This is a genomic window from Streptomyces sp. NPDC050263, from assembly GCF_040655955.1.
Lineage (GTDB): Bacteria > Actinomycetota > Actinomycetes > Streptomycetales > Streptomycetaceae > Streptomyces.
The window spans coordinates 1-50123 of the sequence record NZ_JBFAKW010000068.1 but is presented as its reverse complement, the minus strand read 5'-3'; the positions used below and the strand labels follow the sequence as shown (position 1 = coordinate 50123).

General features: G+C 70.4%; 40 protein-coding genes and 3 pseudogenes. 19 read left to right on the top strand and 24 right to left on the bottom strand.

All coding sequences use genetic code 11. The annotated features are described in order from the left end of the window. Window positions 1–93: 93 nt before the first annotated feature. The 4 genes from AB0J04_RS27320 to AB0J04_RS27305 form a co-directional block, all read right to left on the bottom strand. The gene (locus tag AB0J04_RS27320) at window positions 94–1698 is read right to left on the bottom strand and encodes an MDR family MFS transporter (RefSeq protein ID WP_363171196.1); all 1605 of its coding nucleotides are present in this window, start codon (window positions 1696–1698) and stop codon (window positions 94–96) included. A gap of 38 nt (window positions 1699–1736) precedes the next feature. Next, window positions 1737–2447: a TetR family transcriptional regulator gene (locus AB0J04_RS27315; protein ID WP_363171195.1), complete on the bottom strand. Its 711-nt coding sequence runs from the start codon at window positions 2445–2447 to the stop codon at window positions 1737–1739. 175 nt (window positions 2448–2622) lie between these two features. After that, on the bottom strand, window positions 2623–3018 hold the full coding sequence (locus tag AB0J04_RS27310; RefSeq protein ID WP_363171194.1) for an SRPBCC domain-containing protein: 396 nt from the start codon (window positions 3016–3018) through the stop codon (window positions 2623–2625). A 5-nt stretch (window positions 3019–3023) separates the two neighbouring features. Further along, window positions 3024–3626 (bottom strand): CGNR zinc finger domain-containing protein, encoded by a 603-nt coding sequence (locus tag AB0J04_RS27305; RefSeq protein WP_363171199.1) that lies wholly within the window; start codon window positions 3624–3626, stop codon window positions 3024–3026. Between the two features lie 21 nt (window positions 3627–3647). Here AB0J04_RS27305 and AB0J04_RS27300 point away from each other — a divergent pair. Then, window positions 3648–3908: pseudogene (locus tag AB0J04_RS27300) on the top strand (glyoxalase/bleomycin resistance/dioxygenase family protein); the annotation flags it as partial. Window positions 3909–4235: 327 nt separating this feature from the next. Here AB0J04_RS27300 and araD read toward each other — a convergent pair. The 12 genes from araD to AB0J04_RS27240 all read right to left on the bottom strand — a co-directional run bounded on the left by araD (window position 4236) and on the right by AB0J04_RS27240 (window position 23858). Continuing rightward, window positions 4236–4943 carry an L-ribulose-5-phosphate 4-epimerase AraD gene (gene araD / locus AB0J04_RS27295; RefSeq protein WP_363171193.1) on the bottom strand — a complete coding sequence of 236 codons (708 nt, stop codon included), beginning with the start codon at window positions 4941–4943 and terminating at the stop codon, window positions 4236–4238. 28 nt (window positions 4944–4971) lie between these two features. Further along, window positions 4972–6489, bottom strand: coding sequence for an L-arabinose isomerase (araA, locus tag AB0J04_RS27290; RefSeq protein ID WP_363171192.1), 1518 nt, complete (start codon window positions 6487–6489; stop codon window positions 4972–4974). Between the two features lie 56 nt (window positions 6490–6545). Then, a complete protein-coding gene (gene araB, locus AB0J04_RS27285) occupies window positions 6546–8225 on the bottom strand; it encodes a ribulokinase (protein WP_363171191.1) in 1680 nt (559 codons plus the stop codon). A 167-nt stretch (window positions 8226–8392) separates the two neighbouring features. Next, the gene (locus AB0J04_RS27280; RefSeq protein ID WP_363171190.1) at window positions 8393–10198 is read right to left on the bottom strand and encodes an RICIN domain-containing protein; all 1806 of its coding nucleotides are present in this window, start codon (window positions 10196–10198) and stop codon (window positions 8393–8395) included. A 33-nt stretch (window positions 10199–10231) separates the two neighbouring features. Then, window positions 10232–12421 carry a beta-galactosidase gene (locus AB0J04_RS27275; protein WP_363171189.1) on the bottom strand — a complete coding sequence of 730 codons (2190 nt, stop codon included), beginning with the start codon at window positions 12419–12421 and terminating at the stop codon, window positions 10232–10234. Between the two features lie 47 nt (window positions 12422–12468). Next, the gene (locus AB0J04_RS27270; RefSeq protein ID WP_363171188.1) at window positions 12469–13401 is read right to left on the bottom strand and encodes a carbohydrate ABC transporter permease; all 933 of its coding nucleotides are present in this window, start codon (window positions 13399–13401) and stop codon (window positions 12469–12471) included. After that, the gene (locus tag AB0J04_RS27265; RefSeq protein WP_363171187.1) at window positions 13398–14222 is read right to left on the bottom strand and encodes a sugar ABC transporter permease; all 825 of its coding nucleotides are present in this window, start codon (window positions 14220–14222) and stop codon (window positions 13398–13400) included. Before AB0J04_RS27265 ends, AB0J04_RS27270 begins: the two co-directional genes overlap by 4 nt. A 196-nt stretch (window positions 14223–14418) precedes the next feature. Continuing rightward, complete coding sequence (locus AB0J04_RS27260) at window positions 14419–15810, bottom strand: extracellular solute-binding protein (protein WP_363171186.1); 1392 nt, start codon at window positions 15808–15810, stop codon at window positions 14419–14421. Window positions 15811–16208: 398 nt separating this feature from the next. Beyond that, a complete protein-coding gene (locus AB0J04_RS27255; protein ID WP_363171185.1) occupies window positions 16209–17282 on the bottom strand; it encodes a LacI family DNA-binding transcriptional regulator in 1074 nt (357 codons plus the stop codon). 1085 nt (window positions 17283–18367) lie between these two features. Next, window positions 18368–19174, bottom strand: a complete 807-nt coding sequence (locus AB0J04_RS27250) for an SDR family NAD(P)-dependent oxidoreductase (protein ID WP_363171184.1) — start codon at window positions 19172–19174, stop codon at window positions 18368–18370. 176 nt (window positions 19175–19350) lie between these two features. Continuing rightward, the gene (locus AB0J04_RS27245) at window positions 19351–22203 is read right to left on the bottom strand and encodes a SpoIIE family protein phosphatase (RefSeq protein WP_363171183.1); all 2853 of its coding nucleotides are present in this window, start codon (window positions 22201–22203) and stop codon (window positions 19351–19353) included. A 359-nt stretch (window positions 22204–22562) separates the two neighbouring features. Then, entirely contained in the window at window positions 22563–23858 is a 1296-nt protein-coding gene (locus AB0J04_RS27240; RefSeq protein WP_363171182.1) for a citrate:proton symporter, read from the bottom strand. A gap of 358 nt (window positions 23859–24216) precedes the next feature. On the opposite strand from AB0J04_RS27240, the gene AB0J04_RS27235 reads away from it, so the two are divergent. The 8 genes and pseudogenes from AB0J04_RS27235 (at window position 24217) to AB0J04_RS27200 (ending at window position 31607) form a co-directional block, all read left to right on the top strand. Beyond that, window positions 24217–24930, top strand: a complete 714-nt coding sequence (locus AB0J04_RS27235) for a FadR/GntR family transcriptional regulator (protein ID WP_037750897.1) — start codon at window positions 24217–24219, stop codon at window positions 24928–24930. Between the two features lie 250 nt (window positions 24931–25180). Next, window positions 25181–25864, top strand: coding sequence for an aspartate/glutamate racemase family protein (locus AB0J04_RS27230; RefSeq protein ID WP_363171181.1), 684 nt, complete (start codon window positions 25181–25183; stop codon window positions 25862–25864). Further along, window positions 25861–26742, top strand: a complete 882-nt coding sequence (locus tag AB0J04_RS27225) for a sugar phosphate isomerase/epimerase family protein (protein WP_363171180.1) — start codon at window positions 25861–25863, stop codon at window positions 26740–26742. The genes AB0J04_RS27230 and AB0J04_RS27225 overlap by 4 nt, the downstream gene beginning before the upstream one ends. A gap of 14 nt (window positions 26743–26756) precedes the next feature. After that, window positions 26757–27839, top strand: a complete 1083-nt coding sequence (locus AB0J04_RS27220; protein WP_363171179.1) for an isocitrate/isopropylmalate dehydrogenase family protein — start codon at window positions 26757–26759, stop codon at window positions 27837–27839. 89 nt (window positions 27840–27928) lie between these two features. Continuing rightward, window positions 27929–29203, top strand: coding sequence for a 3-oxo-tetronate kinase (gene otnK / locus AB0J04_RS27215; RefSeq protein WP_363171178.1), 1275 nt, complete (start codon window positions 27929–27931; stop codon window positions 29201–29203). Then, window positions 29200–29832: pseudogene (otnC, locus tag AB0J04_RS27210) on the top strand (3-oxo-tetronate 4-phosphate decarboxylase); the annotation flags it as partial. The gene otnK and the pseudogene otnC, both read left to right, overlap by 4 nt. A gap of 60 nt (window positions 29833–29892) precedes the next feature. Continuing rightward, window positions 29893–30384, top strand: a complete 492-nt coding sequence (rraA, locus tag AB0J04_RS27205) for a ribonuclease E activity regulator RraA (RefSeq protein ID WP_363171198.1) — start codon at window positions 29893–29895, stop codon at window positions 30382–30384. A 68-nt stretch (window positions 30385–30452) separates the two neighbouring features. Continuing rightward, on the top strand, window positions 30453–31607 hold the full coding sequence (locus tag AB0J04_RS27200) for a DUF475 domain-containing protein (protein ID WP_363171177.1): 1155 nt from the start codon (window positions 30453–30455) through the stop codon (window positions 31605–31607). Between the two features lie 123 nt (window positions 31608–31730). On the opposite strand, the gene tnpB is transcribed toward AB0J04_RS27200, so the two are convergent. Together tnpB and AB0J04_RS27190 are read right to left on the bottom strand one after the other, a co-directional pair. Beyond that, window positions 31731–32855: an IS607 family element RNA-guided endonuclease TnpB gene (tnpB, locus tag AB0J04_RS27195; RefSeq protein ID WP_363171197.1), complete on the bottom strand. Its 1125-nt coding sequence runs from the start codon at window positions 32853–32855 to the stop codon at window positions 31731–31733. Between the two features lie 48 nt (window positions 32856–32903). Then, window positions 32904–33500, bottom strand: coding sequence for a TetR/AcrR family transcriptional regulator (locus AB0J04_RS27190; protein ID WP_363171176.1), 597 nt, complete (start codon window positions 33498–33500; stop codon window positions 32904–32906). Window positions 33501–33636: 136 nt separating this feature from the next. Between AB0J04_RS27190 and AB0J04_RS27185 the strand changes: the two genes are divergently transcribed. From AB0J04_RS27185 to AB0J04_RS27175, 3 genes are all read left to right on the top strand, one after another. Then, window positions 33637–34551, top strand: coding sequence for an NAD(P)-dependent oxidoreductase (locus AB0J04_RS27185; RefSeq protein WP_363171175.1), 915 nt, complete (start codon window positions 33637–33639; stop codon window positions 34549–34551). Beyond that, a complete protein-coding gene (locus AB0J04_RS27180; RefSeq protein ID WP_363171174.1) occupies window positions 34548–35330 on the top strand; it encodes an enoyl-CoA hydratase/isomerase family protein in 783 nt (260 codons plus the stop codon). The genes AB0J04_RS27185 and AB0J04_RS27180 overlap by 4 nt, the downstream gene beginning before the upstream one ends. A 64-nt stretch (window positions 35331–35394) precedes the next feature. After that, window positions 35395–36402 carry an MBL fold metallo-hydrolase gene (locus tag AB0J04_RS27175; RefSeq protein WP_363171173.1) on the top strand — a complete coding sequence of 336 codons (1008 nt, stop codon included), beginning with the start codon at window positions 35395–35397 and terminating at the stop codon, window positions 36400–36402. Window positions 36403–36482: 80 nt separating this feature from the next. On the opposite strand, the gene AB0J04_RS27170 is transcribed toward AB0J04_RS27175, so the two are convergent. Together AB0J04_RS27170 and AB0J04_RS27165 are read right to left on the bottom strand one after the other, a co-directional pair. Beyond that, on the bottom strand, window positions 36483–36854 hold the full coding sequence (locus AB0J04_RS27170) for a DUF5110 domain-containing protein (protein ID WP_363171172.1): 372 nt from the start codon (window positions 36852–36854) through the stop codon (window positions 36483–36485). A gap of 46 nt (window positions 36855–36900) precedes the next feature. Then, a complete protein-coding gene (locus AB0J04_RS27165) occupies window positions 36901–37356 on the bottom strand; it encodes an Lrp/AsnC family transcriptional regulator (RefSeq protein ID WP_363171171.1) in 456 nt (151 codons plus the stop codon). A 243-nt stretch (window positions 37357–37599) separates the two neighbouring features. On the opposite strand from AB0J04_RS27165, the gene AB0J04_RS27160 reads away from it, so the two are divergent. The 3 genes from AB0J04_RS27160 to AB0J04_RS27150 all read left to right on the top strand — a co-directional run bounded on the left by AB0J04_RS27160 (window position 37600) and on the right by AB0J04_RS27150 (window position 40817). Beyond that, complete coding sequence (locus tag AB0J04_RS27160) at window positions 37600–37725, top strand: hypothetical protein (RefSeq protein ID WP_363171170.1); 126 nt, start codon at window positions 37600–37602, stop codon at window positions 37723–37725. Window positions 37726–38314: 589 nt separating this feature from the next. Then, window positions 38315–39667 carry an MFS transporter gene (locus AB0J04_RS27155; protein ID WP_363171169.1) on the top strand — a complete coding sequence of 451 codons (1353 nt, stop codon included), beginning with the start codon at window positions 38315–38317 and terminating at the stop codon, window positions 39665–39667. Between the two features lie 172 nt (window positions 39668–39839). Continuing rightward, complete coding sequence (locus AB0J04_RS27150) at window positions 39840–40817, top strand: nitronate monooxygenase family protein (RefSeq protein WP_363171168.1); 978 nt, start codon at window positions 39840–39842, stop codon at window positions 40815–40817. A 62-nt stretch (window positions 40818–40879) separates the two neighbouring features. On the opposite strand, the pseudogene AB0J04_RS27145 reads toward AB0J04_RS27150, so the two are convergent. Beyond that, window positions 40880–41017: pseudogene (locus tag AB0J04_RS27145) on the bottom strand (LuxR C-terminal-related transcriptional regulator); the annotation flags it as partial. Window positions 41018–41406: 389 nt separating this feature from the next. Here AB0J04_RS27145 and AB0J04_RS27140 point away from each other — a divergent pair. Further along, entirely contained in the window at window positions 41407–42591 is a 1185-nt protein-coding gene (locus tag AB0J04_RS27140) for an acetyl-CoA C-acyltransferase (protein WP_363171167.1), read from the top strand. 36 nt (window positions 42592–42627) lie between these two features. On the opposite strand, the gene AB0J04_RS27135 is transcribed toward AB0J04_RS27140, so the two are convergent. Together AB0J04_RS27135 and AB0J04_RS27130 are read right to left on the bottom strand one after the other, a co-directional pair. Continuing rightward, entirely contained in the window at window positions 42628–43461 is an 834-nt protein-coding gene (locus tag AB0J04_RS27135; protein ID WP_363171166.1) for an amidohydrolase family protein, read from the bottom strand. Window positions 43462–43503: 42 nt separating this feature from the next. After that, entirely contained in the window at window positions 43504–44367 is an 864-nt protein-coding gene (locus AB0J04_RS27130) for a LuxR C-terminal-related transcriptional regulator (protein WP_363171165.1), read from the bottom strand. Between the two features lie 294 nt (window positions 44368–44661). Between AB0J04_RS27130 and AB0J04_RS27125 the strand changes: the two genes are divergently transcribed. Both AB0J04_RS27125 and AB0J04_RS27120 read left to right on the top strand, forming a co-directional pair. Further along, window positions 44662–45441, top strand: a complete 780-nt coding sequence (locus AB0J04_RS27125; RefSeq protein WP_363171164.1) for an enoyl-CoA hydratase/isomerase family protein — start codon at window positions 44662–44664, stop codon at window positions 45439–45441. Window positions 45442–45565: 124 nt separating this feature from the next. Next, window positions 45566–47209 carry an AMP-binding protein gene (locus AB0J04_RS27120; RefSeq protein ID WP_363171163.1) on the top strand — a complete coding sequence of 548 codons (1644 nt, stop codon included), beginning with the start codon at window positions 45566–45568 and terminating at the stop codon, window positions 47207–47209. Between the two features lie 16 nt (window positions 47210–47225). On the opposite strand, the gene AB0J04_RS27115 is transcribed toward AB0J04_RS27120, so the two are convergent. Further along, complete coding sequence (locus tag AB0J04_RS27115) at window positions 47226–49067, bottom strand: GAF domain-containing protein (RefSeq protein WP_363171162.1); 1842 nt, start codon at window positions 49065–49067, stop codon at window positions 47226–47228. Between the two features lie 131 nt (window positions 49068–49198). On the opposite strand from AB0J04_RS27115, the gene AB0J04_RS27110 reads away from it, so the two are divergent. After that, window positions 49199–50023, top strand: a complete 825-nt coding sequence (locus tag AB0J04_RS27110; protein WP_363171161.1) for a class II aldolase/adducin family protein — start codon at window positions 49199–49201, stop codon at window positions 50021–50023. Window positions 50024–50123 lie beyond the last annotated feature (100 nt).

Below are 50123 nucleotides of genomic sequence, written 5' to 3'. Positions count from 1 at the left end.
GGCCCCACTCCCCCGGGGCCCCCGCGGGGCGCCCGCCCCCCCCCGCCCGCCGCCGGGGGGGGGGCCCCCCGCCGCCCGTCGGCATTCCCTGGATCAGGTCGCTCCGACAGGCGACGGGCTGTCGGCCTCCGCGGCCCTCGATTCCTCCGCGAGCCGTTCCATGCCGCTGGTCGTCTTGAGCGGCTTCTCCTTGATGAAGAGGACGGCGACCAAGGTCAGCAGTGCGAAGGGAGTGGCGATGAGGAAGAGGTCGGCGGTGGCGACACCGTAGGCGTGCTGCACGATGGCCCGCATCGGTGCCGGCAGGGTGGCCACGTCCGGGACACCGTCTCCCGACACTTGCCCGGCGCCCGCGGTGGTCCCGGATTCCCGCAGGCCGTTGGTGATCTCGGTCGTGACCCGGTTGGCCAGGATCGCGCCGAGCACGCTGGTGCCGATGGTGCCGCCCATGCTGCGGAAGAAGGACAGCACCGAGGTGGCGGCGCCCAGTTCGGCGGCGGGGACGTCGTTCTGCGCGGCGAGGATCAGGTTCTGCATCAGCATCCCGACGCCGATGCCCATCACCGCCATGTAGACGCTGAGCAGGCCGAAGTGGGTGTCGGAGCCGATCGTGGAGAGCAGGGCGAGGCCCGCGGTCATGATGGCGGCGCCGGCGACGAGGTACACCTTCCACCGGCCGGTCGCACTGATGACCTGCCCGGCGACGGTCGAGGAGAGCAGCAGGCCCAGGATCATGGGCAGACTCATCAGGCCCGCGGTCGTGGGGGATTCACCGAGAGAGATCTGGAAGTACTGCGACAGGAACACGGTGCCGCCGAACAGGGCCACACCGACCAGCAGGTTGGCGACGGTGGTCAGGGCCACGGTGCGGTTGCGGAAGATGGACAGCGGGATGATCGGCTCGGCGGCCCGCGACTCGACGTAGACCGCCGCCGCCAGCAGCAGGGCGCCGCCGGTGGTCAGGACGACGGTCTGCCAGGAGGCCCACTCGAACTGGTTCCCCGCCAGTGAGACCCAGATGAGCACCGCGCAGACACCTGCGACGATGAGGAAGGCGCCCAGGAAGTCGATTTTCGCTGAGCGATGGGCCGTGGGCAGCTTCAGCGTGAGCTGCAGCAGCACGATCGCCAGCAGAGCGAACGGGACGCCGATGAAGAAGCACCAGCGCCAGCCGAGCCACGAGGTGTCCACCATGAGGCCGCCGATCAGCGGTCCGGCCACGGTGCCGACGGCGAAGACGGCGCCGAAGATCCCCGAGTACCTGCCCAGCCGACGGGGAGGGATGATGGCCGCCATCACGACCTGTGCCAGAGCGGTCAGGCCACCTGCGCCGATGCCCTGGGCGACCCGGCTGAAGATCAGCAGCCCCACGTCGTGGGAGAAGCCCGCCAGCAGCGAGCCGACCACGAACATGCCGAGGGAGAGCTGGAGCAGCAGCTTCTGGTTGTAGAGGTCGGCCAGCTTGCCCCACAGCGGCACCGTCGCCGTCATGGCGAGCAGTTCGGCGGTGACGACCCAGGTGTAGGAGGACTGGCTGGCGCCCAGATCCGTGATGATCCGGGGGAGTGCGCTGGCGACGACGGTTCCGGCCAGGATGGAGACGAACATGCCGGCCATCAGCCCCGACATGGCCTGGAGTATCTGCCGGTCGGACATGGAGGTGGGTGGCGCCTGTTCCGGCGCCGATGATGTGGTCACAACGTCTCTCTCGGAGTCGGTTGGGGAGGCGAGCCGCGTCAGGGGCGGTGGGGCTCTTCGGGTGGCACTTGCAGCCCGACGGCGAGTTGCTCGAACGTCTCGCGGAACACGACTGCGAAGGCGACTTCGTCCTGCCGGATGGACCAGTGCTGGACGGCGACCCGAACGGCCGAGGTGCCGACGGCGGCCAGTAGTCGCGGATACAGGCCCAGGGCCGACCTGCGCTGCTCGGCCGAGGCCGCCGCGCGCCCCGCACGTTCACCGGAATCGTCGGGTGCGGAGTGCGGGTAGGTGCCGATGCGCTCGGCGATGGCCTCGGCCAGGTCGAACTCGTCGGCCATCTGGGCACCCAGGCTGCGGGCCAGGAGATGCGGCGATCTGTGCAGCACGGTGGCGTGCAGGCTCCAGAGCTCGTGCTGTTGTTCGATCTCCGCCAGCTCCGCCGCCAGGGCGTCGCGCAGCGCCTCCAAGGGGGACAGCTCGGACGGTGCCCTGAGCAGGGCGTGTCGGATCCTGGCACTCGATTCCGCGTCGACCATCACAAAGACGTCGTCACGGGAGTCGAAGTAGTTGAAGAACGTGCGTGCGGAGACGCCGGCTGCCTCGCTGATCGCGTCCACGGTGACGTTCTCCGCCCCGTGCTCGGCCGCGAGTCGCACCGCCGCCTCTGTGAGGGCCGCGCGCGTGGCTCGCTTCTTGCGCTCCCTTAGTCCGCCTCGCGCGGCACTCTCCGTTCCCATGTTTTGCATGATACGCAAAAATGCAGTACCTGCAAAAAACTGCTTCGGGTGACGGCGTCGGCCGGCTGAAGCCTCCCCGCGTGACGGACGGGAGCCGTCACATGGTCGTCACCTCCGGTTTCCCGCCGTAAGTCTCGGAGCCGTGTCTGCGCGCCGACCCCCGGTCAGGTGCCGCGCACGGGCGTCACTGCCGGTCGAGGGCGGCAGAGGCCTGGTCCAGGATGCGCTGCCAGTGCGCCCGCTGCTGTTCGCGTTCTTCGGCGCTCGCCAGGTGCTCCTGGTGGAAGCGGAGCATCGTCCGGGCCCCGTCGGCGCTGGGGGCGAGGGCGACCTGGACCGTGGTGGTGCCGTGGGTGACGCGGATGCGGGCTGCCGGGCGGTAGCCGCGCACCTCGCCCGTCACTCCTGCGGCCGTCCGGTAGGGGGCGCCGCGTTCCGGGCTGAGGACCGCGCCGGGGCCGAGCCAGAGGGCGAGCCCTTCGGGGCCGCTGATGAAGTCCCAGACGACGGGCGCGGGGTGGGGCAGCGTGCGGGACACACCGATCTGCCAGCCTGCGTCTTTGGTGAGTCCCGTGGGCATCGGGGTCATCCTTCCTTTGAGTGGCGGGCGCGCAGCGCCCTCACCTTGTGACGGTTGCCGCAGTGCTCCATGGAGCACCAGCGGCGGCGGCCGGGGCGTGAGGTGTCGACGTAGACGAGGTGGCAGTCCTCGGCGGCACAGGTGCGGATGCGGTGCACGAAGGGGCCGGTCAGCAACTCGACGGCGTCCCGTGCGACGGTGGCCGCCAGGTGGGTGCCGCAGGAGGTTCCGGCCCACTGCGGCTTCCCGGTCGGCGCGATGGCGGGTGCCAGGTCTGGACGGGCGGCTGCCTCGTTGATGACCTCCAGGTCGCCGGGCGGGCGCGGTTCGCCGCGTGTGTGGGCGATGACCACCCGGAACAGTGCGTCGCGCAGCCTTCGCGCGTTCGCCACCTCCGCTTCGGAGATCTCCAGCACGGGCGTCGGCGTCAGCCGAGACCGGTCCGCCCAGGCGGCCAGGTCGGCGGGCTCGTGCAAGACCTCGTACCGCTGGTAGGGGCCGGGGCCGCCGGTGGTCAGCAGTTCCAGGCACAGCGCACCGGGGTCGAACCGGTAGGCGACGCCGGTACGGGAGTGCAGCGTCAGCCCCTTGGTCGCGGAGGAGTCCATGTAACCAATATAACTGGTTACATGGCGTCGGGACGGAAGTCGGTCATCGACAGCACGAACGCGTCCGCCCTCGCGGACGTCTGGGCCGAGGCCCCGGAGCACGAGGTGGAAGACTCCCGCTCTCCCATCGAGCAGCTGTCGGCCGCCGGCCACATCGGCGAGGAGGCGGTCGTCGAACACGGCGACCGCCTGCGCCTCGACGTCCACAACGAGCCCGGCGGTCTCGGCAAGCTGGTGGCCCGACTGGAAGAGCTGGAGGCAACCCGTGTCCGTGAGGTCGACAAGGGACCTGCCGGGCACTGGTGGATCATGCAGGACCCGGACGGCAACGACTTCTGCGCGGCGCAGGTCGGGCCGAGACCGGCCTCGACAGCGGGGACGCCGCCGCGGCGGCACGTGCGTTCGGCTGCCCATGCGCGGTCACGCCCGTCGATCCGGCGGGGCCCGTCGCCGCTCGCCGTCGACCGGACGGGACGGGACGGGAACAGCGGCTGTGCGAGCGGGCGAGCACGGCCTGTGCCGGGTGAGGTCGAAAGGCGGCCCGCGCCGACCGCAGCCGTCGGTGGGAGCCGCCTCGCGTGTGACGTGCCGTCACATGGCCGTCGAACTTCACGGGTTCCCGTAGTAGGCGTCGGGGCCGTGTTTGCGGGTGTAGTGCCGGTCCAGCAGGTGCCGGGGCGGCGGGCCCGTGGGGGCCAGGGCGAAGGTGTGGAGGGCGATGTCGGCGACGGCTTCGCAGATGACGGCGTGCTCGAGGGACTTGCGGGCCGTGGCGCCCCAGGTGAAGGGCCCGTGGCCCGCGACGAGGGCGCCGGGGACTTCGACTGCCTTCTGGTCGTCCTCGTGCAGCATGTCCACGATGACGCGGCCGGTGTTGTACTCATAGTCCTTCGCGCACTGCTCGGCGGTGAGGTCGGGGGTGCAGGGGACGGGGCCGTTGAAGGTGTCGGCGTGGGTGGTGCCGAGTACCGGTATCTCCCGGCGGGCCTGGGCGAAGGCCACGGCGTGGGTGGAGTGGGTGTGGGTGACGCCTCCGATGGAAGGAAAGGCGAGGTAGAGGCAGCGGTGGGTCTCGGTGTCGGTGGAGGGGCGAAGGTCGCCTGCGACGACCGCTCCGTCGGAGAGGTTCACGGTCACCAGGTGGTCGAGGGTGAGTTCCTCGTACGGGACTCCGGAGGGCTTGATGACGAAGACCCCTGCCTCCCGGTCGACTCCGCTGACGTTGCCCCAGGTCAGGGTGGCGAGACCGACCTGGGGGATCGCCAGGTTCGCGTCCAGGACCTCTTGCCGCAGACCGTCGCGGACACTCTCGGTCATCGGTGATCTCCTTTGCCGTCGGCCGCGGTCACAGGGCTTGGGCGAGACGGTGGTAGGCGGCGTTCCACCGGATTTCCTTGGCGAGTTGTCCGGACGTGGTGTTCTCGTCGATGGTGAGCAGTTCGACGCCGGTCATCTCCGCGAAGTCGGTGAGCGTCTCCATGTCGACGGCGGAGCTGAGGACGGTGTGGTGGGGCGCGCCGGCGAGCAACCAGCCCTCGGCGGACTCGGCCAGGGAGGGCCGGGGCTTCCATACGGCGCGGGCCACGGGCAGACGGCGCAGCGGTTCGCTGGGGGTGATGACGTCGACCGTGTTGGCGGTGAGGCGGAAGCGGTCGCCCAGGTCGGACAGACCGACGACCACGGCGGGTCCCTCCGCGGCGTCGAAGACCAGGCGGACGGGGTCCTCACGGCCGCCGATGGAGAGGGGGTGGATCTCGCAGCGGGGGCGGTCGGTGGCGATGGAGGGGCAGACCTCCAGCATGTGGGCGCCGAGGATGCGGGGGGTGCCCGGGCCGAGGTGGTAGGTGTAGTCCTCCATGAAGCTGGTCCCGCCGGGCTGTCCGGCGCCCATGACCTTCATCGTGCGCAGCAGGGCGGAGGTCTTCCAGTCGCCTTCGCCGCCGAAGCCGTAGCCGTCGGCCATCAGCCGCTGGACGGCTATGCCGGGCAGTTGGCGCAGGCCGCCGAGGTCCTCGAAGTTGGTGGTGAAGGCGGTGAAGCCGCCGTCGGTGAGGAAGGCGCGCAGGCCCAGTTCCAGGCGGGCCGCGTACAGCAGGGAGTCGTGGCGGATGCCGCCGGGGCCCAGCGCCGGCACCATGTCGTAGGACTCTACGTACTCGGCGGCGAGTTCGGCGGCGGCCTTGTCCGCGACGTCGTCGACGACGGCGACCAGGTCGTTGACTCCGTAGGTGTTCACGGAGTAGCCGAACCGTATCTGGGCCTCTACCTTGTCGCCCTCGGTCACGGCGACGTCGCGCATGTTGTCGCCGAAGCGGGCCAGCCGCAGGGTGCGCGCGGCGTGCCGTCCGGCGGCGGCCCGGGCCCAGGCGGCGGTGCGGCTCACGACGCGGGGGTCGGTGGCGTGACCGGCGACGATCTTGCGGGTGACGCCGAGGCGGGCTTCGACGTGCGCGAACTCGCGGTCGCCGTGGGCGGCCTGGTTGAGGTTCATGAAGTCCATGTCGATGCTCGACCACGGCAGCGACAGGTTGTACTGGGTGTGCAGATGCAGCACGGGCCGGTCCAGCGCGCTGAGTCCGGCGATCCACATCTTCGCCGGTGAGAAGGTGTGCATCCACAGGATCACGCCCACGCACCGGTCGGACGCGTTGGCTTCCAGGCACAGGTCGCGAATCGACTCGGCGTCGGTGAGGACCGGCTTCCACACGATGCGCAGGGGAATCCCGCTCGCGGTGTCGAGGCGCTCCGCGATCTGGCGGGACTGGTGGGCGACCTGACTCAGGGTCTCTTCGCCGTACAGAGCCTGGCTGCCGGTGAGGAACCAGATCTCCTGGTGGTCGTATGTCGAGGCTGGTGTTGTCATCACATGTCTTTCGTGTCGCGCGGCGGGAGCCGGGGCGGGGGAGTGGTGCGAACCGTTCAGGCGGATGCTTCGGTGCGGATGCGGCGCAGCCGGTGCATGACCTCGTTGGCTCCGCGGCCGAAGTAGTCGTGCAGGAGCCGGTACTCGGCGTACAGGCGGTCGTAGGCCACGGCCCGTTCGGGGTCGGGCTGGTACACGCCGCGGTGGACCTTGCCCATCGAGTGGGCAGCGGCCCCGATGTCCGGATACGCCCCGGCCGCGACCGCGGCGTGCATGGCCGCTCCGAGAGCGGGGCCCTGCGCGGAGCCGATGACACCGAGGGGACGGCGGGTGACATCGGCGTAGATCTGCATGAGCAGGGGGTTCTTGGTCAGGCCGCCCGCGATGACGAGTTCGCTCACCGGCACGCCGGACGTCTCGAAGGCGTCGATGATGGTGCGGGTGCCGAAGGCGGTGGCCTCGAGCAGGGCGCGGTAGACGTCTTCCGGCCGGGTGGAGAGGGTCTGTCCGACGAGGACGCCGCTGAGGTCGTGGTCGACCAGGACGGACCGGTTGCCGCTGTGCCAGTCCAACGCCACCAGCCCGTGCTCGCCGACCTTCTGACGTGCCGCCAGATCGGTCAGGTACTCGTGCGGGGTCTGGTCGAGCGACTCGGCCCGTTCGGCGTAGTCCGCGGGGAACCCGGTGCGGAGGAACCAGGCGAAGATGTCCCCCACGCCGCTCTGTCCGGCCTCGTAGCCCCACAGTCCGGGGAGGATGCCGCCGTCGACGACCCCGCACATGCCCGGTACGTCGGCCCGCCGGTTTGAACTCATCACGTGGCAGGTCGAGGTGCCCATGATGGCGACCATCTGCCCCGGCTCAACGGCCGCCGCCGCGGGTGCCGTCACATGGGCGTCGACATTGCCGACGCACACGATGATGCCCTCGGGCAGCCCCGTCCAGGCCGCGGCCTCGGCTGTCAGCCGTCCGGCCGACGCGCCCAGTTCACCGATCGGCTGGTCCAGCTTGTCGTCCACGAAACCGGCGAAGTCCGGGTTCAGCGCCGCGAGGTAGTCGCGGGAGGGGTAGGCGCCCTCCTGGAGCTGGCCCTTGTAGCCGGCGGTGCAGGCGTTGCGGACGTACGTCCCGCACAGCCGCCAGACGATCCAGTCCGCGGCCTCCACCCACCGCTCCGTGCGGCCGTAGATCTCCGGATCCTCCTCCAGCACCTGCAGTGCCTTGGCGAACTCCCACTCCGAGGAGATCTTCCCGCCGTACCGTGCCAGCCACGGTTCCCGGCGCTCCGCCGCGAGCGCGTTGATCCGGTCCGCGTGGCCCTGTGCGGCATGGTGCCGCCACAGCTTGACGAAGGCGTGCGGACGGCCGGCGAGCCCGGGCAGTTCGCACAGGGGGGTGCCGTCGGCCAGCACCGGCAGCACCGTGCACGCGGTGAAGTCCGTTCCGATGCCGATCACCTGGTCCGCCCGCACTCCGGCCCGGGCCAGTGCCTGGGGCACCGCGTGGCGCAGTACGTCGATGTAGTCGCCGGGCACCTGCAGGGCCCAGTCGGGCGGCAGCCTCGTGCCGTCGGGCAGCTCCCGGTCCAGGACCGCGTGGGCGTAGGGATGCTCCGCGGTGCCCAGCTCCGCTCCGTCGCGGACGCGGACCACCACGGCTCGCCCGGACAGCGTCCCGAAGTCGACTCCGACGACGCAGGTTTCGAGGTTCGCGCGCTCATCGTGGGCTGTGTTCACAACCGGCTGTCTTTCTGGTGAGGAGACCGTGCTGGGCGGGCCATCCGGACTTGACGTTCGAGATGTCGCACAACGTTCGATCGCATGGATGAGAGTGGGGGGCCTGGCCGTTGGTGCCAGGCCCCGGCTTCCGGACGGCGTGAGTGAGCACGCCGCCCAGCGGTGACCTACTGGACGAGCTCCCAGTCCTGTGAGCCGTCCGTGAGGGCGTTCTGCAGCGTCAGCTGTGCCCCGGCGGTCGCACCGGTCAGGTACAGGCTGGTGTTCTTGACGGACTGCAGCTTGTAGAACCCGTCGCTGGTCTTGACGAGGTTCCAGCTGCCGGTGTCGTTGTTGTCGACCCACTGTCCGATCTTCTGGCCGGCCGTCGCATTGCCCGTCCAGATGGCCGCCGCACGGCCGCCCGACTTGTTCAGCAGGCTGACGCCGCCGTTTGGCTCGGTCGTCACGTGCCAGTACTGGGTGTCCGCGTTCGCGGCCGAGCCCGGGGCCTCGAGCCGGACGTCGGGCACGTTTGCGTTGCCGATGTTCGCGTCGTTGGTCTTGTTCCCGGTGCCGATCACCTGGTCGGTCTTGCGGTTCACCAGCTGGTAGTAGGCGCCGTCGGAGTGGCCGAGGTCGGCTTCGGCGTACGCGATCGTGGAGGTGCCCTGGTTGTTGAGGATCGCGAGGAGCCCGGTGGCCGCGACGTACTGCAGGTTGCGGCTGTAGCCGGCTGCCGAGGTCGTCTGGTACTCCTTCCACGTGCCGTCGCTGCGCCCGCTGTCGTTGACCCAGACGTTGCCGCTGCCGGCCGCGTTGTAGACCAGGCGACCGCCGGGGAGCCTGATGAGGACCGGGCTGCCGCCCATCGCGGCGGAGTGGGAGCCGGAGTCGAGCGGCAGGGCGCTGACGCCCGTGCCCGTGGCGGAGCCGAGGTAGAACTTCGTCGGGTCGTCGGCCATCACGTACCTGGTGTTGGCTCCTCCGCCCCAGTACTCGAAGGTCAGCATCCACTTGCCGTCCGTCGTGCGGACGACGTTGGTCATGCCCGGACGACCGCCGCCGATCTCCGTCTTGCCGCCGCCCATGCTCTGGGTCAGTCCGGCGACGTCGACGACGGGGGCGCTCCACGCGGTGCTGGTGCCGTTCCAGGTCTTGTGGACGAGGATCTGGCCCTGCGAGTCCGTGGCGGTGTCGTTGGCGGGGTCGAGCGTCGGGACGCCGGTGGTCGCGTTGAAGCCGGTGTAGTCGTTCTCGTCGGAGTAGTAGCAGACGAGCTGGCCCTTGTGGACCATCAGGTACGGCTCCCAGATGGGGTCCACCTGGTTGTTGGTGTTCGCCGCCGCGATGTTCTGGCCGACCGCGCCCGCGCTGCCGCCCTGCCAGCCGCCGGTCGCGACGACGTTGAGGATGTTCCAGGTCGCGCCGTTGTCGGTGCTGGAGTACAGGGCGATCGCCATGTCCTTGCGGTCGCCGTCGTTGGTCGGCGTCCAGTTCGGGTCGGCGGCCTTGTGCTCCTTGTAGTAGTAGTCGTCGCCCGACACGACGCTGGCGAGGAGGAGCGTGCCCTGCGTCAGGTTACCGACGTCCTGCGGGAGGACGTAGAGGTACGGGTTGGTCCAGTTGCTCGTGTACTTCGCGTACTGCGGGTCGCTGGAGATGTACGCGGGAGCCTTGACCTCCGACAGCGGCTGCCACGTCGTCCCGTGGTCGTCGCTCTTGTAGACCGGGAGGGTCTGCTTGTCGGCGCTTCCCGTCGCCGTCACCACCGTGGACTTCTCGAACGACGCCACCAGACGTCCGTTCGGCAGCTCCGCCGACTTCGGGTAGATCGCGCAGTTGCTCCGCCCCTTCAGGCACGGGTCGCTGCCGAGCTGGTACATGATCCCGCCGGTCGGGTCGTACGCCTGCGCGTTGACCATGGGTATCGCCAGGATCGCGGCTGTCGAGGCGAAGACGCCCAGTGTCCGGACCAGTCTGCTTCTTTGCATGGCCCCTCCTCGGGGGATGGATCAGGGGATGGATCAGGGGCGGTCGGTTGTCGCGGGGCCCGGCGCGTTGTCTGCGTCGGTGTCGGTGGAGACGAGAACGCGTACGTCCCAGGCGCCGAGGTCCAGCGCCGAGCCCGCCAGGACGGGGGTGCCCGTCAGGGCGTCGGAGAGGTCCGCCGGGGCGGGGACGCTCATGGGCTCCCAGCTCCAGTTGTGGACGATGTGGACGCGGCGTCCGTCGGGTGAGGTCCCGGTGGTCGCGGTGACGGTCGCGGGGAGGTCGTGCCACCCGCTGCTCGTGGCCGGGGCCAGCCACTCGGCCAGCGCCCGGGCGAGGCCGCGGCCCGGCACCGTGCCGACGCAGGTGACGCGGCCCTCGCCGTGGCTGCGGGTGGTGAGGGCGGGCCAGCGGCCGTAGTGCGGGTGGTCGTAGGCGGCGAGGACCTCGGCGTCGACGGCCGCGAGGCCCTCGATCCACTGCGTCGCCGTGGCGTCCGCGGGAACCTCGAACGGGCCGCCGGGCACGGCACGGACCGGGATGTCGCGGGTGAGGTTGCCGAACTCGTCGTACTGGACGCCCGCGGCGGGGATCAGACGACCGGGCGTCGGCTCGTGGCGGGCCCGGGCCTCGTGGTCGGCGTAGCCGGTGCGCGGGCCGAGCACCAGGTGACCGCCCGCCCGGGCGTAGGCCTCCAGCCAGTCGAGGGTGGTGTCGTCGACGACGTACAGGGCCGGGGCGACGAGAACCGGGTGCCGTCGCACGGCCTCCTCGGGTGTCATTCCCTCCCGCTCGCCGCTCGGGTCGTGCAGCTGGCGGGCGTGGACGATGCGGACCTGGCGGCCCGCGTCGAAGGCGCCGCGGTAGAAGGGGTCGAAGAACCGGTGGTAGGCGGTGGCGTCCGGTTCGCCGTCGGCGGTCGCGAGCGGCGGGTACTTCTGCATCAGCCACTTGCTCGGCATCGAGTAGACCATCGTGATGTCGGCGTCCGGCTCCAGCCCGGCGACGAGCGGGCCGGCGGCGTCGAACTCCGCGCCGAGGCGGGCGATTTCGGCATAGGTACGGCCGGGCAGGCCGCTGTGCGGGAGGACGCCGCCCCAGTAGGTCTCCGCGCCGAAGCGCAGGGTCTGCCACTGCCAGTACTCGATCATGCGGGCGCCGCGCGCGACGTGCGCCCAGGCGGCCTGCCGCCACTGGCCGTCGTAGCCGGGTCGGTTGTCCCACGCGAAACCGATGCTCTGGGCGTTGGTCTCGGTGACCAGGAACGGCTCCTGGCGGGAGGAGAACATCCAGTCCGCGGTCTGGTACATCGACCACACCCCGGTGGTCTTCCACTTCTGCTCGTGGGCATCCGGAGTGGGGTCGGGCAGCAGCAGGCCGTCCTGCATGTCGTAGTACGGGTTGCCCGACGCGATGTCGAGGCGGTCCGACATCTCGTCGTCCTGCACCCCTTGACGGGTGTAGGAGATGCAGGTGGTGACGAACTGGCCGGGCTGGGCGTACTCGCGGACGATGTCGGCCTGCCAGCCGATGAACTCGGTGACCTGGCGGGCCTGGAACTCCCGCCAGGCGACGTCGTACTGGGGCTGTTCGTTGCCGTCAGGCGTCCACAGGTCGGCCCAGGTGGAGAGGCGGTGCGACCAGTAGACGAGGCCCCACTCGCGGTTGAGGGTCTCGACGTCCCCGTACTTCTCCCGCAGGTGGTCCACGAAGCGCTGGAAGACGCCGTTGTTGTGGAAGAGGTGCAGGCCCGGCTCGTTGTCCACCTGCCAGCCGATGACCGCCGGGTGGTCGGCGTACCGGGCCGCCATCTTGCGGATCACCCGCTCGGCGTGGAACCGGAACGCGGGGTGGGTGAAGTCGATCTCCTGGCGGGCGCCCCAGCCGAGGCGCTGCCCGGTGGCGTGCTCGGCGGTGATCTCCGGGTACTGACGCGCCAGCCACGGCGGCGCGGCGTACGTCGGCGTGCCGATGATGACGGAGATACCGCGCTCATGGGCGCCGTCGAGGACCGGCTGCAGCCAGTCGAGGTCGAACCGTCCGTTCTCCGGTTCCCACGTCGACCAGACCGACTCGCCGACCCGGATCACGGTGAAGTTCGCCTCGGCCATCAGGTCCAGGTCGGTCTTGAGGCGTTCGTCGGGCTGTATGTGGGGCCCGTAGGCGGGCGTGTACTCGTGGTAGTACGCGGCGCCGAACAGTACGCGGGCAGGCAGAGCCGCCATGAGGGAAACCTCCGAGGAAACAAGGGGTGGTACGAGGGATGCGCGCGCTACTGCTTGACGCCGCCGGAGGCCAGGCCGCTCTGCCAGTACCGCTGGAGCATCAGGAACGCCACGACGAGCGGGATGATCGAGATCAGTGAGCCGGTCACGACCAGGGCGAGCATGTCGCTGCTGGCTCCGGCGCCGCCGTTCTGCGCCTGCGCGGCCCAGGAGGAGAGCCCGACCGTGATGGGGTACAGGTCCGGGTCGTTGAGCATGATCAGCGGCAGGAAGTAGTTGTTCCAGGTCGCCACGAGCGTGAACAGCAGGACCGTCACCAGGCCGGGGCCGAGCAGTCTGAGAACGATCCCGAAGAAGATCCGCACCTCGCCGGCCCCGTCGATGCGGGCGGCCTCCAGGATGCTGTCGGGTACGGCGTCCTCGGCGTAGACGCGCATCAGGTAGAGGCCGAACGGGTTGACGAGGGAAGGCAGGATGACAGCCCAGGGCGTGTTGACCAGGCCCGCCTGCGCGAAGAGCAGATAGGTCGGGATCGCCAGGGCGGTGGTCGGGACCATGACCGCGCCGAGCACCAGGTTGAAGGCGGTCCGGTCGCCGCGGAAGCGGAACTTGGCGAACCCGTACCCGCCGGCGGCCGCGAGCAGCGCGGCGCCGAAGGAGCTGACTCCCGCGTACACGGCCGTGTTGAGCAGCCAGCGGACGAAGACCCCGTCGCCCTGGGTGAAGGTCTCCCTGACGTTCGTCAGCAACTGCGGGGCGTGCGAGAACCACAGGCCGAAGGTGTTGAACAGGTCCTGTGTGCTCTTGGTCGAGGCGATCAGCAGCCAGAACAGGGGGAGGAGGAAGTAGGCGAGGACTGCCAGCATGGCGATCGTCAGCGGGGTGCTGCGCCGGGCCCCGTGCCGCCGGCGTCTCGACGGAGTGGCGGTAGCCGGTTTCGTCGGCGGAGCCGTCGCGGCCGTGGGAGTTGTGGTCGTCACGGGGTCCTCCTGCGGTTCGCGGTGAGCAGGACGCCGTAGGAGGCGATCACGATGACGAGGCCGAGGAGGAAGGACACCGTGGCCGCGTAGTTGACCTGCTGGCCGGTGAAGGCGAGCGTGTAGGCGTAGAGGTTGGCGGTGTAGGAGCTGCTGATGACATCAGGGGCGATCTTCATCAGCAGGTTCGGCTCGTTGAACAGCTGGAAGCTGCCGATGACCGAGAACAGCAGGGTGAGCATCAGCGCCGGCCGGAGTGCGGGCAACTTGATCGACCAGGCGGTCCGCCAGGCGCCGGCCCCGTCCATCGCGGCAGCCTCGTACAGCTCCTCCGGGATGGTGCGCAGGGCGGCGTACAGGATGATCATGTTGTAGCCGACGAACTCCCAGGTCACGATGTTGGCCAGACTGGCGAGCATCCAGCTGTCACTGAGGAAGTCGGGTACCGGCAGGTGGAGGCTCCGGCCCAGCTGGGCGAACGGGCCGAAGTCCGGGCCGTACAGGTAGCCCCACATGAGGGCGGCGACCACGCTCGGCACGGCGTACGGGATGAAGATGCCCAGGCGGATCACGCGCGCGAGCCGCAGCAGGCCGCTGTCGAGCGCGAGGGCGAACAGCAGCGCCAGCAGCAGCATCAGGGGGACCTGGATCACGAAGAACAGCGCGACGCGTCCGACACCGTCGATGAGCTGGGGGTCGCCCAGGGCCCGGACGTAGTTGTCGAGCCCGACGAACGCCGTGCCGCCGACCAGGCGTTCCTGGAAGAGGCTGAGATAGGCGGCATAGCCGAGGGGGGCGAGGAAGAGCAGCAGGAACAGCACCATGAAGGGTGCGACGAACAGTGGCCCTGCCGACCGGCGGTGGCGCGTGCCGCCGCGCCGCGGGCCTGCCGGCCCGTCTCGGCGCCGACCCTTGGGGGAGGCCGCGGTTGAGGCAGTCATCATCGGGCCTTTCTGAGGGGTGGGAGTGTGCTGGTGGGGCGGGCGGGTCCCGCGCCGTCACGCGGGACCCGGTGCACCGTCAGCCCGTGTGGACCGTGAAGCCCTGGGTCTTGGCGTAGGAGGTGAGCCGCGACTGCCACGTGCCGAGCGCGCGGACGGTGTCGGTCTTGTCGGCGAGGGACTTGCCGACGGTCTCCGTCCAGTCCGTCGCCGCCTGGTCGAGGAACGGCGGCCACTGGAACGAGGGGTTGACCGTGGTGCTGATGTCGGCGAACAGCTGGTTGACCTTCTGGCCGCCGTAGAACGGGGATTCCTGGTCGACGAAGGACGCGTCCGTGAGCAGCGCCTTGGTCGCCGGGAAGAAGAACTGCTCGGTGGCGAACATCTTCGCGCTGGCGGGGTCGGTGTTGAGGAACTGCGCGAACATCGCCGCCGCGATCGGGTTCTTGGTCGACCGGATGACCGCGGTCGTCGAACCTCCCCAGTTGCCCGAGCTCGGCTTGGCCGCGTCCCACTGCGGCAGCGGGGCCGCGCGCCACTTCCCCGCGGTGGCCTTGGCCGACCCGGAGAGGAAGACCGGCCCCCAGGCGGCGGTGAGCCAGGTGGCGTACTTGCCCTGGTTGAGCCCGGCATACCAGGAGTCGGTGAAGTCGGGCTCGACCCCGATGACCCCCTCCTTCGCCAGGCTCCCCCAGTACGCGCCGAGCTTCCTGGAGACGGCGTCGTCGACGCTGACGGTGATGTCGCTCTTGCCGGACATCGCGTACGGCTTCGCGCCCGCCTGCCAGAGCAGGCCGTGCCAGGCCGCGGCCTGGTTCGCGGCGAGGTTGGTCAGGTAGACGTCCGGGTCGGCCTTGTGCAGCTTGCGGGAGGCCGCGGCGAACTCGTCCCAGGTCGTGGGGACCTCGATGCCGTGCTTGTCGAAGATGTCCTTGCGGTACAGCATGCCCAGCGGGCCGGTGTCCTGCGGGATCGCCCAGACCTCGCCGTTGCTTCCGCTCACCTGGCCCCAAGTCCAGTCCACGAACGTGGACTTGAGCGCGGAGGCACCGTACGGCCGCAGGTCCAGCAGGCTGTCGGTGATGGTGAAGGTCGGGATGGCCTGGTACTCGATCTGCACCATGTCCGGAGCCCCGCTGCCGGCCTTCAACGCGGTACGCAGCTTGGTGTACTGAGGGGTGCCCTGACCGGCGTTGACGACCTTGACCTTGACGGCCGGGTACTTCGCCTGGAACAGGGCCACCTCCTTGTCGATGTTCGGGACCCAGGTCCAGAACGTCAGCTCCGTGGGCGTCTTCATCGCCTTGTCGATGTCGGCCTGGCTGACCGGCTTGGCGGAGGCGGCACCGCTCGTGCCGTCCGAGCCGCCGCAGGCGGACAGCGTGGTCGCGAGCGTCAGGGCTCCGGTCGCGGCGAGGAAGCCACGACGGCTCAGGGCGGCCGAGGAAGGGGTCGCGAAAAATCTGGACATGGTGAACTCCGCAGAAGGGCGTAGGGATCCGCGCACCGGGCGCGACGGCGTGCTGTATGGGATGCCAGGAGGTGGGGCCGGCTGTGAGGAGCGAGGCCGGGCCGACGGGGTGCGAGTGTGTTCCTCGTCGGTTCCGGGTCCGGTCGCATCACGTTGGTTGGCTGAAAAGGGGCTCTCGCCGGTGACGGCGTGAGACGGGGCGGAGGCCTGGGCGGTGATCGGCTCGAAGGGGGAGCCCGGGCCGCGGCGCTGGCGAGTGGGAGGGGCGAACGGCCGGGGGAAGGCGGGTCGGTCGGCTCGTGCACTCAGGTGCGGGTGTCGCAGCAGGTGGCAGGGGTGGACGAACTGTGGGCGGGCGGATCCTCCCTCGTGATCGGGGAAACGGGGTTCTCGCGGAGTCAGGCCGTGGCCCGCGCGCCTTCCGGGGTCGTCCGGTTCGGCGGGGGTGCGGTCGACGCGCGGACGACGAGGTTGACCGGCGGGTCGATCGCCGGAATCGGGTCCGCGTCCGGGTTCTCGATCGCGTGCACCAGCCGCTTGAGGCCGTCCTGCGCCGTGGCGTCGAACGGTTGTCGCACCGTCGTCAGGGGAGGAGACACATAGGCGGCGACCGGGATGTCGTCGAGACCGACGACACTGATGTCCTCCGGTATGCGTCGGCCTGCTTCCAACAGTGCGCGGATCAGACCGATGGCCATGTCGTCGTTGGCGGCGAAGACGGCCGTCACGCTGTCGTCGGAGGCCAGCCGGCGACCGGCCGCGTAGCCGGAGGCGGCCGACCAGTCACCCACGACGACAGGCGGTTCTCGTCTGCCGTGCGCGGCCAGCGTCGCCCGCCATCCCTCGAGGCGGTCCCTGGCCGCGTACCAGCGTGGGGGACCGGCGAGGTGGTGGACGGTCGTGTGTCCCAGCTCGAGCAGGTGCTCGGTGACGGCCCGTGCCAGCTGGTGGGAGACGAGCCCCGCGGTCACCACCCGGTGAGCGGCGAACGGCGGCGGCGCGCCGAGGACCAGGACCGGCACGTCGGCGCGGACGGAGAAGTCCGCGCCGCTCTCCTCGTCGATCGGCTCGGAGATGACGATGCCGTCCACCCCCTGATCGAGGAGCGAGTCGACGGCGCCGGCCATACCCATGGCGTCACCCTCCATCGTGTTGACGACGCGGAGGGCGTAACCGGTGTCCCGGACGGCACGCTCGACGCCCATCAGCAGTGAGGCCGGGCCGTACAGGGCCGTTCCGAGCGTCACCACCCCGATGGACCGGGTCCGCCCGGAGGCCAGCGCCCGAGCGGCGTGGTTCAGCCGGTAACCGAGCCCTTCGGCGGCTTCCAGGACACGTCGGCGCACGTCGTCGGAGACGTACTGCTCGCCGTTCATGACCCGGGACACCGTCTTCTGTGAGACGCCCGCCAGACGCGCCACATCGGCGCTGCGCGGTGCGGTGCCGGGGCTGCGGCCTGCCAGTCGTGCCATGGGTCTCTCCTGATGTCCGGCAGTCGGCAACGTGGCTGGTTCTCGTCTGACTGCGCTGCCATGACTGCGCAGACATATCTACGCAGTGGAACGCGGCGCGTCAAGGGGTCACGCAACATCTCTGTCATCGATGCGCAATGTCGGATGAGGGGGTCGGCGTGTGACGCGCGTGGCGAGGAGGGCGGGGCGGCGACGCCGTCGGGTGTGGCGAGGACGGTGCGCCGGCACGTCGGCAGGCTGGGCGACCCGCGTTCCGACGTGCACGGTCACTGGGGCGCCGACCGCGACGACGGCCTCGCGCCAGGCGCGAACGCCACCGGCGACATCGGCCGGGCAAGGAGGGCCGGGCAAGGGGTGGCTCGGGTGCTGTCAGGGTGAATCCGATCCAGCCGGGGCTGGGATGACACCTTGTCAAACCCGCCCACGAAGTCCGGGACCGCCAGCAGGCAGGTCCCGTGGGGTGTGCCGGCGAGCGGGCGCCCCGGAGACCGCGGACATGGATCTGCCGGCTGTGTGCACACGCCCTCCGCGGGCCGTCGAGCGCGGCGAGACCGCCCTGGCCCTGCAGGAGTTGATCCTGGGTCACCCACGCGCTGGGTCACCCACTCGCCGCCGTCATCGCCGAGAACTCGGTTCCTGATCCGGATCGACAAGGAGGTGCCCGCTCACTCGCAGGTCCATCTCATCGCGGACCATTACGGCACTCGGGGGACTCCAGCGGTCATGGCCCGGCTGGTCGGACACCCGCGGTTCGAGCTGTACTTCACCCCGACCGGCTCCTCGTGGATCGACCTGGTCGAGCGGTGGTTCGGCCACCTGGCCCGCCAGATGATCCGCCGCGGCGCACGCAAGAACTTCCAGGCCCTGGAACCTCGGCCGGAGCAGGGTCGTCGGGATGTCGGCTCAAGGTCGGCAAGTGCATCCAGCCAGGGAAGATCGAACCGGCGTGCGACAAGCTCAGGCGCTTGGCGGACCGAGGCCGGCTGCACCGCACCCCCGCGCATCTCCGCTCCTTCGAAGCCGCCGAAGACGGAGCCGCATCAGCCGCACCCGCCCCTCCTCGCCCGCCGGTCAACCATACGGAGTCACATGCCCATGCCGCCGTCAACCGGGAGGCCGGCGCCGGTGATGAAGCGGGCGCCGTCGGAGGCGAGGAAGACCACGGCGTCGGCCATGTCGGCGACCTCGCCGAGTCGGCCGAGGGGGGTCAGGGCGACGACGTCGCTGACAGCCGCCTCGGCGCTGGGCCAGAGGCCCAGGGTTTCCATGTCGACCATGACCTCGGTGCCCATCTTCGTAGTCGGTACGAGGCCTGGGTATATGCAGTTGACGCGTACGCCGTAGCCGAGCTTTCCGGACTCCAGCGCGGCCACCCGGGTGAGCCGGTCGACCGCCGACTTCGACGCGGAGTAGCCCGAGACGCCGGGGAACGGGATGTTCGCCGCGACCGACGAGACGTTGACGACCGCGCCCCCGCCGCCGGCCGGGCCGCCGGGCCGCATCGCGCGGAACGCGTGCTTGACGCCGAGCGCCGTGCCGACGACGTTCACCTCCAGCATCCGGCGGACGTCGGCCGGGTCGAGGTCGACGAACAGACCGGACATCTCGACCCCGGCGTCGTTGACGAGAATGTCCAGGCCGCCCAAGTCGGCGATCGTCCGCGCCACCGCCGTTTCCCAGCTCGCGTCCTCGGTCACGTCGAGCCGTACGAACCCGGCGCCGGCGCCGGACTCTCTCAGGGCCTCTGCCGTGGCCCTGCCGGGCTCCTCCAGGATGTCGCCGATGACGACGGCGGCGCCGGCCCGGGCAAGGGCGCGCGCCATTCCGGCACCCAGTCCGCGGGCCCCGCCCGTCACGAGGGCCTTGCGTCCGGTCAGGTCGTAGACGCTCATGGAACATCTCCTCGCCGAGGCGACCACCTCGCGTTACGGCGCCACGTACTCGGCCATATGGCTCTTCCATTCTATGACCTAGCGCACAAGGCGGTCATAGTGTGATCGGCTGATGGGCTCGGCTTCCGGCTCGGCTTCCGGCTCGTCCGGCGGTCGGGAACAGGTGCGCAACCCGTTCACAACTCGGCGGCGAGGAGCTGGTCCATGGAGCCCCATGGATGGCCGTTCGTGGGGCCGGAGAGCGTCTGCTCCGTCCAGATGCATTTCCCGGCCGCCGTGTATCGCGTCCCCCATCGCTGGCTGAGCGCCGCGACGAGTTGCAGACCGCGTCCGCCCTCGTCCGTCTCCGCGGCGTGGCGGATGCGGGGGGTGGTCAGGCTTCCGTCGGAGACTTCGCAGATCAAGCTGGTACTGCGCAGCAGTCGCAGCAGCACCGGGCCCTTGGCGTGGCGTACGACGTTGCCCACCAGCTCACTGCCGATGAGTTCCGTCGTCGTCGACAGGTCGTCCAGGTCCCAGCTCTGAAGCTGCTCCCTGATGTGCCTGCGAGCCTGCCCTGCCGCCCTCGGCTCCTTGGAGAGCTGCCAGGAGGCCATCCGGTCGGGGGCGAGAGCGTGCACACGGACGGCCAGGAGAGCCGCGTCGTCGCTGGTCGCGCGCTGCTCGTCGGGAAGCAGCCTGGCTGTGAGGGCATCACACAGCACTTCGAGATCCGTATGGTCGGTCGTGCGCAGGAGCTGCTTGAGCTCGTCCATGCCCCGGTCGATCTCGCGGTGCGCGGATTCGACCAGGCCGTCGGTGTACAGCACCAGCAGGCTGTTGTCCGGCAGCTTCAGCTCAAGCGTTTCGAAAGGTGGTTGGGCCACGCCGAGCGGCGGGTCGGGGTCCAGGCCGGGGAAGTGCACGACGCCGTCGGGCTGGACGACGGCCGGTGGCGGATGGCCGGCTCTGGTGACGGTGCACGTCCCGGTGGTGGGGTCGTACACCGCGTACAGGCAGGTGGCGAAGGAGTCCTCGCCCAGGCCGCCGACGATGTCGTTGAGGTGGCTCATGACCTCGTCGGGAGGCAGTTCCAGGTCGGCCAGCGTGGCCACGGCCGTGCGCAGCCGTCCCATGGTCGCCGCCTCGGACAGGCCGTGGCCCATCACGTCCCCCACGACGAGGGCGACCCGGCCGGCGGAGAGCGGGATCACGTCGTACCAGTCGCCGCCCACGTCCATGCCCTGCCCCGCCGGCAGGAAGCGCGCGGCGGCCGTGCACGCCGACACTTCGGGCAGCCGTCTCGGGAGGAGCCCGCGTTGCAGTTCCTGGGCGCGGGTGTGCTCGGCGTCGTAGAGCCGGGCTCGCTCCAGGGCGTGGGCGACCAGGGCGCTGATCGTGGTGAGCAGAGTCCGCTCCTCGTGGGCGAGGCGGCGGGGCTGGTCGAAGGAGACCGTGCAGACGGCGAACGTGTGCCCGGAAACGGTCAACGGCAAGAACGCCCAGGCCTGTTTGCCGGCCATGTGCGGCCGCTCCTTCAGGCTCGGGTAGCGCCGCGCGTAGTCCTGGGCCGAGGAGAAGAACGACGGTGCGCCGGTCAGGACGGCATCCCCGACCGGGTCGCCCGCCATGACCTGTCGGCCCCTGATCTCGTCGAGCAGAGCCTCGGGGTAGCCGACGGCTCCGACGACCTGCGCCCGGTTCCCCTCGATCGCGACCACGGCCAGGCCGGTGGCACCGAACGGCGGGAGTACGCGCAGGGCGACCACATCCACCACGTCACGGGACGTCCGCGCCTTGGCGAGTGCCGCGGTCAGCTCGGTGATCTTGGCCGAGCGCTCCGCCGCGGAACGGTCCGCGGCGGCCTGCTCGGCCTCGCGCCTGCGCCGTTCGGTGACATCGGTGAGATAGAGGGTGAGTCCGTCCGGCCCCGGAACGAGCCGCAGGTGATGGGTGCGCCCGGCAGCCATCCGCACGTCGAAGCCCACCGGCGAGGCCCCGGCGGCGGCCTCCCGGCACCGGGTCTCCAGGTCGGGAACCGCCTGCACGACGGGCAGATCCCACAGAACGCGTCCGAACAGCTCCTTCTGGGAGGCGCCGAGTGCGCGCTCCGCCTCCAGATTCACGAAGACGATGCGCCAGTCGTCGTCGACCAGGGCGAAACCGTCGCTCATGTGGCGCAGAGCGCGGCCGAGCGCGTCCTGGGCGGTACGGGATTCGCTGCTGTCCCATGCCACACCCACCATGCGTGACGGTTCCCCGTCGTCGCCGTACATCACCCAGCCGCGGCCCTGCGTCCAGCCGTAGCTGCCGTCCGGCCGCCGCTCCCGGTACTCGGCCACGTAAGGGACGCCGTCCCGGACCGCCCGCTCCGCCGCGGCGAGCGTCGCCGGAAGGTCATCGGGGTGTACGGCCTTCATCCAGCTTTCGGCCCGGGGTTCGTAGTCCTCCGGGAGCGTGCCGTGGACGGCGGTCTCGTGTCCCTCCCACGACAGGGCGCCCGTGCGTATGTCCCACTCCCAGGTGCCGATGGGGACGTCCCGCAAGGCCTGGCGGAGGTGGCTGCCGGCCGATTCCTCCGGCGCCGGTGGCGGGGTGGGCAGCGGCGCGTCGCTGATTCGTTCCTCGGTCCAGGCGGCCACGGCGCGCAGGAACTCCCACTGTTCCCCGGTCGGCTCGCCTACGGAACCGCTCAGTACCGTGATCGCGCCGATCGCGCGTTCCCCGCGGAAGAGCGGGACGGAAGCGAGCCCTTCACCCGGCCAGGTCCTGGTGCTCGGCCCTGGGGAATCGCCGGACGGCACAGGCACCCACATGGCACGGCCCTGGCCCAGGGCGTGTGCGGGGACAGTCGGCCCGTCCTGGTCGACGATGTCCCAGGAGCGGACCAGAGCGGGGGGCAGGCCGATCGACACCACGAGGCGCAGGGCTGACAGGGGGCCGCGCAGATGGACGGCACCGCCCAGGGCATCCAGCTCGGCGACCGCGTGCAGAAGCCCCAACCGGAAGATCTCGCTCTCCGTGATCCCCTGGTCCGTGCTCGCAAGCATAGCCAGCCGCGCACCCGCGCCCATGTCCTCAACGGTACACTCCGAGCCCGTTTCGGCTGGTCGCCGCCGTTCCTCGGCTCGAACGCGGGCGCTGCTCCGGGAGGGGACAGCGACAGTCCGACCCGGCGGGACGGCCGAGCGGGCCCTTGTGCCTGAGCGTCACGTCCACCTGGCGGAGCGAGATGACGCCCTCGACGGCACGGCGGACGACCGGGACACCCCACTCGCTTGTCGATCCGTGACCACAGGTGGCCCAGGTGTCGTCCGGGCCGGACGGACACCCGACGCCTCCGCCCCGGCGGGCTACGTGCGGCCCACCGGGGCGGAGCTGTGGAGGGTGCGGGGCGCTGCCCGGCGGCTCAGGTGACGCTGATGGCGCCGGTGATGACCGCGAAGACGATGTACGCGGCGGAGACCGGGATGCCCCAGCGCAGGGCGTGCTTCTGGAAGTCGCCGAGTTCGGCCTTGACCAGTCCGAGAAGGACCCACAGAGGGGCTGAGGTGGGGCCCATCATGTGGAGGATCTGGCCGATGGCGCCCGCGCGGGCGATCTGGTTGGCGTCGATGCCGTAGTGGGCGGCGGATTCGGCGAGGACGGGGACCACGCCGAACCAGTAGCCGTCGTTGGACATGAAGAAGCCGAGCGGCAGGGCGAGGACGGCGGTGAACAGGGGGATGAGGTTGCCCATGGAGTCGGGGACGACGGAGAGGGCGGCGTCCGCCATGGCCTTGATCATGCCGGAGTCGGTCATGATGCCGGTGAAGACGCCGGCGGCCAGGACGAGGATCATCACAGGGACGGCGTTGGCCGCCTGGCGCTTGATGAGCTCCTGCTGGTCGCCGATGGAGCGGATGTTGACGAGCAGGGCGATGACGAACGCGACCATGAAGAGCACCAGGAGATCGGCGACCTCCAGGATCAGGAGCACCATCAGCAGCAGGGTGAGGGCGGCGTTGAACCATATGCGCCAGTCCGCCCTGACCGGTTCGAACGCCTCGCCGGAGGCGATCTCCAGCTTGTAGGCGTTCAGCTTCTCGGGGTCGAGCTTGCCGCGTTCGCGCAGGCCGAGCCAGTAGGCGACGGCGATGATGGCCAGGCCGGTGAGGACCATGGGGCCGATCATGTGGACGAAGTATTCGGTGGCGCTCAGGTGCAGGACGCTGATGCCCCGGGTGGCGGCGCCGCCCCAGGGAGTGGTGCCGGAGATGGTGCCCAGCGCCATGGCGGCGAGGGTGGCGAGGATGAGCGGGTTGATTCCCAGTCGGCGGTAGATGGGCAGGAACGCCGAGCAGACGATCATGTAGCTGGTGGTGCCGTCACCGTCCAGGGCGACGCACAGGGACAGCACGGCGGTACCGACGACGATGCGGACCGGGTCGCCCTTGGTGGCGCGGATGATGGCCTGAACGATCGGCTCGAAGAGTTTGACCTCCATCATCAGGCCGAAGTAGAGGACGGCGAACAGCAGCAGGGCCGCGGTGGGGGCGACGGTGTCCAGGCCGTTCATGATCATGTCGCCGAGTTTGGCGCCCTTGCCCGCGATGAGGGCGGCGGCGATCGGCGTGAGCATGATGGCGGTGAATGCGGAGAGGTGCTTCCGCATCACGAGCAGCATGAAGCTGCCCAGGGTGGCGAAGCCGAGGACGGCGAGCATCGTTGCTCCTTGGTGCAGTGCCGAGGGCCGCCGGTCAGCCGGCGGCGCGGGACGGCGCGGGTCAGTGCGTGTCGGATCGGGAGGCGACCGGCAGCGCACGCGATGCCGTACTCGGCTCGTGCGTGGGGTCGTTCATGGTAGGTGCGGCTCCTGTACGGCGGCTCGGGCGCACGGTCGCGGCGGGCATCGGCCCGGTGGGGAGATCGGGGGCGCGGCTGGCATGGCTGGGACGTCCGGTGGCGCACGGCTGATGCAGGGAAGGAGGGCGGCTCGCCGGACTTCCGGACAACCGGTTTACCGGATTGCCGGTAGGTAACTAGAATCCGGCCATCGCGTCAATACCGAAGTGAGGAATTCGATGGCCGAACTCGCCAGGATCACGGTCGAGCCGCGGGAACCGCTGGCCGCCGAGGTCTCCCGCCGACTGATCGACTACCTGATGTCCGGCGAGGTGCAGCCAGGCGACCGCATCCCGTCGGAGCGGCAGTTGACCGAAATGCTCGGGGTGAACCGGCCCACCGTGCGGGAGGCGATCAAGTCACTCGGCTTTCTCGGGCTGCTGGAGATCCGGCAGTCCAGCGGGACGTACTTCCGCGGGGCCGACTCCGACGTGCTGTACCGGCTGTTCGAGCTGGGTCTCGTCCTCGGCGAGCGGGGAGCCCGGGACATGGTGCAGGCCCGGGCGGAGCTGGAGGTGGTCGTCGCCGGTCTGGCCGCGCAGGCGCGCGACGAGGCGGGCGTGGCGCTGCTGCGCGCCCGGCTGGCGGCGATGCGCGAATGTCCCGACGGCGAGTTCCCCGAAGCGGACACCGCCTTCCACGCGGCTCTGGGGGAACTGGCCGGCAACGCGGTGCTGCGCGACATGCTCAAGGGCATGCGGGCGATGATCCAGCGCGGCTGGGTGGAGCGCACCGGGGCGGTCCGCTCTCGCGAGGTGGCCTACGCCGACCATGTGCCGATCTTCGAAGCGGTTGCGGAGGGGGACGCGGAGGCGGCCCGCGCGGCGATGGCTCGGCACATGGGAGGCGCGTCGCGGCGCCTGATGGAAGCTCTCGAACGGCGCGAAGGGTAGCCGGGCACCGCGGGCCGCCGGGCAGTCGCCGATGCCCGCGGCGTCGCACACCTTCAACCGGTTGACCGGTTTACCGGTTGGGCCTACAGTGACGGCGCGGCAACGCGACAAAACGCTGCCGTCCCCCATCCCGAGCCCGCCCAGGCGTTCCCGCGCCGACCGGAGCGGGCCTGCGGTCGGGACCCTTGCCGGTCCCCGCCTACCGGAAGAGGTAAGAACCCCGGTGATCGATTCCCATCCCCTGGTGGCCATGATCCACGCAGTGCCGGCCGGCGCCCGCATCGCCCAGGAGGCGTTCGCGCGGGAGTTTCCGCAGGCCACGGTCTGGAACGTGCTGGACGACCGGCTGCTGGACGACGCACGCGACGCCGGCGGGCTCACCGACGCTCTGCGCCGGCGCATGGTCCGGCTGATCGGACACGTGATGGACGGCGGCGCTCAGGGCCTGCTGCTGACCTGCTCCTCCTACGGGGAGGTGGTGGACACCGCTCGCGCGCTGTGGGACGTGCCCGTTCTGAAGTCCGACGAGGCGATGTTCACGGCCGCCCTGGCCGGTCCGTACCGGCGCATCGCCGTCGTGGCGTCCACTCCGCCGGCCGTTCCGGCCGCCGTGGCCCAGCTCGAAGCGCTCATACCGGCAGTACGGCCGGACCGCCCGGTGGACATCGTGACCGCCCTGAGCGAGGAGGCGGCCGTCGCGGGTGATGCCGAGGCGACCGCCCGTCACCTGGCCGACGCCCTGCAAGCCGCCGGGGGCGCCGACGCCGACGTGGTGTTGTTGGCGCAGTACTCGCTGACCCCGGCCCGCGAGGCGCTGGCCGACCTGGTGGGCGTGCCCGTGCTGGACGGTGCCGGAGCCGCCGCCCGTGAACTGCGCGGCCTGCTCGTTCCCGGTGACGGGCACACGGCCACCGCGTCGGCGGTCGCGCGATGACAGCCCGCCTGCCCTGGCCCGTGGCCTACACGGTCTCCGGCGACGACTGCGCCGCGCCCATGCCGCTCGGCTTCGCCGCGCCCCTCGCCGAAGCGGTCGGCCACCTGGCCGAACTCGGTTACGACGGTGTGGAGGTGCAGGTCCGTGAGACCGGCGCACACGAAGCCGAGGCCCTGGCCCGAACCGTCGAGGGCGCCGGCCTGAAGGTCCTGGGCGTCGGCACGGGACCGGTCGCGGCCCAGGACCGGCTGACGTTGACCGACCCGTCGCCGGACGTACGCCGGCACGCCCTGTTCCGCCTGCTGGGCGCGGCCCGTCTCGCCGGCGAACTGGGTGTGCCGGTCACCCTCGGCCAGACGCGCGGGACCTTCGTGCCCGGGCTGGAGGACATACAGCGCATCTGGGCCGAACGCGCCGTGCGGCAGCTGGCCGAGGAGGCGTCCCAGCACGGCAGCCGACTGTTGCTGGAACCGCAGTCGCGTGCCAACACCTCGCTGTGGCACACCCCTGACGAGGCCCTCACCGTCATCGACGCGCTCGGCGCTCCGGCCGGGCTGGTGCTGGACACCCATCACCTCGACGCGGAAGGCATCGACGCCACGCAGGCCGTCACCCGACACGTTTCCGTCACCGGCTGCCTGCAGCTCGCGGCGCCCGCCACGCGAGGCCCCCTGACCGTCGGCGATCCCCGGCTCCCGTCCCTGCTGAAGACGCTGCACACAGGTGGCTTCACCGGCTGGCTGACGCTGGAACACACCCAGGACGGTGACAGCCCGAGAGCCGCCGCCCGCTCCCGGACCGCGCTCACCGATGCCGCGGCCGTCCTCGCCCGATCCGCGTCCCCGACTTCCCCAAGGTCCACGACCCACCCGTTCTGAGAGGAACCCGCACCATGACCACCACTACCTACCGTCTCGGCGTCCTTGAGGGCGACGGCATCGGCCCGGAGATCGTCCCGTCCTCCGTGGAGATCGCCACGGCCGCCGCGCAGGCCGCCGGTGTTTCGGTCGACTGGGTGACCCTGCCGCTCGGCGCCTCCGCGATCGAGTCCCACGCCACTCCCGTCCCCGAGGAGACCAAGGACGCCCTGGCAGGACTGGACGGCTGGTACCTCGGCCCGCACGACTCCGTCAGCTACCCCGAGCCGCACAAGTCCGCGCTCAATCCCTCGGGCACGCTGCGCAAGCACTTCCAGCTGTTCGCCAACATCCGCCCCGCCAAGAGCTTCCCCGGGGCCAAGGCCGTCTGTGACAGCGCCGACCTCGTCATCGTCCGCGAGAACACCGAAGGCTTCTACGCCGACCGCAACACCTTCGCCGGCACCGGCGAGTTCATGCCCACCGAGAACACCGCGATCATGCTGGGCATCATCACCCGGGAGGCCACCGAGCGCGTCGCCCGCGTCGCCTTCGATCTCGCCCGCTCGCGCCGCAAGAAGCTCACCATCGTGCACAAGGCCAACGTTCTGAAGCTCACCACGGGCCTGTTCCGCACCGTGTGCCAGGAAGTCGCCCAGGAGTACCCGGACGTGGCGGTGGACGACTTCCACATCGACGCCATGACCGTCCACCTGGTGCGCCGCGCCCAGGACTTCGACGTCATCGTCACCGAGAACATGTTCGGCGACATCCTCTCCGACCTGGCCGGCGAGATCTCCGGCTCGCTGGGCACCGCCCCGTCCATCAACTCCTCCGCCACCACCGCCATGGCCCAGGCGTCCCACGGCTCCGCCCCCGACATCGCCGGGCAGAACATCGCCAACCCGGTCGCCATGATCCTCTCCGGCGCCATGCTGTTCGAGTGGCTCGGCGCCAAGCACGGCGACGAGAAGCTCACCGCCGTCGCGAAGATCATCGAGAAGGGTGTGGCCGACGCCATCGCCGCCGGCACCTCCACCCGCGACCTCGGCGGCTCCGCCTCCACCACCGAGTTCACCGCCGCCGTCATCAAGGCCATCGGCGCCGGCCAGAACTGATCCAACGCTCCGGGGCGGGCCTACTCCGACCGCCCGCCCCGGACTCTCACGCTCCGCCCGCCCGCCCGCCCGAGGAGAGACCCCCGACCATGACCCTGCGCATCGGCTGCATAGCCGACGACTTCACCGGCGGCACCGACGTCGCCGCCGCCTTCCGGCGTGCGGGCCTGCGCACCGCCCTGGTCTTCGGCACCCCGGACGACGCCACCGCGCTCCCCCCGGACTGCGACGCGGCCGTGGTCGCCCTGAAGTCCCGTTCCACGCCCGCCGGCGATGCGGTCGCCGACTCCCTGGCAGCCCAACGCTGGCTGCGGGTCAAGGGCGCCGCACAGGTCTACTTCAAGTACTGCTCCACCTTCGACTCCACCCCGCAGGGCAACATCGGCCCGGTGACCGACGCGCTCATGGACGCCGCCGGTGCCGCCGTCACCTTGCACTGCCCGGCCTCCCCGCCCAACGGGCGCACCGTCTACCAGGGGCATCTGTTCGTCCACGACCAGTTGCTGTCCGACTCGCCGCTTCGCCACCACCCCCTCAACCCCATGACGGACTCCGCCCTCGTGCGCCTGCTGTCCGCACAGACTCACCACAAGGTGGCCCTGATCGACTGGGCCACCGTGCGCCGCGGGGTCGACGCCGTCCGCGACGCCGTCGCGGCCCACCGGCAGACCGGCGTCCGGCACATCATCGCCGACGCCCTGACCGACGACGACCTCGCCGTCCTGGGAGCCGCAGCCTTCGAACTGCCCGTCGTCGCCGGGGCCGCGGGCCTGGCCGAGGGGCTCGGGCACGCCTACCCCGCCTGCGGACAGGCCGCCGCCGAGCCGCTGCCGCGCGGGGGACGCGCGGCCGTCCTGGCCGGCAGTTGCTCGGCCCGCACTCTGGAACAGATCGCCCAGTTCTACGCCGCCGGCCTGCCGTCCCTGCATCTCGACGTCCTCGCCGCCGCCACAGGACGCGATGTCACCGGCGAGGCAATGGCCTGGTACGACGAGCAGGATCCCGACCGGCCCGTCCTCATCTATGCCTCCGCATCACCGGAAGAACTCGCCGCCGTGCAGGCGCAGTTGGGGGTCACCCAGGCCGCTGCGCAGGTCGAGGAACTCCTCGGGACCCTCGCCTCCCACCTGGTCGAGCGCGGCGTCCGCCAGCTGCTCGTCGCGGGCGGGGAGACCTCCGGCGCCGTCACCACCGCCCTCGGCGTCCGGGCTGTCCTCGTGGGCGAGGAAGCCGACCCCGGCGTGCCCTGGACGTACGCCGCCACCAAGAACGGCGACCTCGCCCTCATGCTCAAGTCCGGCAACTTCGGCGCCCCCGACCTGTTCACCCGCGCCCTCGTCGCCACGGCCGAGGACACCGAGTGACCGCCTACACCGACGAGAAGGCCGCCCGCGCGCTGATCGTGCGCACCGCCCGCTCCCTGTTCACCCGCGGCCTGACCCACGGGTCCACCGGCAACCTGTCCGTCCGCCTGGCCGACGGCAGCCTCCTGCTCACACCCACCGGATCCAGCCTCGGCACCGTCGAGGAAACCGAGCTGTCCCGAACAGACCTGAACGGCAAGCATCTCGACGGCCCCCGGCCCACGAAGGAGGCGTTTCTGCACGCCGCCTTCTACCGGGCCCGACCAGGCGCCCACGCGGTCGTGCACCTGCACTCCACCCACGCCGCCGCCGTCTCCTGCCTGGACGACGTGAACCCGGACGACGCCCTTCCCCCACTCACCGCGTACTACGCCATGCGCGTGGGCACCCTGCCGCTGCTGCCCTACCACGCCCCCGGCGACATCAGCCTGGAACCGCTCGCCGAGCGCACAGCCCGCACCCACCATGCCGTCCTCCTCGCCAACCACGGCCCCGTCACCGCCGGCGCAAGCCTGGAGGCGGCCGCCGACGCGATCGAGGAACTGGAGGAGACCGCCAGACTCCACCTCCTCCTACGGGGACACACCACCCGCTCCCTCACCCCCGAGCAGGCTGCCGCGCTCGCGCCCACATCCCCCCGACGGCCGGATGACAGCGGGCGCGGCAGCCCCGAGCGAAGGAAATCCCCAGTGCCCCAGCACCTCACCCCCGTCCCCACAGCCGACCTCGTCGACCGGTACGGCACCGAACTGCGCGTCTGCGACCTGCAGTTCCGCCAGTTCGGCGCCCACCGCAGCTTCGCCGGCCCCGTGCGCACCGTCTCCTGCGACGAGGACAACGGCCTGTTGCGCGACCTGCTGCGCACCCCCGGTGACGGTCATGTCCTCGTCGTCGACGGAGGCGGTTCCCTGCGCACCGCCCTGGTCGGCGACCTCATCGCCGGCGCCGCCCAGGACAACGGCTGGGCCGGCCTCGTCCTGCACGGCGCCGTCCGTGACAGCGTCGCCCTCTCCGGTCTCCGGCTCGGCATCAAGGCGCTGGGCACCATTCCCCGCAAGAGCGCCAAGGACGGCACCGGAGCCGTCGACGTCCCCGTCACCCTCGGCGGCGTCACCTTCCACCCCGGGGACGTCCTGCACGCCGACGACGACGGCATCGCTCTCCTCCCCGAGAACACCTGACCACACGGCGCGAGGGAACTCCCTCTCGGACCCCGTCCGAGAGGTGCCCCCACACGATTGGGTAGCCAGTGCTTCTGAAAACCTTCGGCTGGTCGTTCGCGGTCACCGCACTCGGTCTCGCCGCAGCGGCCTTCTACGGGGGGTGGACCGCCTTCGGCGTCGTGGCGATCCTCTCCGTCCTGGAAATCTCTCTGTCCTTCGACAACGCGGTGGTCAACGCGGGGATCCTGAGGAAGATGGATGCCTTCTGGCAGAAGATCTTCCTCACCGTCGGTGTGCTGATCGCCGTCTTCGGCATGCGCCTGATCTTCCCGGTCGTCATCGTGGCGGTCAGCGCTCAGCTCAACCCCTGGGACGCGGTCGACCTGGCGCTGACCGACAAGGACCGTTACCAGCAACTGGTGACCGACGCCCACCCGGCGATCGCCGCCTTCGGCGGGATGTTCCTGCTGATGATCTTCCTGGACTTCGTCTTCGAGGACCGGGACGTCAAGTGGCTGGCCTGGATCGAGCGCCCGCTGGCCAAGCTGGGCAAGGTCGACATGCTGTCGGTCTGTGTCGCCCTGATCGTGCTGCTCGTCTCCGCGACGACCTTCGCCGCTCAGGCTCACCAGTACGGCGGCACACAGGTCGACAAGGCGGAGACCGTGCTGCTGTCCGGTATCGCCGGCCTGATCACCTATCTGATCGTCGGCGGCCTGTCCGGCCACTTCGAGAACAGACTCGAAGAGGAGGAGGAACGCGAGCAGGAGGCCACGGAGAAGGATGAGGAGGAGGCCGACCGCACCGGCAAGCCCCGCTCGGCGGTCGCACTGGCGGGCAAGGCGGCGTTCTTCATGTTCCTCTACCTGGAGGTTCTGGACGCCTCCTTCTCCTTCGACAGCGTCATCGGCGCCTTCGCCATCACCAACGACATCGCCTTGATGGCCCTAGGACTGGGTATCGGCGCGATGTACGTGAGGTCGCTGACGGTGTACCTCGTGCGCCAGGGCACCCTCGACGACTACGTCTACCTCGAGCACGGCGCGCACTACGCGATCGGCGCCCTGGCCGTGCTGCTGCTGGTCACCATCCGGTACGAGATCAATGAGATCATCACCGGACTCGTCGGAGTGGTCCTGATCGGCTGGTCCCTGTGGTCCTCCGTCCGCCGCAACAAGGCACTGGCCGCGAGCGGGAGCGCGAAGGACGAAGAGAACGCGGAGATCTCCGCCCTGGCATGAACAGAGTGTCTGAGGAGCAGCCGACATGTGAGGCTGAGGCTGATCCTTTGGAGTGGACACTGTTGCCGAGACCGTGGTCAGCTCTCAGCGTTCCGGACGTTTCCGCCCGGAAGGTCCGTCTCGTCACCAGAGCGTGAGGGCTTCGGCTTGAGTACGGTCTCTCGCTTCCGTCTGCCGCTGGTGCGGCAGGGTTGCGCCACCTGCCCGCCCCGCCTCCGCCTTGCGGCGGGGGCGGGTGGTGCGGGTCTTCTGGTCGGCTCCACGAGGCTTCGACACCGATTGGGTGTCCTGGTCTCCGGCCACTCCGGTACCAGTTGTTGCCGCTGCCGCGAGCGCGGCGAGGTTGAGTGCGGCGTTGTCGTCCCGGTCGATGACCAGGCCGCAGGCGTCGCACTGGTAGGTCCTCACGTGCAGCGACAGTTTGGCTTTCACCGCGCCGCACCCGGAACAGGTCTTCGAGGAGGGGTACCAGCGGTCCGCCGCGATGGTGCGGGTGGCGTGGCGCTGGCGGGTCTTGCAGGTGAGCCGGCGGCGGATCTCCCCGAACCCGGCGTCGGCGATCCTTCGCGCGAGACGCCGGTTGCGGAGCATCCCGGCGACGTTGAGGCCTTCGACCACGACCGTGCCGTACTCGGCCGCCACGGCGGTGGTGAGCTTGTGCAGGGCGTCTGCGCGGAGGTTGGCCACCCGGTGATGCACCTTGTTGCGGGCGGCGTTGGCCTTCTCCCACCGCTTCGACGGCTTCTGCCCGGTCCGCCGGTCGGGGCCCTGGCGTCGGGAGACGACGCGGGAGGCGCGGCGCAGCTGCTTGCGTGCCCGGTCGTAGTGCCCGGGATTCGCGATGGTGCGGATCTCGCCGGTGCTGTCGGCCATGACCGCGAGGGCCTTCACCCCGAGGTCGATACCGACCGCCACGTCCGGCCGCGCCACGCGTTCGAGGTCCCGCTTGACCTCGGCCTGGAACGAGACGAACCAGCGTCCGCGCTCGTACCGCACGGTCGCGGACAGGATCCGGGCCGTCCCGGCCTGGACGCGGGCGAGGAGCTTCACCGTGGGCTCGTCGGTGCGGATCATGCCCAGCCGGGGCAGGGTGACGTGACGGCCGTCAGCGTCCACGCGGATCACGCCGGTGGTGAACCGGCAGGCAAGGCGCGCCTTGCGCTTCGACGTGAACCGCGGCGCACCCATCCGCTTGCCGCGCCGCTTGCCCCTTCCTGGATCTTCAAGATCACAGGAACGGGTGTCCAGGTGGGAGGCGTGCGGCCGCCTCCCCGCCGGCCTCGACAGGGCGACCGGTCAGCCCGGCTTGCTCACCGCCGAGTCGAGGAGCGGGCCGAGTTCATGGGCCACGGTCGTCAGCGGGCGTACGTGCTGCTCCGCCCGGGCCATGAGGATGGCCCCCTCCAGGGCGCTGATCATGAGCGTGGCGAGCGAGCGTGCCCGTTCCTCGGGCACGTCCATGTCGATCAGGGCTTGTGCCACCGGGCCGGCCCAGGCGGCGAACGCGTCGGCCGCGACTTCGCGCGTGGAGACGACGGCCTCCGCGCAGTCCACCGTCGCGGCGGCCACGGGGCAGCCGCCCGCGAAGCCGGCGCGCTCGTACTCGTCGGTCCACTGGCGCACCATCTCGCCGAACAACCCGCTGGGGGTCGGCTCGTCCAGCACGGCAAGGAAGTGGACGACGCGGGCGCCGGCGTACCGGCCTGCCCAGCTCACCGCCTCATTGACCAGCTGTTCCTTGCCGCCGGGAAAGTAGTGCTGGAGCGAACCACGCGGTGCGCCGGCATGGGCGGCGACCTCGCGCATGCCGGTGGAGGCGACCCCGTCGCGCCGGATGAGCTGCGCCGCGCTGAAGACCATCCGCTCGCGCGGCCCTCGTTCGGCCACCGCCATTTTCGACCTCCACCGTCGTGACGCGAGTGTTGCTCCCTCATCTTATGACCGCCGTCATAGGATGAGCTATCATGACCGCCGTCATAGTCGGACACGGCGGTTCGGCCTCGGGACGAGTCAGGAAGGACCGTGCATCGTGTACGTCGGTTTCATCGGCCTGGGGGTCATGGGGCAGCCCATGGCCCTCAACCTCGCCCGCGCGGGGACGCCCCTCGTCGTCTGGAACCGGACCCCGGCCAGGTGCGAACCCCTGCACGCCGCCGGCGCCGAGGTCGCGGCGAATCCCGCCGAGGTCTTCGACCGGGCCGAGACCGTGATCCTCATGCTGGCCGACCAGGCCGCGATCGACGCGGTGCTGGGGCGTGGCACCCCGGACTTCACCGCGCGCGTCGCCGGACACACCGTCGTCCACATGGGTACGACCTCGGCCGAGTACTCGGGCGGTCTGCGGGACGACATCAGGGCGGCGGGCGGGAGATACGTCGAGGCCCCGGTCTCCGGTTCCCGTGTCCCGGCCGAGCAGGGCGAGCTGGTGGGGATGCTGGCGGGGGACGACGACACCGTGTCCGCCGTACGGCCGCTGCTGGCTCCCATGTGCCGGGAGACCTTCGGCTGCGGAGCGGTCCCAGGCGCGCTGCTGATGAAGTTCTCGGTGAACCTGTTCCTGATCGCCTTGGTCACCGGCCTCGCCGAGGCTTTCCATTTCGCCGACCGCCACGGACTCGACCAGCGCCTCCTCCGGGACGTCCTGGACGCCGGGCCGATGGCCAGCGCCGTCTCCCGCGTGAAGGCGCCCAAGCTGGTCGCCCGCGACTTCACCGTCCAGGCCGCCGCCACCGACGTGCTGAAGAACAACCGCCTGATCGCGGAAGCCGCCCGAAAGGCGGACCTGGCCTCCCCTCTTCTGGACATCTGCCACACCCTCTACGGCGAGACCGTGGCTCGGGGCCACGGCGACGAGGACATGGCAGCCGTGATCCGCGCACTGGAGGCCCGCACCGACGGCGTGCACCTCCACGGTTCGCCCGACACCGAAGGAGACCGAGCATGAGCTGGACGATCGAGCGGCGCGGCCGCGTCGCCGTGGTGACGATGACGACGAACCCGGTCAACGCGCAGAACCGCGCCTTCTTCGCCGATCTGCACGAGGCGTTCGACCGGCTCGAAAGCGATCATGCGGAGTCCCCCGTCGTCCTGACCGGCACGGGCGCCCGGTTCTCCGCCGGTCTCGACCTGGGCGAGCACTTCCCGCTCTTCGCCGGCGACCCGGCCGCCGTCGCCGCCTGGTTCCGGGAGTATCGAGCGACGAACATGCGGCTGTTCACCTACCCGCGCCCCACCGTCGCCGCGGTCAACGGGCACGCCTTCGCCGGAGGACTGATCACCGCCGGCGTCTGCGACTACCGGGTGGCCGTGGCCGATGGGTCGGCGCGGTTCGGGCTCAACGAGGTGCCGATCGGCATCCCGATGCCCGCGGTGTACGTCCGCATGCTCGCCCATGCCTGGGGCGATCCGGTCGCCGCCCGTACCTGCCTGCTCGGGGAGATCTTCACCCCGGATCAGGCGCATGCGCTGGGCATGGTCCACGAGCTGGCCCCGGCCGGGGAACTGCTGGAGCGAGCCGTGGCCGTCGCCGAGAAGACGCCCGAGGACTGCATCGAGCAGTACGCGTTCACCAAGCGGGCCTGTCAGGCCGCCGCCCTGCGCGACATCGCCGAACTCGCCGACCCGCTGGACGGCGAACTTCCGGCCGGGATGACGAGCGGTCAGGCCCGCCACGCGCACCGGCGCTACTGGCAGGAACTCAAGGGCCGCCCGGCACAGTGGTGAGCGGGCGACACCTGGTGCACGCGGAACTGCACGCCGATTCGCCTGCTGCTCAGGGAGGTTGTTGATGAACGGCAGCGACGACGAGCGGCTCCCAGCGTGGGTGACCTGGCGGCGAAGGCTGTTCCCCGATGCCAACCTGCTCCTGCTGCCCGGCCGGCGCCCGGCCCTGGTCGACAGCGGATTCGTCGGTCACGCGCAGGAGACGGCAGCATGGGCACGCGCCCGCGCCGGGGCCATCGCGCTGGTCGTCAACACGCACTGGCACTCCGACCACGTCGGGGGCAATGCGCTGCTCCAGGCACAGGGCGCTGGTGTGGCGGCGAGTGCCCCTGACGCCCAGGCCGTTGCGCGCCGCGATCCCGGGTGCTGTCTGGCGGAGTACCTGGACCAGCCGGTCAGCCCCTACACCGTCGACGAACCGCTCCACGACGGACAGGTCCTGCGGCTCGGCGACACCGACTGGCAGGTGATCCGCACGCCCGGGCACACCCCCGGCCACCTGTCCCTGTGGCAGCCGGAGGAACGGCTGCTGGTGGTCGGGGACGCCCTGTCGGACTACGACGTCGGCTGGGTGAACCTCGCCCTCGACGGACCCGACGCCGCCGCCACGGCACTCGCCTCCCTGCGCCGGATGGCCGATCTGTCCCCACGCGTGCTGCTGCCCTCCCATGGGCCGATCCCGGCCGATCCCGGCACCGCGTTCGCCACGGCCCTGCGCCGCGCCCGGCGCCTCGTCGACGACCCTGCCGGGGCGGTCTGGTACGGCGCCCGCCGGATCTTCGCGTTCGCCCTCATGATCCGCGAGGGGATTCCCGTCGCCGACGTCGAGCCCTACCTGCACGCACGGGCGTGGCTGGCCGACGCGGCACGGCTGCTGGGCAGGACATCCGAGGCACTCGCCGCCGAGCTGGTCGAGACGATGCTCCGCAGCGGTGCCGTCGTCCTGCGCGACGGGCGGCTGCACGCGTCCGCCGAGTACACGCCGGTCGCGGCGGAATCCCTGCGGGTGCCGTTCCCCCGCGCCTGGCCGACGACAGCGCCGGCGCGAGCCGAAGCCCCGAATCCGCAGTGACGTCCGGCGGTGGCACGGACGCCGAGCGGTCATCGCGAACGCCCGCCGTCCGTGCAGGCGCGAGGCGAGGAGGTCGGATTTCATGAGGCGGGTCGGCCCGACCCGAGGCCGCCGCTTGTGCCCACCACGACCGTGCGGAAGTCCCGGTGTGCAGGGATTCCGGTCCCTGCACCGGTGGGTGTCTCGACGAAGAATCGTGCCTCGGCGTCGGTCCGGTGCAGTGACGTGTACGTGAACTCGCCTTGCTCGTAGCCGAATCCGTCACCGGCATCGTCGTACAGGTCGCACCGGCCGTCGACGCCCCGTCGTGCTGACCTGGGTCGGGCTGTCCGGGCCGGCAGCGCTACGGACCGGCCACTCGCCCGGCCGGCCCGCGCCGTGGTCCGCTTCCCGGGGGGCCCGGCCTCCGGCCGGTCGAACGTCGGGTGCCGGCTGCCCGGCCGGCGGGACATGTGGTTGCCGACATCGCCCGAGCGTGTGCCGCCCGGCGTGCCCCGGCTACCGCTCGGGCAGCGGACGGTCGGTGACGACGTGCTTCATGACCAGGGTGGACGTGAGCCGCTGGACGCCGGGAAGGGCGGCCAGGTGGTGGTCGTAGAGCTGCTGGAAGGCTGCGAGGTCGGCCGTGACCACGCGCAGGAGGTAGTCGGGCTCCCCGAACAGGCGCTCGGCCTGGATCACGTGCGGTACGGCACCGACGGCCTTCTCGAAGGCGGTGACGGTGTCCGGCTCCTCCCAGCGCAGCGTGGCGAAGACCAGGGCCTCGAAGTTCAGGCCCACGGCGCCCCTGTCCACGATGGCGCGGTAGCCGATGATCGCGCCTGACCGTTCCAGGTCTCGCAGGCGTCGGTGGCAGGGCGAGACACTGAGGCTCACGCGGGCGGCCAGTTCGGTCACGGTCAGGCGGCCGTCTCGCTGTAGCTCGGTAAGGATCTTGCGATCCAAGTCATCCATGAGGAAATTATGCTCCAGAATCGTACGGATAAGGGAGATATAGAAATACTTCCCCGTCAGTTCGGGCTGGTTTTCCCATGGGGAGGAGGAATGGAAGAAGGGGTGATTGATCATGATTTCAAGCACTTTGTGTGCTTTTCCAGGGGTGGACCCTCTTCCGGTGTTCACCCCTGGGCGGAGTGGGCGTGCGTGATCTCGGCACGGCTGCGGGGTCGGTCGTTGGCTCCCGCGGTGGCGGGGCCGGTGGCAGGACACGCCGGGTATGCCCTGCTTGCCGCGGCGGGCCTCGTGGTGATCGTCGCCGGCTCTACGACTCCGCTCACCGAGCTCACGGCTCTCGGGGCCGCCTGCCCGACGTGGCTCGGCTGACGGTTCTGCGGTCGCCGGTCGCCGGTCGCCCTCAGCGTCTCCATGGAGGCCATGGCCTCCTCCCGCCGCCAGGTCATGCTGAAGCGCCGGCATCAGCGGCCTGAACCCCAAGGCGCTGCTGCTGTATTTCTCTTTGTTCCCCCGGATCATCGACTCTGCGGCGGGCTTGCCGGTCGCGGTTCGGACCGGCATCTTCGGGACGTTGCACATGGCGCTCTGCGCCGTCGTCCCCCTCGCCGTCGGATGCTGTTCCGCACCGTGCCGCAGACCCGGCCGACGGCGGCGCGCGCCGACACCCGCGTCCGCGGTGTCATGACGATCATCGGCGGGTTCCTCCTCGTTGGGCGGCTGGGCGGCTGGGCGGCTGGGCGGCTGGGCGGCTGGGCGGCTGACGGCTGGACCCGACCGGGATCCGCTGGGTCCGGAGGTATTTCGTCCTGTCTGCGGACCGCCGCCCCCCAAAGGGGATGTCCACGCGTACGACCCACTTTGGAAGGTTCCCGCGGGTGCGAACGCGGGCTCAGACTGCTCGCCACCCCTCAGCCCCGACCACCCAGGTGCGGGGCGTGCCGCTGAGCAGGAGACGCCGATGTCCCCGACCACCGATACAGCGACCGAGAGACCGCCCAAGGCACTGATGCGCCGCATCGCCATGGCCAGTTGCGTGGGTACCACGATCGAGTTCTACGACTTCTTCATCTACGGCACCGCTGCCGCTCTGGTCTTCCCGACGGTCTTCTTCCCCGCCCTCGGCGGGGCCGCCGGCAGTGTCGCCTCCTTCGCCACCTTCGCCGTGGCATTCGGCGCCCGCCCCCTCGGAGCCATGATCTTCGGTCACTTCGGTGACCGGATCGGCCGCAAGAAGACCTTGATCAGCACGCTGTTGCTGATGGGTGTCTCCACCTTCCTCATCGGCCTCCTTCCCGCAGCCGGAGCCGTCGGCGTGAGTGCGCCCATCGCGCTGATCGTGCTCCGGATCGCCCAGGGTCTGGCCGTCGGCGGTGAGTGGGCCGGCGCCACTCTGCTGGCGGCGGAGTACGCCCCGGCGGGCAAACGAGGCCTGTACGGAGTCTTCCCGCAACTCGGTCCCGCCCTCGCCTTCGCGCTGTCGAACATCACCTTCCTCACGGTGAACCTGTTCGTCGGCGAGACCTCGGGCGCCTTCATCGCCTACGGCTGGCGCATACCCTTCATCGCCAGCGGTCTGCTCGTGCTGCTCGGTCTCTACGTCCGGCTCAAGGTCGAGGAAACGCCGGTGTTCACCCGGCAGCGGACGCAGCCCCGGAACACAGGCGCGGTTCCGGTCGTCAGCGTCTTCTGGAAGCAGCCTCGCGAACTCCTCCTCGCCGCCGGTTCGCTGGCCATGATGTTCGCGTTCTTCTACATCGGCACCGCCTTCCTCACCGCCTACGGCACCGCCGCGATGGGACTCAGCAGAGCCTCCGTACTGTCCATCGGCATCCTCGCGGCAGTGGTCTTCGGCGCGGCGATCGCCCTCTCCGGAATCTGTTCCGACCGGTTCGGCCGGCGCAAGGTGGTCCTCGCCTCGTGCGCGCTGTCGGTGCCCTGGGCGCTGCTGCTGTTCCCGCTGCTCGACACCGGTTCCGCGGCCGCCCTCGCCGTCGGCCTCACGGTCACCCTGGCGATCATGGGGGTCTCCTACGGTCCGGTGGGCGCCCTGCTGCCGGAGATGTTCCGGACGCAGTACCGCTACACCGGCGCCGGCATGGCCTACGCCCTCGCCGGTGTCATCGGCGGCGGTACCGCGCCCATCCTGGCGGCGCACCTGGCGGCGAGCGGCGGCGGCGCGGCCATCGGTTGGATGCTCGCGGGCTTCGGTCTGCTCAGTCTGCTCTGCACGGTGGCCCTACCCGAGACCCGTCAGCGGGCCATGGAACAGACGGCGACCAGCCCCGCCGTCGCGGCGGCCGAGATCGCCTGACGCGGCGGGACGCGACCAGGATGCCCCGGCCCCGAACGGCTCCTCGTCCGCCGCCGCGTGGAACCCGTACCGGTCCGCCTCCGGCATGCCCCCATGCCGGTGGCGGACCCGTCACCAGGTGCCGCAGTCACGGGTTGCCGACTGCGGCACGCCACATCAAGAGAGGTTCAACATGTTCAGGACTGCGTTCACCGAGACGTTCGGCATCGAGCACCCGGTCGTCTGCGGTGGCATGACCGCGGTCGGGAAGGCCGAACTGATCTCGGCGGTCGCGAACGCCGGCGCGCTCGGATTCCTCACGGCACTCACCCAGCCGACACCGGAGGACCTCGCCAAGGAGATCGCCCGCACCCAGGAGATGACCGACAAGCCGTTCGGCGTCAACCTCACCATCCTGCCCACCATCAACCCGGTTCCGTACGACGAGTACCGCGAGGCGATCATCGAGGGCGGAGTGAAGATCGTGGAGACGGCCGGCAGCAACCCCGCGCCGCATCTGCCGAGCTTCAAGGCCGCCGGGGTGAAGGTGATCCACAAGGCCGTGGCGGTGCGCCACGCCGTCAAGGCCGAGCAGCTCGGTGTCGACGCGGTGAGCATCGACGGTTTCGAATGCGCCGGCCACCCGGGGGAGGACGACGTTCCCGGCCTGATACTCATCCCCGCCGCCGCGCGGCAGCTGACCATCCCCATGATCGCCTCGGGAGGCTTCGCCACCGGGGCCGGCCTTGTCGCGGCCCTCGCGCTGGGCGCGTCCGCCGTGAACATGGGCACCCGGTTCGTCGCCACCGCCGAGGCCCCGGTGCACGAGAACGTGAAGCGGCAGATCGTCGCCAACGACGAGAGGTCCACCCAGATCGTGTTCCGGGAGTTCCGCAATTCCGCGCGGGTCGCCCGCAACAGCGTCTCCGAGGAGATCGTCGAGATCTCCCGACGCCCGGGCGCGACGTTCGGGGACATCGCCCACCTGGCGTCGGGGCAGCGCGGGCGCGCGGAAGTTCTGGGCAAGGGCGACATGGACGGCGGTCTGTGGTGGGCGAGTCAGGCACAGGGGCTTGTCCACGAGGTCTCCAGCTGCGCCGACGTCATCGACCGGATCATGGCCGACGCGCGTGGCCTGGTCACTCGGCGGTTGCCGGAACTCGTCGTGTGAGGTCCTGAGACACGGGGCGACGCCGTCTCGACAAGATCGGCTGCGGCCGTGCCTCCGGGCGCTCACCGGACCGGACCGCTTCGGCGCGCCACGAGGACGGCCTGGACGCGGTTGTGGGCGTGGAGCTTGCGCATCGCGGTCTTCAGACAGGACTTGACCGTGTTGGGCAGCAGCCCGAGTGCCTCGGCTGTCTCGCGGTTGCGCATTCTGCGCGCCGCGACGAGCGCGTTCCGTGAAGCCGCCCGGCGCGATGCCGAGGCGGGGGAGCGCACCGTACGCAAAGTCGTCAGCATCACCTCGATCGCCGGGCTCGGCCGAAACGTGGGGCGAGGACGGCGCTGGAGGCGGGCATCCCGCTCGGCCGCGCGGGCACGCCCACGGACGCGGCGAACGCCGTCTACCTCTTCACCATCCCCGAATCCGACCACATCACCGGTCAGGTCGTCCCGACCACATCACCGGTCAGGTCGTCCCGACCACATCACCGGTCAGGTCGTCGTCGCGGGCGGCGGCCTCGTCATCTGACCATGTTCGGCCCCGGGACCACGCACACCACACGCGCACCGTCTGCATCACGGAGGAAGAGGAAATGCCAGGATCCGTCATCATCGGCGGGGCGAGAACCCCCATCGGAAAGCTGCTCGGCGCACTCTCCGGACTGCCCGCACCTCAACTGGGCGCCGCCGCCATCGCAGCAGCGGTCCAACGCGCCGGCATCGCCGCCGACCAGGTGAACGCCGTCGTCATGGGAACGGTCGTCCAAGCAGGCGTAGGGCCCAACCCGGCCCGTCAGGCGGCCCACGCGGCGGGGCTGCCGCTGCATGTGCCCGCCACCACGGTCAACAAGCTCTGTCTCTCCGGACTGCACGCGGTGGCCCTCGCAGACCTTCTCGTCACCGCGGGACAGCACGATGTGGTCGTGGCAGGCGGGATGGAGTCGATGAGCCTGGCCCCGCACCTCCTGCCCGGCGCCCGCCGAGGCTTCGGGTACGGCGCCGTGGACATGACGGACTCGCTCGACTCCGACGCCCTGGTCTGCGCCTTCGACGGCATGCCGATGGGCGCGGCCACCGAGCGGTACCAGGCCGCACTCGGCATCTCCCGCCAGGAACAGGACGCCTTCGCGGCCCGCTCGCACCGACTGGCCGCCGAGGCCGCCGCCGCAGGCCGGCTGGCCGAGGAGATCGTCCCGGTGGCGGTACCGGCGAGGGGCGGCGATGTCACCGTCCGCACCGACGAAGGGGTGCGTCCCGACACCACCGAGGAGTCCCTCGCGCGCCTGCGCCCGGCCTTCTCGACCGACGGAACCATCACCGCCGGCTCCGCCTCGCAGCTGTCCGACGGAGCCTGCGCGCTCGTCGTCACCAGCCGCGAGCACGCCGAGCGGCTCGGCGTGGAGCCACTGGCGGAGATCGGCGCGTACGGCAGCGTCGCGGGCCCCGACCCGTCACTGCTCCCACAGCCGGCCAACGCGGTCCGTGACGCGCTGAGCCGGTCACGTGGACCCGCACCGGCCGGTCTCGACCTGCTGGAGATCAACGAGGCGTTCGCGAGCGTCGCTGTGCAGTCGGTGCGTGACCTCGGCGTCGACCCTGACCGGGTGAACGTCAACGGCGGCGCCATCGCCCTCGGCCATCCCGTCGGGATGAGCGGGGCGCGGCTGATCCTGTCGCTGGCCCTGGAGCTCCGCCGCCGCGGAGGCGGCACGGGAGTGGCCGCTCTGTGCGGGGGCGGCGGGCAGGGAGACGCGCTGCTGCTGCGGGCGCTCTCATGAGCGCCGCCGGCGCCGCCCGCGCGGCGGGGACCGCGGTCAAGGCTTCAGGCCGAACACCCTGGCGGCGTTGTCGTGCAGGAACGCCTGCTCGGTCGGTTCGTCCAGGCCGAGGGAACGCAGCTCGGCCAGGCAGTCGGCGGCAGGCCAGAACGGGTGGTTGGACCCGAACAGGACCTTGCGACGGCCGTGCCCGCGCAGGTAGTCGACCAGCGCCGCGGGATAGCGGGCGCAGGTGTAGGCCGAGGTGTCGATGTAGACGTTGGGGTACTTCGTGGCCAGGGAGATCATCTCGTCCAGCCAGGGAACCCCGATGTGGCCACCCACGATGCGCAGTTCGGGGAACTCCAGTGCCACGTTGTCCAGATGCGGGATCGGCCGGCCAGGCGCGGAGGAGCGGAGCGGACCGGCGTGCCCGACCTGGGTGCAGAAGGTGATGTCGAGTTCGCAGCAGGCGGCGTACAGGGGGTAATAGCGCCTGTCGTCCGGCGGCAGCCCCCACAGCCACGGCAGCACCCGCAGTGCGCGGAAGCCGAGCGTCTCGACACAGCGACGCAGTTCGGCCACTGCCGCCATCGGCTTCGCCAGATCGACCGACGCCACCCCGACGAAGCGGTCCGGGTGCGCCGCACACACCGCTGCCACGTCGTCGTTGCCGATCATCGGGCCGGACGGGCCCCACCAGGCGCTCAGCAGTCCCTGGCCGACTCCGGCCCGGTCCATCATGTCGAGGGTGGTTTCCACCGGCTGCGCGGTCTCCGAGAAGGGGCCTGGTTTCCAGCGCCGAAGAGAGGCGAACATCTCGTCGTCGAGCCAGGTCTGCCCTGGGTGCTGCATCCAGGCGTCGATCACTGCTGCGGGCTGAGAAGACATGTGGGGACCCTGCCGTCCGGGAATCACCGTGTGAAGCGTTCGTCAGCGGATGAGGCCGCTTTGGCGGGCGACGAGGATGGCCTGCACGCGGTTGTGGGCGTGGAGCTTGCGCATGGCGGTCTTGAGGTAGGACTTGACCGTGTTGGGCAGCAGACCGAGGGCCTGGGCGATCTCCCGGTTGCTGAGTCCCTGGGCGACCTCCTGGAGTACGTCGATCTCCCGGGGCCTGAGCATGGCGGGCGCCGCCGGAGCGGCGGGGCCGGGCGCGGGCGCGCATCGACGGCGGACGGCTTCGACCCGCGCGCGCAGGGCGTCGTCCTTGATCTGCCCGGCCAGTTCCGCCAGCTCCCGGGCGATGTCCTGCAGCTCGGCCCGGCTGACCAGCGATGGGGCGGACTCAGGGACGGCGGGGGCCTGCATCAGGGCGAGTCGCCGCCGCACCTCGTCCTCGACGGCGATGTCCCGCTCCAGCCGGCGGACCAGCGGGGTGAAGCTGTCGAACCAGCGGTCGCCGAGGCCCACCTGGGCTCGGGTGGCGAGGTAGACGACGAGCCGTGGCACTCGGTCCACCATGATCGGCAGGACGGCGATGGTCTCGAGCGCCTCGGGCCGGACGGCGTGGTCGTAGACGTGTGAGATGCCCTCCGCGGAGAGGTAGTTGCTCACGGACACCGGGCGGGCGAGCATGAGGGCCTTTCCGCCGAGTCCGGCGCCGGCGCGTACCCGCAGGTTGGCGGCGGAGCGGGTGCGGGCCCCGCACAGTTCGGTGATCTCCAGCGCGCCCGCCCCGGGCAGGACCCGCCCGCCGAACACCATGTCCATGCGGCTGTGGGTGCGGAAATCGGCGAGTGAGCGGGCGAGGAGCCGCGTCTCGATGGTCTTCTGCGGTGTGATCGGCACGGTCATGGCGCACCTCCTTGTGGCATCCGATCGTGAGGCTAGGCGCGGGTCCGCATGTCCGGCAATGGTCTACCCACCAAGGTGGGTGTCTCCCCTCCGACCCACCTTCGGAGGTTCCGGCCGGTCCGCGTCCGGGGTCAGATTCGTCCTCGACCGCGGACCCGGAGGCCGAGCCGGGCGCAGGCAGGGCCGGCGAGTACCGCGAGGTACGCCCGTGCCCCGCCGGCGCCGGCGGGCGCGCGTCGCCCACGGCACCGCCGACACGGCGATTCCCACACCCTCGTGAGCGAAGGAATGGATATGAGCTGGACGATTGAGCGGCGCGGTCGTGTCGCCGTCGTGACGATGAACACCAATCCGGTCAATGCGCAGAACCGCGACTTCTTCGCCGACCTGCACGAGGCGTTCGACCGGCTGGAGCGAGATCACCCGGAGTGTCCTGTGGTGCTGACCGGTACGGGGGCGCGGTTCTCCGCGGGCCTGGACCTGGGCGAGCACTTCCCGCTGTTCGCCGGTGACGAGGCGGATGTGGCCTCGTGGTTCCAGGACTACCGGGCGACGAACATGCGGCTCTTCACGTATCCGCGTCCGACGGTGGCGGCGGTGAACGGGCATGCCTTCGCCGGCGGGCTGATCACCGCCGCGGTCTGTGACTACCGGGTGTCGGTGGCGGAGGGCGCGCGGTTCGGGCTGAACGAGGTCCCGATCGGGATTCCGATGCCGTCCGTGTACGTGCGCATGCTCGCCTACGCCTGGGGCGATCCGGTGGCGGCCCGGACCTGCCTGCTGGGGGAGATCTTCAACCCGGCCCAGGCCCACGCGCTGGGCATGGTGCACGAGCTGGTGCCCGCCGAGGACCTGCTGGAGCGGGCAGTGGCGGTCGCGGGGATGACGCCGCAGGATTGCATCGGACAGTACGCGTTCACCAAACGGGCCTGTCAGAGCGGTGCTCTGCGGGACATCGCGGAGCTGGCCGATCCACTGGACAAGGAACTTCCCGCCGGCATGACGAGTGAGCAGGCACGGCACGCGCACCGGCGGTACTGGCAGCACCTCAAGGGCAGCCAGGCGCCGTGGTGAGACGTGCCACGGCACCGAGGGCGAGGTATCGCGACGAGCCGAGGCGGTACCGGAAGCCGGGCATCCGTCCCCTCGGCTCGGTGGACACGCAGGCGGCGAGATGCCGAGGCCGAGGAGAACGAGTATGGACACCGAGCTGAGCCACGCGACGGGTTCCACCGAGAGGCCGCTGCTGGACACGACGATCGGCGACGACTTCGACCGGACCGTCGCACTGTTTCCGGGACGTGAGGCCCTCGTCGATGTGCCGACCGGGAGACGGTGGACGTATGCCGAGCTCCGCGCCGAGGTGGACGCGCTGGCACTGGCCCTGATCGAGGCGGGGATCGCCCGCGGTGACCGGGTCGGGATCTGGGCTCCGAACTGCGCGGAGTGGGTGATGGTGCAGTACGCCACCGCGAAGATGGGCGCCGTCCTGGTGAACATCAACCCCGCGTACCGCTCCCACGAACTGGCGTACGCCCTCAACCGGTCCGGGATCCGGGTGCTGTTCGCCATGGCGTCGTTCAAGACCATCGACTACGCGGCGATGGCCGAGGAGGTCGCGCCCGGGTGCCCGAGTCTGGAGCGCACGGTGTACCTGGGCGGCGAGGAGTGGGCCGCGCTGCTGCATCGCGGCCGCCTGGCGTCACCGGACCGGCTGGCCGAGGCGCAGAACGAGCTTTCCCCCGACGACCCGATCAACATCCAGTACACCTCGGGAACCACCGGTTTCCCCAAGGGCGCGACGCTTTCTCACCGCAACATCCTCAACAACGGTTACTTCGTGGGCGAGTTGCTCGGTTACGGCGAGGAGGACCGGATCTGCGTCCCGGTGCCCTTCTACCACTGCTTCGGCATGGTCCTGGGCAACCTCGCCTCGACCTCGCACGGAGCCTGCGTCGTCATTCCGGCGCCCGCCTTCGACCCGGTCGCCACGCTCACGGCCTGCGTCGAGGAACGGTGCACGTCCCTGTACGGCGTACCCACGATGTTCATCGCGCTGCTGAACTTGCCGGACTTCGCGTCGTACGACCTGTCGTCGATGCGTACCGGGGTGATGGCGGGATCACCGTGCCCTGTGGAAGTGATGAAACAGGTCACCAAGTGGGCGCCGGAGGTGGCGATCTGCTACGGAATGACCGAGACCTCTCCGACCTCGACGCAGACCACGGCGGACGACTCCCTGGAGCGAAGGGTCTCCACCGTCGGACGGGCGCACCCCCACGTCGAGGTGAAGATCGTCGACCCGGTGACCGGAGAGACGGTGCCGCGAGGACGGTCCGGTGAGCTGTGCACCCGCGGGTACTCGGTGATGATCGGCTACTGGGGCGAGCCGGAGAAGACCGCCGAGGCCGTAGACGCCGACGGCTGGATGCACACCGGCGACCTCGGGGTGATGGACGCGGACGGCTGTCTCGCCATCACGGGGCGGATCAAGGATCTGGTGATCCGCGGTGGCGAGAACATCTACCCGCGTGAGATCGAGGAGTTCCTCTACACCCACCCCGATGTCCTCGACGCTCAGGTGATCGGAGTGCCCGACGAGAAGTACGGCGAGGAGCTGATGGCCTGGCTCCGGCTGCGGGAGGGCGCGGCACCACTCGACGCGGCCGCCGTCCGGGAGTTCTGCTCCGGCAAGCTCGCCCACTTCAAGATCCCGCGGTACGTGCACTGTGTCGACGCGTTCCCCATGACCGTCACGGGCAAGATCCGCAAGGTCGAGATGCGGGAGCGGGCACCGGAGATCATCGGGCCGCAGTCCGCGACGGGAGCCCGGCACACGTGACGCGGCGATGCCCGGGTCAGTCGCGCTTGCGGTCCCATGGGACGACCCGCAGCAGAATCTGCAGGTCAACGGCCCGAGGCGGCTCCCGCCAGCCTCGGCCGAGGACCCTGTCGAGAATGCCGAGGCGCTGGTACAGCGTGTTGACGTGCACGCCGAGCAGCTTCGCGGTGGGCGCGGCGCGCCTGCCCTGGTCGAGATACGTCTTCAGGGTGGCCAGCAGCGGCACACTGCGCTGCTCCTGTTCTCTGACCACCTCGCCGAGCAACGCGTCGAACTGCGCCGACAGCTCGGCCCGACCGGTCGGGTCCAGGAGGACGCGGTACACGCCGAGTTGGTGAGCGGTGGTGGCCGTTCCGGGCTGGTCGAGCGTCAGGAGCGCGTTCACCGTCTGGATCGCCTCGTGATAGCAGCGCACCAGCTGCGCAGGGGCCGAGGCGGGACCGGTGATGCCCACCGTCGCCGTGTGCGCGCCGTGTTTGTTCCAGGCCTTCGCGAGGGACACGGGATCGTCGGTGGGAGCCACGGCGAGGAGCCTCGGCCCGTCGGTGGCGATCACCGTGCCGATCGGCAACGGCAGCGAACTCAGGTCTCTCCTGGCCGCCTGCGCGTCGCCGCAGGGCAGGGCGACGACTACACAGTGAGCACGTGACGGTTCGAGACCGGCGATCCGCATCCGTCGGCGCAGCTCGTCCGGATCGCCGGCAGGCCGGTTCAGGAGATCGACGAGCATCGCGTCACGGGTCAGACGGGTCGCCTCCGCGACGGCTCGTTCGCTGACCACGGCCAGCGCGAGGGCGGGAAGAGCCCGCTCCAGCAGAAGCTGGTCGTCTCGCTCGCAGCCTCCGACGAGAACGAGGGCTCCCACCACGCCCTGATCCGTGCGCACTGCTCTAGCCTGTGCCGACTCGCCGTCCCTCGTGGTGAGTTCGACCTGGTGCGGTCCATCGGCTGTCGCGTCGAAGAGCGACCTGAGGGCGTCCGACACCTGCGGTACCCGCTGCGCGAGCTCCGGTCCGATGTCCGCCCGTTCGTCGATGAATCGCAGTTCGCCGCTGGTCACCCCGGCCATCTCGCGTACCAGCTCCGCCACCCCTCCGCCACGCAGGACGACGTCGGTCAGACGGCGGTCCCAGTGCAGGGCACGCTCCAACTGCTGGTTCGCGTTGGCCAGTTGCGCGGTCGATGCCTCGTAGCGCTCGAGCGCGGTGGCGTTGTCGATGGCCAGTGCGGCATGCGCGGCGAGCGCCGAGAGCAGGGTGACCTCGCTGTCGGAGAAGTGGCGCTCCTGGCGCTTGCAGGCGAACAGGGCGCCCAGCGCCCGGCCGCGGAGCATGAGAGGCACCCCCAGCAGCGCACGGATCCTCTCGGCGCCGGCCACCGCGTCGTGGGGTTCATGAGGAAACGAAACGTCGCTGAGGTAGTCCTCCGTCCAATACGGTTCGCATCGCGTGATCACGATCTCGAACATGCCGGAGCTGCGTGACAGGGGTTGACCTCGCAGCTGAGGGGTCAGCGCCCCCGCCACCGCCTCGACGACGGCATCCTCCGCGTGGAGCAGCGCGAGGTACGTCAGGTCGACGCCCAGGAGCCGACGGGCCTGCGTGGTGATCTCCTGCAGCACCGCGTCCGGGCGACGCAGACTCGTCAACTGGGCGACGATGTCGTTGAGGGCGGCCAGTTCGGAGGCCTGTCGACGTCGTTGCTCAAGCAGCGCGCCGATCCGGAGCGCCAGGCCCGCCTCCCGCTCGACCTGGGACGCGTCCGCGCCCTGCTGGAGCAGTTCGTCGCGATGCCGGGCCATGCGACCGGCCGACGCGTCGGCCAGCAGCAGATCGAGCCATGACGTTGACGTACTCACCACCGACCTCCTTACCGGGCTCGACTTCCGCGAGGCGGCGCGGACGGTATGTCGAGACCGCACACTGTCCTCTCCGGATGCGGTGAGGTCTGCACATACTGCCTGGGCGCCGTCGAAAATACCCTTGGAGCATGACGGAAACTGTGAGCACGCCGGCTGCTCCGGCCGAGCAGCGCGGCCAGGCCAACATCATCAAGCCGGGGATCGGCTTGCCCGCTCCCGCCGAGAACCTCTCGTCCGCCGAGGAGCGCCTGCTGCGGAAGCGGGAACTCGCGGCCGCGTTCCGACTCTTCGGCAAGTTCGGGTTCGGCGAGGGGATCGCGGGCCACGTCACGGTGCGTGACCCCGAGTACCCGGATCACTTCTGGGTCAACCCGTTCGTCATGAGCTTCCACCACATAAAGGTCTCCGACCTGCTGCTCGTCGATCAGAAGGGCGAGGTCGTCGAGGGCCGAGGGCAGGTGAACCTGGCCGGCTTCTACATCCACTCCGAGGTGCACGAGGCGCGACCGGACGTGGTGGCCGCCGCGCACGCGCATTCGCTCCACGGCAAGGCCTTCGCCTCGCTCGGCGTGCCGTTGGACCCCATCACCCAGGACGCCGCGGCCTTCTACCGCGATCACGCGGTCTACGACTACTACGGGGGGCCGGCCGGCTACCGGGAGGAAGGCCGGCGCATCGCCGCCGCGCTGGGCGGCCACAAGGCGGCGATCCTCCAGAACCACGGCCTGATCACCGTCGGGCACAGCGTGGGCGAGGCGGCCTGGTGGTTCATCACGATGGAGCGGTCCTGCCAGGCCCAGCTCCTCGCCATGGCGGCGGGCAAGCCCCTCTCCATCGACCACGAGACCGCCGAGTTCGCGCAGCGTGAGGTCGGCACTCATTACGCGGGCTGGCTCAGCTTCCGGCCGCTGTGGGAGCAGATCATCCGCGAGCAGCCGGACCTGTTCGACTAGCTATAGCTAGTGCCGCGGCAGGCAACGTTCGCCCCGTCGCGACGCCCGGCACGCACTCTCGCCGCACCGGCCGAAAGCCCAAGTACGTCCAGTACGAGGA

Excerpts from the sequence above, each read along its gene's own strand:
- AB0J04_RS27240 (WP_363171182.1), bottom strand. The coding sequence starts at position 23,858 with ATGCTCGCCGTCCTCGGCTTCGCCACCCTGGGCAGCTTCATGCTGCTC.
- AB0J04_RS27305 (WP_363171199.1), bottom strand. The coding sequence starts at position 3,626 with ATGGACTCCTCCGCGACCAAGGGGCTGACGCTGCACTCCCGTACCGGC.
- AB0J04_RS27315 (WP_363171195.1), bottom strand. The coding sequence starts at position 2,447 with ATGCAAAACATGGGAACGGAGAGTGCCGCGCGAGGCGGACTAAGGGAG.
- AB0J04_RS27265 (WP_363171187.1), bottom strand. The coding sequence starts at position 14,222 with ATGGTGCTGTTCCTGCTGCTCTTCCTCGCCCCCCTCGGCTATGCCGCC.
- AB0J04_RS27235 (WP_037750897.1), top strand. The coding sequence starts at position 24,217 with ATGGCCGAACTCGCCAGGATCACGGTCGAGCCGCGGGAACCGCTGGCC.
- AB0J04_RS27225 (WP_363171180.1), top strand. The coding sequence starts at position 25,861 with ATGACAGCCCGCCTGCCCTGGCCCGTGGCCTACACGGTCTCCGGCGAC.
- AB0J04_RS27165 (WP_363171171.1), bottom strand. The coding sequence starts at position 37,356 with ATGGATGACTTGGATCGCAAGATCCTTACCGAGCTACAGCGAGACGGC.
- araA (WP_363171192.1), bottom strand. The coding sequence starts at position 6,489 with ATGACAACACCAGCCTCGACATACGACCACCAGGAGATCTGGTTCCTC.
- AB0J04_RS27260 (WP_363171186.1), bottom strand. The coding sequence starts at position 15,810 with ATGTCCAGATTTTTCGCGACCCCTTCCTCGGCCGCCCTGAGCCGTCGT.
- AB0J04_RS27155 (WP_363171169.1), top strand. The coding sequence starts at position 38,315 with ATGTCCCCGACCACCGATACAGCGACCGAGAGACCGCCCAAGGCACTG.
- araD (WP_363171193.1), bottom strand. The coding sequence starts at position 4,943 with ATGACCGAGAGTGTCCGCGACGGTCTGCGGCAAGAGGTCCTGGACGCG.
- AB0J04_RS27250 (WP_363171184.1), bottom strand. The coding sequence starts at position 19,174 with ATGAGCGTCTACGACCTGACCGGACGCAAGGCCCTCGTGACGGGCGGG.
- AB0J04_RS27125 (WP_363171164.1), top strand. The coding sequence starts at position 44,662 with ATGAGCTGGACGATTGAGCGGCGCGGTCGTGTCGCCGTCGTGACGATG.
- AB0J04_RS27230 (WP_363171181.1), top strand. The coding sequence starts at position 25,181 with ATGATCCACGCAGTGCCGGCCGGCGCCCGCATCGCCCAGGAGGCGTTC.
- AB0J04_RS27135 (WP_363171166.1), bottom strand. The coding sequence starts at position 43,461 with ATGTCTTCTCAGCCCGCAGCAGTGATCGACGCCTGGATGCAGCACCCA.
- AB0J04_RS27255 (WP_363171185.1), bottom strand. The coding sequence starts at position 17,282 with ATGGCACGACTGGCAGGCCGCAGCCCCGGCACCGCACCGCGCAGCGCC.
- AB0J04_RS27190 (WP_363171176.1), bottom strand. The coding sequence starts at position 33,500 with ATGGCGGTGGCCGAACGAGGGCCGCGCGAGCGGATGGTCTTCAGCGCG.
- AB0J04_RS27120 (WP_363171163.1), top strand. The coding sequence starts at position 45,566 with ATGGACACCGAGCTGAGCCACGCGACGGGTTCCACCGAGAGGCCGCTG.
- otnK (WP_363171178.1), top strand. The coding sequence starts at position 27,929 with ATGACCCTGCGCATCGGCTGCATAGCCGACGACTTCACCGGCGGCACC.
- AB0J04_RS27245 (WP_363171183.1), bottom strand. The coding sequence starts at position 22,203 with ATGCTTGCGAGCACGGACCAGGGGATCACGGAGAGCGAGATCTTCCGG.
- AB0J04_RS27275 (WP_363171189.1), bottom strand. The coding sequence starts at position 12,421 with ATGGCGGCTCTGCCTGCCCGCGTACTGTTCGGCGCCGCGTACTACCAC.
- AB0J04_RS27220 (WP_363171179.1), top strand. The coding sequence starts at position 26,757 with ATGACCACCACTACCTACCGTCTCGGCGTCCTTGAGGGCGACGGCATC.
- AB0J04_RS27150 (WP_363171168.1), top strand. The coding sequence starts at position 39,840 with ATGTTCAGGACTGCGTTCACCGAGACGTTCGGCATCGAGCACCCGGTC.
- AB0J04_RS27140 (WP_363171167.1), top strand. The coding sequence starts at position 41,407 with ATGCCAGGATCCGTCATCATCGGCGGGGCGAGAACCCCCATCGGAAAG.
- AB0J04_RS27170 (WP_363171172.1), bottom strand. The coding sequence starts at position 36,854 with ATGTCCCGCCGGCCGGGCAGCCGGCACCCGACGTTCGACCGGCCGGAG.
- AB0J04_RS27180 (WP_363171174.1), top strand. The coding sequence starts at position 34,548 with ATGAGCTGGACGATCGAGCGGCGCGGCCGCGTCGCCGTGGTGACGATG.
- AB0J04_RS27130 (WP_363171165.1), bottom strand. The coding sequence starts at position 44,367 with ATGACCGTGCCGATCACACCGCAGAAGACCATCGAGACGCGGCTCCTC.
- AB0J04_RS27110 (WP_363171161.1), top strand. The coding sequence starts at position 49,199 with ATGACGGAAACTGTGAGCACGCCGGCTGCTCCGGCCGAGCAGCGCGGC.
- AB0J04_RS27175 (WP_363171173.1), top strand. The coding sequence starts at position 35,395 with ATGAACGGCAGCGACGACGAGCGGCTCCCAGCGTGGGTGACCTGGCGG.
- AB0J04_RS27310 (WP_363171194.1), bottom strand. The coding sequence starts at position 3,018 with ATGCCCACGGGACTCACCAAAGACGCAGGCTGGCAGATCGGTGTGTCC.
- AB0J04_RS27280 (WP_363171190.1), bottom strand. The coding sequence starts at position 10,198 with ATGCAAAGAAGCAGACTGGTCCGGACACTGGGCGTCTTCGCCTCGACA.